The sequence below is a fragment of the Burkholderia sp. SIMBA_051 genome, from assembly GCF_046534915.1.
Classification (GTDB): Bacteria; Pseudomonadota; Gammaproteobacteria; order Burkholderiales; family Burkholderiaceae; genus Burkholderia; species Burkholderia ambifaria.
Map to the genome: position 1 here is coordinate 1 of NZ_JAWRXS010000019.1, position 57,501 is coordinate 57,501.

Sequence of the window (57,501 nt, forward strand, 5' to 3'; positions counted from 1 at the left end):
ACAACTTTCTGAACTGCTTCGTTGCGACGGCGAGGGGTTCAACTTCGTGTGCGCCGGGGTTCCTACAGCAACCCTCGACAGCACCGCTTCCCTTCCTCCCGCGCCGTGTTTCCGTTAGCGCGAAAGAGGCGTGATTCTAAGCACCCGCCCCCGCCGACGCAACCCCTTTTGTGAAAATATTTTGAAAAAGCCCCCGGACGCTGCCGCGCACGGGGGCTGGGGGCTCTACGGACTACGCACCACCCGACCCTGAAGCAGCTGGCGGCTGGTCGCACTCCCTCTCTCTCTATATATATGTACTGGGCGATTTCACTTGCCGCCAACCGCGGCGTGCAGTTGCTCCATCGGCACCGCGTCGGCCATTGCCGTATAGCCGGCGTCGCTCGGGTGAATGCCGTCACCGCTGTCGTATCGGCGCAGCAGCACGCTCGGGCGCGCCGGGTCGCGCAGCACCGCGTCGAAGTCGACCACACCGTCGAACCCGCCGCCGCTCCGAATCCACCGGTTCACCTCGAGCCGGATCGCCTCGCGCCCGGCCGGCAATGCCGCAGGCGTAAGCGTTGCACCGAATACCTTCACGCCCTGGCGGTGCGCGGCCTCGATCAACCGGCGGTAGCCGTCGATCAACGATGCGGCCGTGACCTGCGTATGCGGGCTGTCACAATCGAGCCCCGCCCGCGGCGGCATCGCCGCGAAGTTGATGTCGTTGATGCCGATCAGCACGATCGCCGCCTTCACCCCCGCGCGCGAAAGCGCATCGCGCTCGAACCGCGACGCGAGCGACGTGCCGTAGCACGCCGAATCGCTGAGCAACCGGTTGCCGCTGATCCCGAGATTCACCACGCCGAGCGTATTCGAACCTGCCGCGGTCAGCCGAAGCGTCAGCGCATCCGGCCAGCGACGGTTGCGGTTCAGGCTCGAGCGCAGCCCGTCGGTGATCGAATCCCCGATCGCCGCGACACTCGCCCGCGCGGCTCCGGCCTCGACGGCCAATTCGGTCACCCACGCATATTGGGTAAAGCGCGTGCGGAATGCGCCGGCACCCGGGTCGTTCACGTGATCGCCCGGCGCCGATACGTAATTGAATTGGTTCGACACGCGGTGCCAGGCGGTCATCCGCTGGTTCGCCCCCATCCGCAGGCTGATCGCATACGGCCGCCCGGCTGTCACGTCGATCGCCACCGGGTCGCTTTCGAGCTCCTGGCCCGACGCGAGCGTCACCGATGCCTTGCCGCCGAAGCGCACGGCCGTGCTCGCCCCATCGGCAAGCGTCGCGCCGTCACCCGCGCGCGCAAGACCTGCGGCGTCGATCACCAGCGGCGCGCGACCGTATGCATTGCTCACGCGAATCCGCGCGGCATGTCCCGATACGGTCGGATAGACGATCTGCCGAACGGTCCGCCCGGCCACGTCGGGCGCACGATAGAGCGGCGGCGGCGCAGCCAGGTCGGGAATCGGCTGCAAGGCAGTCGCCCACGCGGCGACCCAACCGGCCTGGGCCGAGGCCGAGGCCGCGAGCGGCGACAGGAACATGGACGCGCCCAGCACGGTCGCGACGAAACTGCTTCGAAATGACATCGGCGAAATCCTCATCGGAAAGCGGGCATTGTGCCGCAGAAGCCGCCGATCTCACGCGCCGAACCGCCTTCCCGTGCAGCGATCGAGCCCCGACGCCTCTCGTTTACCCCAGTCTTGCCGCAAATGCACAAGAAATTTATTAACCGACCGGTCGGTTGGTTTATACTTCGCACACATTCAACCGGACGGGAATCTCCGCCATGTACACGCAATCCCTCGACATCCCCGGCAACGTCGCGCCGCTCGACGCCGCAGCCGAGTCGCCCGAGCAAGCGCGGTTCGACGCGGTCATGGCCGCGGACGGCAAGATCGAACCGCAGGACTGGATGCCGGACGCCTATCGCAAGACGCTGGTCCGCCAGATCTCGCAGCATGCGCACTCGGAAGTGGTCGGCATGCTGCCGGAAGGCAACTGGATCTCGCGCGCGCCGAGCCTGAAGCGCAAGGCGATCCTGCTCGCGAAAGTCCAGGACGAAGCCGGCCACGGCCTCTATCTATATAGCGCGGCCGAAACGCTCGGCGTATCGCGCGATGCGCTGATCGACGCGCTGCACGCCGGCAAGGCGAAATACTCGAGCATCTTCAACTACCCGACGCCGACCTGGGCCGACGTCGGCGTGATCGGCTGGCTCGTCGACGGCGCCGCGATCATGAACCAGATTCCGCTGTGCCGCTGCACGTACGGCCCGTACGCGCGCGCGATGATCCGCGTGTGCAAGGAAGAGTCGTTCCACCAGCGCCAGGGTTTCGATGCGCTGCTGTCGATGATGAAGGGCACCGACGCGCAGCGCGCGATGGTCCAGCAGGCCGTGAACCGCTGGTGGTGGCCGGTGCTGATGATGTTCGGCCCGAGCGACGCCGACTCGGTCCACAGCAGCCAGTCCGCGAAATGGGGCATCAAGCGGATCTCGAACGACGATCTGCGGCAGAAGTTCGTCGACGCGACGGTCGACCAGGCGAAGGTACTCGGCGTGACGCTGCCCGACCCCGACCTGAAATGGAACGAGACGCGCGGCCACCACGACTACGGCACGATCGACTGGGATGAATTCTGGCGCGTCGTCAACGGCGACGGCCCTTGCAACAAGGAACGCCTCGCGACCCGCGTGAAGGCGCACGACGACGGCGCGTGGGTACGCGAAGCCGCGCTCGCGCACGAAGCGAAGCGCCGAGTCCGCGCCGAACAGCACGCCGCCTGAGCGGCAACCCTCGAATACAGGATTCAGGAGAGAGTGATGAACAAGGAATGGCCGATCTGGGAAGTGTTCGTGCGCAGCAAGCAGGGGCTCGACCACAAGCATTGCGGCAGCCTGCACGCGGCCGACGCGTCGATGGCGCTGCGCATGGCGCGCGACGTCTACACGCGCCGCCAGGAAGGCGTGAGCATCTGGGTGGTGCCGTCGTCGGCGATCACCGCGTCGGATCCGGCCGAGAAGGCCGAGCTGTTCGAACCGGCGGGCGACAAGATCTACCGTCACCCGACGTTCTACACGCTGCCCGACGAAGTCAACCACATGTAACGCCCGCGCCATGACGATCACGCCCGAACACCTCTCCTACGTGCTGCGCCTTGCGGACAATGCGCTGATCCTCGGTCAGCGCAACGCCGAATGGTGCGGCCACGGCCCGATCCTCGAGGAAGACATCGCGCTCACCAACATGAGCCTCGACCTCATCGGCCAGGCCCGCATGCTGTATACGCACGCAGCCGAACTCGAGCGCCAGCTCAACGGCGCGGCGAAGACGGAAGACGATTACGCGTACTTCCGCACCGAGCGCGAATTCGCGAACTTCACGCTCGCCGAGCTGCCGCACTACGGCCCGATCGCCGGCACCGCGCACGCCGACAAGGACTACGCGGTGACGATCGTGCGCAACTTCCTCTACGCAACGCTGATGCTGCACGTGTGGACGGCGCTCGAAACGTCGACGGACGCGCACCTCGCCGCGATCGCCGCGAAATCGGTGAAGGAGACCCGCTATCACGTGCAGCACGCGCGCGAATGGCTGGTGCGCCTCGGCGACGGCACCGACGAATCGCATCGCCGCGCGCAGGCCGCGCTCGATTACCTGATTCCGTACACGCGCGAATTCTTCGCGGCCGACGCGATCGACGACGCGGTCGCCGCACTGGGCATCGCCCCGGCACCGGCCGCGCTCGAAGCCGCGTGGCGCGCGGACGTGGACGATGCGCTCGCGGAGGCGACGCTCACCCTGCCGGCACCCGTCCAGCATGTGACGACCGGCAAGCAGGGCGAGCATTCCGAGCACATGGGCTATCTGCTCGCGGAAATGCAGAGCCTCGCGCGCCAGCACCCCGGCGCGAGCTGGTAACCGGCCGACCCAACGGAGCCCGACGATGTCCGTCCAGACCGCCACACCCGCCGACGCCACGCCCGCCGCGCATCGCCACGATCCGTTGCTCGCGCGTGCGTGGGATGTGCTCGAAGCAGTGCCCGATCCCGAAATCCCGGTTGTGTCGATCCGCGAGCTCGGCATCCTGCGCGACGTCCGTCGCGCGGACGACGGCCTGCTCGAAGTCGTGATCACGCCGACCTACTCCGGCTGTCCGGCCATGTCGCAGATCGCCGAGGACATCGCCGCCGCGCTGCAGGCCGCCGACCTGCCGCCGCACCGGATCGAGACGGTGCTCGCGCCCGCGTGGACGACCGACTGGATCACGCAGGAAGCGCGCGAGAAGCTGCGCGCCTACGGCATCGCGCCGCCCGTCGGTCAGTGCGGCAGCGCCGCGCCACGGGAAACCGTCGTGCGTTTCGTGCCGCGGCCGGTCGCGGCGCCCGTTTGCCCGCGCTGCGGCTCCGCGCGCACCGAGCGTCTCGCGCAATTCGCGTCCACGGCCTGCAAGGCGCTGTATCGCTGCGTCGACTGCCGCGAACCCTTCGACTACTTCAAACCCTATTGATCATGGCGACTCCGCAATTTCACCCGCTGCGTATCCGCGACGTGCGCCCCGAGACCGCCGACGCCGTTACCGTCTCCTTCGACGTGCCGCCGGAGCTGCGCGACGCGTTCCGCTTCACGCAGGGCCAGTTCGTCACGCTGAAGACCCATATCGACGGCGAGGAAACGCGCCGCTCGTACTCGATCTGTGTCGGCACGACCGACTATGACCGCGACGGCGAACTGCGCATCGGCATCAAGCGCGTGCGCGGCGGCCGTTTCTCGAATTTCGCGTTCGACACGCTGAAGCCCGGCCACACGATCGACGTGATGACGCCGGACGGCCGCTTCTTCACGCACCTGAACGCCGATCACGGCAAGCAGTACGTCGCGTTCTCCGGTGGCTCGGGCATCACGCCGGTGCTCGCGATCGTGAAGACGACGCTCGAACTCGAACCGCGCAGCACGTTCACGCTGATCTACGGCAACCGCAGCGTCGACGCGATCATGTTCGCGGAGGAGCTCGAAGACCTGAAGAACCGCTACATGGACCGCTTCGTCCTGTATCACGTACTGTCGGACGACCAGCAGGACGTCGAGCTGTTCAATGGCGTCCTCGACCAGGCGAAATGCGCGGAATTCCTCGCCACGCTGATGCCCGCCGACGCGATCGACGAAGCGTTCATCTGCGGCCCCGCGCCGATGATGGACGCAGCCGAAGCCGCGCTGAAAGCAGCCGGCGTGCCGCAGGCGAAGGTGCATGTCGAACGCTTCGGCACGCCGCTGCCGCAGGCCGGCGCCCCCGTCGTCGAGATCACCGACACGACGCCTGCCGCGGACCTCGAAATCGTGCTCGACGGCAAGAAGCGCAAGCTGCGTCTGCCGCACGAAGGCGTGAGCCTGCTCGACGTCGGCCTGCGCGCGGGCCTCGCGCTGCCCTACGCGTGCAAGGGCGGCGTGTGCTGCACGTGCCGGGCGAAGGTGGTCGAAGGCGAAGTGCGGATGGAAAAGAACTACACGCTCGAGGAACACGAAGTGAAGGACGGCTTCGTGCTCACGTGCCAGTGCCACCCGATCAGCGACAAGGTCGTCGTAAGCTTCGACGAGCGTTGAGCGGCGTCGGACCGGCGCGGCGTGCCGGTTTCTCGTCGTCACACATCTCGCTTACACTAGGGGCCGCCGGCCGGCTGGACGTCATCGCGTCCGCCCGTCCGGCGGTTTTCTTTTGTTCGATGACAGGCCGATGAGTACCATTCACGTGATTCAGGGCGGCACCGCCGCCGCGTCGCTACGCGAGGCGCTCGCGCAAGCCGGACGCGACGAGCGCGTCGTCGGATTGCTCGACGATCTCGCGGTCGGGCCGCTGAAGGGCGCCGACGAGACGCCCGACACGCGCGCCGCCTTCTGGCAGCGCGTGCTCGGCGATCAGATTCCCGACTGGAATGCGGAAATCCAGGGCGAGTTCGCCCGCCTCGACCAGCTCGCGATGGACACCGGCCAGGTGGTCGTGTGGCACGCGCCGAGCGTCGGCGACAAACTGCTGCTGCGCCGCGTCGCCTATCACCTGCGCAACGTGCCGCAGCGCCTGAACGAGGTGCGGCTGTCGGCCGCCGACCTCGACGCATCGCAGCGCGCAGCACTGACCCGCACCGACCAGGCCTGTTCGACCGGGATGTTCTCGCCGGCGGCGCTCGCCCGCAAACGGCCGATGGCCGCGCCGGTCTCGGTGCTGCGCATCGGCCGCCTCGCGCTCGAATGGCAGGAGGCCAAGCACCTGAATGCCGAGTTGCGCTACTGGGTGAGCAACACGATCAAGAGCGGCCAGTACGCCGACCTCGACGCGCTGATCGCCGCGCATGCGGAACCCGGCTGGCAACCCGCACGGCGCGTGGTCGGCGGCATCATGGCCGGCGCCGACCGCGGCGGGCTGTTCGTCAGCGACTCGATCGCCTGGTGGCGCTGCCGCGAGCTCGCGGCAGCCGGCCGGCTCGAGCTGCAGGACGACGCGCCGGCCGCCCTCTCTTTCACGCAGGTACGCGCGCCCGCCGCGCCCCGCTAACGCTACTCTTTCGCATTCCACCATGGCCCGTACCCGAGCGCCCGACCACGAATCCCAGCGCGAGCAGATCCTCGATCTCGCCGCCGAGAAATTCGCGCAAACGAGCTATCCGAGCACGTCGATGTCCGATCTCGCGACCGCGAGCGGCACGTCGAAGGCGCGTCTCTATCACTATTACGAGAGCAAGGAAGCAATCCTGTTCGACCTGCTCGACCGCTACACGAAACGGTTGATGCTGATCATCGCCGAGGTCGAAGGCGCGAGCCAGCGGCGCGGCCTCAGCGAGCGCGACGCGTTCGCCGAACTGGTGCGGGCGTTCCTCGCCGAGTACGAGACGTCGCACAGCCGCCACGTCGCGCTGCTCAACGACGTGAAGTATCTGGAGGATGCGCAGCGCGAAATCGTGCTGGATCGCCAGCGCGACATCGTCGCGGCCTTCGCGCGCCAGCTCGCGCGCGCCTATCCGGACCGGATCTCCAAGGAAAACCAGACGTCGGTCACGATGATGGTGTTCGGGATGATCAACTGGACGTTCACGTGGCTCAAGCCGGGCGGGCGCCTCGGCTACCGCGACTTCGCCGAACAGGTGATCGACCTGATGGAGCGGGGGCTGTCGGCCGGCGCGTGATTGCCGCAGAGCAGCATGCGTTGCGTGGCGGGCACACTGCGGCAGCCCGCCGCGCATTTCATATGATGAATTTTTAATCCGTTAAAAATCAAATAGATAGCAAATGAACTAAGCGGATTTAGAATTTCCCCTCAGCACAAATAACGTCAAATACGGGTTTTCCCCAACCCCGCTCGGGTAAAATGCTGTTGCGTCGCACAACACACATGTGCAGCACCACACTGAGGAACCCACGATGAACACGCAATCCAACCGCCGTGCCGATGCCGTCGGCCACGCCGGTACTGCGCCGGTTCTCGTCAGGGAACTGGCTTCCAAAGACCGTGAGCGCATGCTCACCCACTTTCTCTCGCTCGACGAAGAGGACCGCCTGCTGCGCTTCGGCCAGATGGTGCCCGACCACGTGATCGAGAACTATGTCCGCACGCTCGACTTCGGGCGCGACACCGTGTTCGGCGTGTTCGACCATGCGCTCGAATTGATCGGCGTCGGCCACCTGGCGTACCTGCCGGTCGAAGGCGACAAGCGCACGGCCGAATTCGGCGTGTCGGTGCTCGAAAGCGCCCGCGGCCGCGGCGTCGGCTCGAAGCTGTTCGAGCGCGCGGCGATCCGCAGCCGCAACACCCGCGTGACGATGTTGTACATGCATTGCCTGTCGCGCAACGCGACGATGATGCACATCGCGAAGAAGTCCGGCATGCGGATCGAATACGCGTACGGCGAAGCCGATGCGTACCTGTCGCTGCCGCCGGCCGACCACTCGACGATCCTCGCCGAGATGCTGCAGGAACAGGCCGCGGTGTTCGACTATGCGCTCAAGCGCCAGGCGCACCGCACGTCGAAATTCATCGAATCGCTGATGCCCGCCACGCTGACGGCGTGACATCGGCCGACCGGGCTGCCCCGCGGGGCGCCCGGCCCTTCTTCCTTGCCCCTTCCTCGCCGCGCGCTAGCGTACCGACCGGATCGGCAACGCCGTCGTCTCCTTGAAGCACTCGAGCGAGAAACTCGTCTTCACGTCGATCACCGACGGGTGGTGCAGCAAATGCTCCTGCACGAAGCGGGAGAAGTGCGCCATGTCCTCGACCTGCACGCGCAGCAGGTAATCCATGTCGCCCGTCATCGCATGACACGCGACCACTTCCGGCCAGGTCTGCACGGCCGCGCGGAACAGTTCCGCGTGGGTCGCGCCCGCGCGCGCCGACGTCTCGTCGGCACGGACCGGCGCCAGGCCGCCGCGCTTCTCGAGTCGCACACTCACATAGGCGAGCAGGTCGAGCCCGAGCTTCTGCGGATCGAGCAGCGCGACGTAGCCGGTGATCACGCCGATCTCCTCGAGCCGCCGGATCCGCCGCAGGCACGGGCTCGGCGACAGGTTCACGCGCTCGGCGATCTCCTGGTTCGACAGGCGGCCGTTCTCCTGAAGAATCGCGAGAATCCGCCGGTCGATGGCATCCAATTCGGCCTGCGCCATTTTCTGCCCTCCGATGATTATTTCGAGACTTGAAATTGCGTCATCGTAGGCACGGACAATTAAGTTCGCAAGTTTACGCTCGCCCCTGCCCGCTACACTTTGTCGCATGGAGCGATGCGTGGCGCGCGCCGCGGCACGCATCGCCTTCGACTTGAAACCGGCCGGGTTCCCCACCTCGCCCCGGCCGCTCGCACAGCACACAGGAGACACGGCATGCAGATCCCCAACTGGGAGAACCCCGTCGGCACCGACGGCTTCGAATTCATCGAATACACCGCACCGGATCCGAAAGCGCTCGGACAGCTGTTCGAGCGGATGGGTTTCACCGCGATCGCACGCCATCGCCACAAGGACGTGACGGTCTACCGCCAGGGCGACATCAACTTCATCATCAACGCCGAACCCGATTCGTTCGCACAACGCTTCGCGCGCCTGCACGGCCCGTCGATCTGCGCGATCGCGTTCCGCGTGCAGGACGCCGCGAAGGCGTACAAGCACGCGCTCGACCTCGGCGCGTGGGGCTTCGACAACAAGACGGGCCCGATGGAGCTGAACATCCCGGCGATCAAGGGCATCGGCGATTCGCTGATCTATTTCGTCGACCGCTGGCGCGGCAAGAACGGCGCGCAGCCCGGTGCGATCGGCGACATCAGCATCTATGACGTCGACTTCGAGCCGATCGCCGGCGCGAACCCGAACCCGGTCGGCCACGGCCTCACCTACATCGACCACCTGACACACAACGTGCATCGCGGCCGCATGCAGGAATGGGCCGAGTTCTACGAGCGCCTGTTCAACTTCCGCGAAGTGCGCTACTTCGACATCGAAGGCAAGGTGACGGGCGTGAAGTCGAAGGCGATGACGTCGCCGTGCGGCAAGATCCGGATCCCGATCAACGAGGAAGGCTCGGACACGGCCGGCCAGATCCAGGAATACCTCGACGCGTATCACGGCGAAGGCATCCAGCACATCGCGCTCGGCACGAACGACATCTACGGCGCGGTCGACGGCCTGCGCGGCAAGGAAGTGAAGCTGCTCGACACGATCGACACCTATTACGAGCTGGTCGACCGCCGCGTGCCGAACCACGGCGAATCGCTCGACGAGCTGAAGAAGCGCAAGATCCTGATCGACGGCGCCCGCGACGACCTGCTGCTGCAGATCTTCACCGAGAACCAGATCGGCCCGATCTTCTTCGAGATCATCCAGCGCAAGGGCAACCAGGGCTTCGGCGAAGGCAACTTCAAGGCGCTGTTCGAATCGATCGAGCTCGACCAGATCCGCCGCGGCGTGGTCCAGGACAAGGCCTGACGCTCACGGCCGCGCGCACATCGGCGGCACAAGAAAAAAGGGCGGGAATCTTGCGATTCCCGCCCTTTCGTCGTTCTGCGCGTGTCGGCGCGGCCCGGCGGCCGCGCGAACGGATCAACGCACGTTCGCCTTCGCTGCGATGGCGCGCTCGGCCGGCTGCGCGGCGGCGTCCTGCGCCGGCGCGATCTGACGCATCTGCGCGCCGGCTGCCGCCAGTGCGCTCGCGCCGCGCGCGTGCACCGGGCCGGTCATCGCGAAAAACGCCGCGGACACGATCAGGAAACTCTGGATATGACGTGTGTTCATTGCACCTCCTTAAAAACTGCCGGCGCCTCCCCGGTTGCGTCGAAACGGGCCGACGCGACCGGGCACCTCCGGCAGGCCGACAAGATTAACGGCATTTGTACGAAGATGGGGCCGGCTTTACATGCTTTTACATGATGTAACGCATGGCGGCACGCCGTTTTGTCGACGCGCGGTGGCCGACCGGCCGGTGGGCGACGGGTTTATCCCAGTGCTACCATCGCTTAAAACCGGCCAATATGCCGGCCACTGCCGAGACGTTCACAAGACGTCGACGCACTTGAAGCTTTGGTGATCCCAAACTGGGTGGAGGAGACTGTTCAATGAATGCCCCGCTAGACGCAGACCAACGCGCTTCGCTCGAAGCCGCGCTGAAGTCCGTCACGCTCGACGACAAATACACGCTCGAACGCGGCCGCGCGTACATGAGCGGCATCCAGGCGCTCGTGCGCCTGCCGATGCTCCAGCAGGAACGCGACCGCGCCGCCGGCCTCAACACGGCCGGCTTCATCTCCGGTTATCGCGGTTCGCCGCTCGGCGGCCTCGACCTCTCGCTGTGGAAGGCCAAGCAGCACCTCGCCTCCCACCAGATCGTCTTCCAGCCCGGTCTCAACGAAGATCTCGCCGCCACCGCCGTGTGGGGGTCGCAGCAGGTGAACCTGTACCCCGGCGCGAAGTACGACGGCGTGTTCGGCATGTGGTACGGCAAGGGCCCGGGCGTCGACCGCACCGGCGACGTCTTCAAGCACGCGAACTCGGCCGGCTCGTCGCCGCACGGCGGCGTGCTGGTGCTCGCCGGCGACGACCACGCGGCGAAATCGTCGACGCTCGCGCACCAGTCCGAACACATCTTCAAGGCCTGCGGGCTGCCGGTGCTGTTCCCGTCCAACGTGCAGGAATATCTCGACTTCGGCCTGCACGGCTGGGCGATGAGCCGCTACTCGGGCCTGTGGGTCGCGCTCAAGTGCGTGACCGACGTGGTCGAATCGTCGGCGTCGGTCGACATCGACCCGCATCGCACCGAGATCGTGCTGCCGACCGACTTCATCCTGCCGGAAGGCGGCCTGAACATCCGCTGGCCCGACCCGCCGCTCGTGCAGGAAGCGCGGCTGCTGGACTACAAGTGGTACGCGGCGCTCGCCTATGTGCGCGCGAACAAGCTCGACCGGATCGAGATCGACTCGCCCACCGCGCGCTTCGGGATCATGACGGGCGGCAAGGCGTACCTCGACGTGCGCCAGGCGCTGAGCGACCTCGGCCTCGACGACGAAACCTGCGCCCGGATCGGCATCCGCCTCTACAAGGTCGGCTGCGTGTGGCCGCTCGAGGCGCAAGGCGCGCAGGCCTTCGCGCGCGGCCTCGACGAAATCCTCGTCGTCGAGGAAAAGCGCCAGATCCTCGAATACGCGATCAAGGAAGAGCTGTACAACTGGCCCGATGCGCAGCGCCCGCGCGTATTCGGCAAGTTCGACGAGAAGGACGGCGCCGGCGGCGAATGGTCGGTGCCGATGGGCAACTGGCTGCTGCCCGCGCACTACGAACTGTCGCCCGCGATCATCGCGAAAGCGATCGCGACGCGCCTCGAGAAGTTCGAGCTGCCGTCCGACGTGCGCGCGCGCATCGCCGCGCGGCTCGCGGTGATCAACGCGAAGGAAATGGCGCTCGCGAAACCGCACGTGCAGACCGAGCGCAAGCCGTGGTTCTGCTCGGGCTGCCCGCACAACACGTCGACCAACGTGCCGGAAGGCTCGCGCGCGATCGCCGGGATCGGCTGCCACTACATGACGGTGTGGATGGACCGCAGCACGAGCACCTTCAGCCAGATGGGCGGCGAAGGCGTGCCGTGGATCGGCCAGGCGCCGTTCACCGACGAAAAGCACGTGTTCGCGAACCTCGGCGACGGCACCTATTTCCACTCGGGCCTGCTGGCGGTGCGCGCGGCGATCTCGTCGAAGGCGAACATCACCTACAAGATCCTCTACAACGACGCCGTCGCAATGACGGGCGGCCAGCCGGTCGACGGCGTGCTGACGGTGCCGCAGATCACGCACCAGCTCGCGTCCGAAGGCGCGAAGAAGATCGTGATCGTCACCGACGAGCCGGAAAAGTACGACGACCAGAAGGCGCTGCTCGCGCCGGGCGTGACGATCCATCACCGCGACCAGCTCGACGACGTGCAGCGCGAGTTGCGCGAGATCGCCGGCACGACGATCCTGATCTACGACCAGACCTGCGCGACGGAGAAGCGCCGCCGCCGCAAGCGCGGCACGTATCCGGATCCGGCGAAGCGCGTCGTGATCAACGACGCTGTGTGCGAAGGCTGCGGCGACTGCTCGGTGAAGTCGAACTGCCTGTCGGTCGAGCCGCTCGACACCGAATTCGGCACAAAGCGCCAGATCAACCAGTCGAGCTGCAACAAGGACTTCTCGTGCCTGAAGGGCTTCTGCCCGAGCTTCGTCACGGTCGAGGGCGGCCAGTTGAAGAAGCCGAAGGCCGTGTCGGTCGACGGCGGCGCGCTGCCGCCGATTCCGGAGCCGGCGCTGCCGGCGATCGATCGAGCCTACGGCGTGCTCGTCACGGGCGTCGGCGGCACGGGCGTCGTCACGATCGGCGCGCTGCTCGGCATGGCCGCGCACCTGGAGAACAAGGGCGTGACCGTGCTCGACGTCACGGGCCTCGCGCAGAAGGGCGGCGCCGTGATGAGCCACGTGCAGATCTCGCACGCGCCGACCGACATCCACGCGACGCGGATCGCGATGGGCGAAGCCGACCTCGTGATCGGCTGCGACGCGATCGTCACGGCCGGCGACGAATGCACGTCGCGGATGCGGCACGACACGACGCGCGTGGTCGTCAACAGCGCGCAGACGCCCACCGCCGAGTTCATCAAGAACCCGAACTGGGCGTTCCCGGGCGTGTCCGCCGAAAACGACATCCGCGCGGCGGCCGGCTCGGCCGTCGACTTCATCGACGCGAACCGCTTCGCGGTCGCGCTGCTCGGCGACGCGATCTACACGAATCCGTTCGTGCTCGGCTACGCGTGGCAGAAAGGCTGGCTACCGCTTACGCTCGCGTCGCTCGAACGCGCGATCGAGCTGAACGCGGTGTCGGTCGAGAAGAACCGGGCGGCGTTCGACTGGGGTCGCCGCGCCGCGCACGACCTCGCGAGCGTGAAGCAGGCCGCGGCCGGCGACGCGCGCCCCGTGCAGGGCGCGACGGTGATCGCACTGCACACGAAGAAGGCGGTCGATGCCTTGATCGCGAAGCGCGTGGAGTTCCTCACCGCGTACCAGAACGCCGCGTACGCATCGCGCTATGCCGCCTTCGTCGACCGGGTGCGGGCTGCCGAACGCGCGCTGGCGGACGGCGACGCCGTGCAGGAGCCGCTGACCGAAGCGGTCGCCCGCAATCTGTTCAAGCTGATGGCGTACAAGGACGAATACGAGGTCGCGCGGCTGCAGTCCGATCCCGCGTTCCTCGCGCGCCTGTCATCGCAGTTCGAAGGCGACTGGAAGCTGAAATTCCACCTCGCGCCGCCGCTGTTCGCGAAGACGGACGCACACGGCCATCTCGTGAAGAAGGCGTACGGCCCGTGGATGATGTCCGCGTTCCGGCTGCTCGCGAAGGCGAAGTTTCTGCGCGGCACGGGGCTCGACCCGTTCGGCCGCACCGAGGAGCGCCGCACCGAGCGCGCACTGATCGGCGAGTACGAAGCGCTGATCGGCGAAGTGCTCGGTAAGCTCAACGCGGCCAACCGCCCGCTCGCGCTCGAGCTCGCGGCGCTGCCGGACGGCATTCGCGGCTACGGCCACGTGAAGGAGAACAACCTGCGTGCGGTGCGCCAGAAGTGGAACACGCTGCTCGCGCAGTGGCGTTCGCCGACGGCCGGGCAGACGAGCCAGCAGGTCGCGTAACGGTGCGCGGCGGGCGTTCGCGGTCGGGTCGCCCGCCCCATGCGGCACGCTGGACACAAAAAAACGCCACGGAACGCGGGTTCCGTGGCGTTTTTCATGGCGCCGCGCGTGATGCACGGCCCACGCGGGCGCGAACTTACTTCGTGTTCGCGTTCGCGGCGGCAACCGCCGTCATGTTGATGATCCGGCGCACGGTCGCGGCCGGCGTCAGGATGTGGACCGGCTTCGCCGCGCCGAGCAGGAACGGGCCGACCGTCACGCCTTCGCCGCCGACCATCTTCAGCAGGTTGTACGCGATGTTCGCCGCTTCGACGTTCGGCATGATCAGCAGGTTCGCTTCGCCCGACAGCGTCGTGCCCGGGAACGCGGCCTTGCGGACCGCTTCGGACAGCGCCGCGTCGCCGTGCATTTCGCCGTCGACTTCGAGGTTCGGTGCGCGCTCGCTGATCAGCTTGCGGGCTTCCGCCATCCGGCGCGACGACGACGACGGCGCGCTGCCGAAGTTCGAGTTCGACAGCAGCGCGGCCTTCGGCGTGATGCCGAAGCGCTCGATCTCGGCGGCAGCCTGGATCGTCATGTCGGCGAGCTGTTCCGCGCTCGGCACTTCGTTCACGTACGTGTCGCACATGAACAGGTTGCGGCCCGGCAGCATCAGCAGGTTCATCGCCGCGTAGTGCTCGGCGCCGTTCGCACGGCCCAGCACCTGCTCGATGAACTTCAAGTGCGTGTGGTACGTGTCGATCATCCCGCAGATCATCCCGTCCGCATCGCCCAGGTGCACGAGCATCGCGCCGATCAGCGTGTTGAACTTGCGCAGCGCGGCCTTCGCGACTTCCGGCGTGACGCCGTCGCGCGCGCCGATCTCGTGGTACGCCTGCCAGTAGCGGTGGTAGCGCGTGTCGTCTTCCGGATTCACGATCTCGAAATCGACGCCGGCTTTCAGCTTCGAGCCGATCTTCTGCAGGCGCATCTCGACGACCGACGGACGGCCGATGATGATCGGCTTCGCGATCTTTTCCAGCAGCACGAACTGCGCGGCGCGCAGCACGCGCTCGTCCTCGCCCTCCGCGAACACGATGCGCGCCTGCTTCTGCTTCGCGGTCGCGAACACCGGACGCATCACCATGCCGGTGCGGTAGACGGTCGCGCCGAGTTGCTCGCGGTACGCGTCCATGTCCTGGATCGGGCGCGTGGCGACGCCCGAATCCATCGCGGCTTGCGCGACGGCCGGCGCGATCTTGATGATCAGGCGCGGGTCGAACGGCTTCGGAATCAGGTATTCCGGCCCGAATTCGAGCGAGTGGCCTTCGTACGCCTTCGCGACTTCCTCGCTCTGCTCGGTTTCCTGGGCCAATTCGGCGATCGCGCGCACGCACGCGAGCTTCATTTCTTCCGTGATCGTCGTCGCGCCGACGTCGAGCGCGCCGCGGAAGATGAACGGGAAGCACAGCACGTTGTTGACCTGGTTCGGGTAGTCCGAACGGCCGGTCGCGACGATGGCGTCCGGGCGCACCGCCTTCGCGTCTTCCGGGCGGATTTCCGGTTCCGGGTTCGCGAGCGCCAGGATCAGCGGGCGGTCGCCCATCGTCTTGACCATGTCCTGCTTCAGCACGCCCGCGCTCGAGCAGCCGAGGAACACGTCCGCGCCGACGATCGCGTCGGCGAGTGTGCGCGCGTCGGTGGTCGCCGCATAGCGCTGCTTCGACGGATCGAGGTTGCCGCGCCCTTCGTAGATCACGCCCTTCGAATCGGCGACGAGGATGTTCGACTTCGTCAGGCCGAGGTTCACGAGCAGGTCCAGACACGCGATCGCTGCCGCGCCCGCGCCCGAGCACACGAGCTTCACGTCGGCGAGGTTCTTGCCGACGACCTTCAGGCCGTTCAGGATCGCGGCCGACGCGATGATCGCGGTGCCGTGCTGGTCATCGTGGAAGACGGGAATCTTCATGCGCTCGCGCAGCTTCTGCTCGATGTAGAAGCATTCCGGCGCCTTGATGTCCTCGAGGTTGATGCCGCCGAGCGTCGGCTCGAGCATCGCGATCGCCTCGACGAGCTTGTCGGGGTCGGACTCCGACAGTTCGATGTCGAACACGTCGATGCCCGCGAATTTCTTGAACAGGCAGCCCTTGCCTTCCATCACCGGCTTCGCGGCCAGCGGGCCGATGTTGCCGAGGCCGAGCACGGCGGTGCCGTTCGTGATGACGCCGACGAGGTTGCCGCGCGACGTGTACTTCTGCGCGTCGAGCGGATCGGCGTGGATCGCTTCGCACGCAGCGGCGACGCCCGGCGAATAGGCAAGCGACAGATCGAGCTGGTTCGACAGCGGCTTGGTCGGGGTGACCGAAATCTTGCCGGGTTTCGGGTTCAGGTGATAAGCGAGTGCGGCCTGCTTCAGTTGTTCGTCCATGATTGACCTGCGAGAGACATGCGAAATTTTGACGGTTCAGTACACAGCACCTTGAGCCGCGTCTGCCGGGATCGAGGGGATGGTCGACTGCGAGACGGCTCGCGACGCACCGGGTCGGCACGCCACCGAACCTTGGCGGGTGGGCAAGAGGAAGTACAAAGTACTGAACGATTTCTAAGGGTCGCCTAGTGTACACCCCCTAAATGACCTCTGTTGGTGCACCGCGGCATCCCTGGCATCGGCCTCCGCGTGATCGCGCCCCGTTTGTTTCGCCGGTGGTGAGCCGCGCGTCGAACCTGCGCGAGTTCCGCCGAAAACCGGCCCGAATCGGGTAAAATAGCGGGCTACGCGCGCAGCGATGCGATTGGCCCGCCGATCGCACCCCCGCCCCTCCGGCAGGTTCCCCTTGCTGCGCCGCCGGGCCCGCGCCCGCTCTTCGCTCATCACCCAAGGAATGCCCATGACAGGCTACGATCGTCAGTCGATCTCGGATACGACCGCCAAAATCCTGCTCGAAGTGCAGGCGGTGCACTTCAACGCCGAAAAACCGTTCATCTTCACGTCCGGCTGGGCAAGCCCCGTCTACATCGACTGCCGCAAGCTGATCTCGTATCCGCGCGTGCGTCGTGCGCTGATGGAAATGGCGGAAACGACGATCATGCGCGACGTCGGCTTCGAGCAGATCGACTCGGTGGCGGGCGGCGAGACGGCCGGCATCCCGTTCGCGGCATGGCTCGCGGACCGCATGATGGTGCCGATGCAGTACGTGCGCAAAAAGCCGAAGGGTTTCGGCCGCAACGCGCAGATCGAGGGTCATCTGGAAGAAGGCTCGCGCGTGCTGCTGGTGGAAGACCTGACAACCGACAGCCGCAGCAAGATCAACTTCGTCAACGCGCTGCGCACCGCGGGCGCGACGGTGAACCACTGCTTCGTGCTGTTCCACTACAACATCTTCAAGGAAAGCGTGTCGGTCCTGAAGGACATCGACGTCGACCTGCACGCGCTGGCGACCTGGTGGGACGTGCTGCGCGTCGCGAAGGCATCGGGCTACTTCGAGACCAAGACGCTCGACGAAGTCGAGAAGTTCCTGCACGCGCCGGCCGAGTGGTCGGCCGCGCACGGCGGTGCCACGGCCCCGAAGGAATGACGCCGCGCCGGCCCGCAGGCCGGCACCCTGGCTGAAAGAGCCGCTCGCCTGATCGCGAGCGGCTTTTTTTCGTCCGTCGATCCGCATCACGCCGCGCCCGATTGCGGGCAATGGCATGCATCGCTCATCGAACCCTAATGCTAGACTTGATCCATCGCCTCCATCAGCTGCGCAGGCAACGCACAACGCCAACAATGCCGGGAGCATCGATCCGGTTCACGTGACGGGAGAAGCGCCATATGCGTGTGGATCGCCGGATCACTTCGCCTGCGTGCCCGGGTCGTCCGTCTCCGTTCATCGTCGCCGTTCTCTGCGCTGCCGCTTGCATTGCGTTCGCCGCCCCGTCCGCGCGGGCCGAAGGCCCGTTCACCGTGTCGAGCGACGCGCTGACGCCCGGCGGGCGCGTGCCCGCCGCGAACGTGTTCGACCGCGGCGACTGCAAGGGCGAGAACCGCTCGCCGCAGCTCAGCTGGCACAATCCGCCGCCCGGCACGCGCAGCTATGCAATCACGATCTTCGATCCCGATGCGCCGGGGCACGGCTGGTGGCACTGGGCCGTCACCGGCATCCCGGCGAGCGTCACGAGCGTGCCGGCCGATGCGAGCGCGTCGGGCTTCCTGCGGCGCATCGGCGCGAGCGAGGCGCGCAACGACTTCGGGATCGACGGCTACGGCGGCCCGTGCCCGCCGCCCGGCAAGCCGCACCGCTACGTGATCACCGTCCATGCGCTGAAGGGCACCGACCTGCGCGTCGCGCAAGGCCGCCCCGCCCCGATGTTCGAGCACGAGATCGGCACGCTGACGATCGGCACCGCGCGGCTCACGGTCAATTACGGGCAGTAAGTGTCGCGCACGGCCGCAGGGCCCGCGTCGCGATGGCCCGCGTCTGCGAAATCCCGTGCGTGCGACGCACGCTTTTCTCCCGTCATTTCGGCTTGCTAGACTCCGCTGCACCGCTCGCGGCATCCCGCCGTGCATCGGTCGCGCCGCCCGAGTGCGGCGCGTGTCGCGGCAGGCCATCGCGCCTGCCCTTTCGCCCCCTTGCGGAGAACGCTTCATGTCGAACATCGTCATCGTCTATCACAGCGGCTACGGTCACACGCAGAAACTGGCCGAGGCCGTCCATGCGGGCGCGCAGGATGCCGGCGCCACCGCGCGCCTGATCGCCGTCGGCGAACTCGACGACGCAGGCTGGGCCGCGCTCGACGCGGCGGACGCGATCGTCTTCGGCGCGCCGACCTACATGGGCGGCCCGTCCGCGCAGTTCAAGCAATTCGCCGATGCCACGTCGAAACCGTGGTTCACGCAGAAATGGAAGGACAAGATCGCCGCGGGCTTCACGAACTCCGCGACGATGAACGGCGACAAGTTCTCGACGATTCAGTATTTCGTCACGCTGGCGATGCAACATGGGATGGTGTGGGTCGGCACGGGCATGATGCCGGCCAACTCGAAGGCGGCCACGCGCAACGACATCAACTACGTCGGCGGCTTCACGGGCCTGCTCGCGCAGTCGCCGGCGGACGCGACGCCCGACGAGGGCCCTCTGCCCGGCGACCTCGAGACCGCGAAGGCGTTCGGCGCGCGCGTCGCCGACGCGGCGGCCCGCTGGCTGGCCGGCGGCCGCTGAACGCGCCCGGGCGTCCGCGCGCTCGCGCCGTGGGTCGCGGGTTCGCGGTTCGGGGGGCAGCGCGGCGCACGCACGTGAAAGGGACGCAAGACGGCCCGCGGGCCGTCTTTTTTCGCCCCGTGCGGTGCAGGTCCGCCGGATGACGTCTTAAAATGGCGGTTTCAGGGCGCCGCGGCTCCCGTTTCATTCAGCGAGAACGAAATGAGCACCAAAGTTTTTGTCGACGGCCAGGAAGGTACGACGGGCCTCAAGATCTTCGAATACCTGTCGGCGCGCAACGACATCGAGATCCTGCGCATCGAAGAAGCGAAGCGCAAGGACGTCGACGAGCGCCGCCGCCTGATCAACGCGTCGGACGTCACGTTCCTGTGCCTGCCGGACGTCGCGTCGCGCGAATCGGCATCGCTGGTCGAGAACCCGGACACGACGCTGATCGACGCAAGCACCGCGTTCCGCACGAGCGCCGACTGGGCGTACGGCCTGCCGGAGCTGACCCGCGCGCAGCGCGAGAAGATTCGCACGTCGAAGCGCATCGCCGTGCCGGGCTGCCACGCATCTGCTTTCGTGCTCGCGATGCGTCCGCTCGTCGACGCGGGCATCGTCGCGCCGACCTTCGCCGCGCACAGCTACTCGATCACCGGCTACAGCGGCGGCGGCAAGTCGATGATCGCCGAATACGAAAGCGCGGCGCCGGGCGGCAAGCTCGCGAGCCCGCGTCCGTATGCGCTCGCGCTGGCGCACAAGCACCTGCCGGAAATGGCCGCGCACACGGGCCTCGCGCACGCACCGATCTTCACGCCGATCGTCGGGCCGTTCCTGAAGGGCCTTGCCGTGACGACCTACTTCACGCCCGAACAGCTCGCGAAACGCGCGACGCCGCAGGACGTGCAGCGCGTGTTCGCCGAGTACTACGCGGACGAACCGTTCGTGCGCGTCGCGCCGTTCAACGCGGACGCGAATCTCGACAGCGGCTTCTTCGACGTGCAGGCGAACAACGACACGAACCGCGTCGACCTGTTCGTGTTCGGCAACGAAGAGCGCTTCGTCACGGTCGCGCGCCTCGACAACCTGGGCAAGGGCGCATCGGGCGCCGCGATCCAGTGCATGAACCTGAACATCGGCGCCGCCGAGAACGCGGGCCTCAACCGCTGATCCCGCTTGCACGCGATGCAAAGCCGGCCGCTGGCCGGCTTTTTATTTATGCGTCGCAGGCAATATATAAAATCCGGTTCGCGCATTTACAAATATTTACAAGCTTTCCATTGCGCGATTACCGGTGAATTAATTTCGCTCTCCTTTTCTCCTGTCAATCCCGAATAGGGATAAACCGGATACCCTCGCTTTAAACGCTTCCGTTATACGCGGGAAGGCTCCGCGAGCCGCCCGTGCGTGGCAATCGCCCAACTTCAGCGGCACTCTAGCGCCCTCCGCGCGTTTTAATTCTTACTGAAATCGCCAGCCTGCAAGGATTCCTAACGCCCGCTTTGTTTCAATCGCCTTTTTTAGACGAGTTCATCAATTGACAGCAAAAATCCGCGCAGCGACATTAGCTCGCACAATTAAACGATTGGAGACAGCGGCATGTCGCACGCCTTATCGAAGGGGGTGGCAACGGCCTTTGCCATCGCACCTTTCCTGATTGCCTGTGGTGGAGGGGACGGCGGCTCGCCCGCGCCGATCAACACCCCCCAATGTTCCGGATCGGACTGCGGCACGCAAGGGCCGCCGCCGTCGCAGCCCGTCAACGGCTCGCTGTGCCCGGCCGATGCCGACATCGTGAAGAGCACGTACCTCGGCGGCGCCGGTAGCGGCGAGATCGTCAGCGTCAACATCGACGCGGTCGCGATGACCTACACGCTCAAGTGGCTCGAATCGCCGATTCCGCTCGCGACCGGCACGGTCACGCCGACCCGCGCAGGCACCACGATCACCGGCAAGGTCATCCACCCGCCGACCGGCACGCTGCCGACCGCGGAGCAGACGCGCTGCGCGTTCGTCCTCACGCCGGGTTCGGGTAAAGCACCGAACGGCTCGACCTATTCGACGGCCGCCGACTTCAACCACGCGAACCCGCCGATGCTGCTGGTCGGCATGGGTGTCGCGGGCGGCGGCATCCCCGGCGCGACGGTCCAGTACGACGGGCTGACGATCAGCGTGGTCGGCCTCCCGGTCTTCAAGAACGTCGGCCAGGTGCCGAACCGCCACTTCGACTTCTATCCGTTCCTCGGCTTCGCGAACACGACGACCGACCTCACGAAGCTGCCGGGAACGTACAACGCGCTGCTCTACCACCTCGTGCCGTCGGGCAACTACGCGACGAAGGGCACGAATTCGAGCGAGACGTTCGATGCGAACGGCGCGTGTACGTCGACGAGTTCGGGCGGCTGCCAGACGACCGGCGATCCGTGGACCGTCAACACCGCGAACGGCGGCTATCTCGACAGCGCGAAGGCACCGCAGATCCTGCCGCAGACGCAACTGCCGCTGATCGGCGCGACCGGCAAGTCGGCGACCGCGCACATGGTCATCGGGCAGCTCAACGGCGCGACCGTGCCGGTGGTGGTCCGCACGGGCTCCGTGTATCTGGGCACCGACCTCGCGCTGCATACCGATGCGAAGGTCGACGACGAATCGGGCATCGCGGTGCTCGGCGCGGCGAGCGCGATCCAGTCGGGCGCGATCGACGGCGGCTACGCGGGTGCGGACTCGAACTTCAAGTACACGGCCGCACTGATCCGCGGCAGCAACGCGTCGTTCATCAACCCGACCACGCAGGCTGAAGAGGACGGCTTCACGCTCGACTACGGCCAGACGACGGCCGGCCTGCTGAACGCGACGACGAAGCCGCCGAGCGGGGCGACCTACCCGTCGGCAACAGGCGTGGTGATCGCGACGGGCGGACTGTACGCGGCGCTGATCCAGGGCACGGTGAACGGCGGCGTCACGCCGACGTCGGCGAACTCGAGCACGTCGTCGACACCGTACTTCGGCGTGGGTGCGCAGATCAGCAAGTAACGATGGGGACGCGGCGGCGGCCGGTTCGCCGCCGCGGGATGCAGGGAAGGCACGAAGCGACGGCGCCCGGCACGGCGCGGGCAGCACGAGCACAAGCAATAGAAGCGGTCGACAGGGAGCTGGCCGCCGGACAAGACAAATCTGGAGGAGCAACATGAAGCGCAACCTCATTCTGGCGGCGGCCTTTGCCGCCCCCCTTCTTTCCGCCTGCGGCGGCGGCAGCGACAATCCGCCCCCGCTCGTCGAAGACCGGCTCTGCCCCGCGTCGCTCGACTACAACACCGTCTACACGGGCGGCGCCGGCAGCGGCGAACTGGCCAAGGTACAGCTCGACACGACCAAGATGACCTGGCAGGTCACCTATGTCGAATCGCCGGTGCCGCGAACGACCGGCACCGTCACGCCGACCCGCGCGGGCACCGTCGACAGCGGCACGCTCACGCAGGAAACGATGCTGCCGACCAACAAGCTGAACCAGTGCGCGTTCCGCCTGAACGGCGCGAGCCTCGATGCGTCGCGTCCGGCGCGCATCTTCGTCGGCTTCGGCGTCGCGGGTGGCACGATCCCCGGCAAGGAAATCCAGTTCGCCGGCGTGCTCGGCCAGGCTGCCGTGCCGGACACGAAATTCCCGTACTACCCGTTCATCGGCTTCTCGTCGATCGAGACCGACATCACGAAGGTCGCAGGCACGTACAGCCACGTCGGCTTCGGCGAAGTGCCGTCGCAGAACTTCGCGCCGGCGTCGATCGACGCGAAGGTGACGATCAACGCGAACGGCACGTGGACCAAGTGCGATTCGACCGGCCAGTTCGCCGGCGGCGCGTGCACGCAGCAGGGCACGAACTTCGTGCAGTCGGCCGACGGCAGCGGCGCGTTCCAGACGAACAACTACGCGAGCCAGCTGAAGCCGACGCTGTCGGCGACGCCGCAGGGCAAGGGCTTCATGATCGTCGGCAAGCTGCGCAACCAGCTGGTGCCGATCCTCGTGCGCACCGGCGTCGCGAACCCGAACCCGACGCCCGACAGCAACGGCGTGCCGGGCCTGACGGCCGACGACGAATCGAGCATCTCGATCCTCGCGCCGCAGACGGCGATCGCGGCCGGCTCGCAGAACGGCGAATACATCGGCGTCGACAGCCGGTTCGACTACCGGACCACCGCGCTGATCAACAACCAGGCCACGCTGCTGGATCCGTTCCAGCCGTCGCAAGCCTCGCTCGCGACGCCGCTCGACCTGGACTACACGCAGAAGGTGCCGGGCACGGTCACGACGATCCATACGGGTTCGGGCAGCACGTCGCCGACCGGCAAGTTCATCTTCACGGGTGGCGTGTTCGGTTTCCTCGACAACGCGGGTTCGACGCCGTATTTCACGATCGGCGCGTTCGTCCAGTAAGCGGAGGCAAGCCGTGATGAAGAAGACCCTTCTCTGCGCGGCGGCCGGTGCCGCCGCCCTGGCGCCGCTCGCGGCGCACGCGCAGAGCGCCGGCAGCAACGTCGTCACGCTGGGCTGGTTCCACGTGATGCCGCAGCAGAGCAGCACGCCGATGACGACCAACGTCGCGCCGACGCCGATCAACACGCCGCTGCGGCTGCCGCCGTCGTTCACGTCGCAGGGCACCGGGCTGCGCACGAGCGGCGCGGATACCGTCGGCCTGACGGTCAGTCACTTCCTGACCGATCACATCGCGGTCACGTCGGTGGCCGGCGTACCGCCGGTGTTCAAGGTATCGGGCCAGGGGACGATCCGGCCGCCGGGCCCGGCCGGCGCGCTCGGCACGCAGAACATCGGGCTCGGCTCGGTGAACCCGATCGTGAAGAGCGTGCGGCAGTGGAGCCCGGCGTTGATCCTGCAGTACTACTTCGCCCAGGCGAACGCGAAGTTCCGGCCGTTCCTCGGCCTCGGCGTGTCGTACAACTGGTTCAGCGACCTGCAGCTCAACACGAACTTCATCAAGCAGACGCAGGACAACCTCGGCGCGATTCTCGCGGCGGGCGCGGGCAAGCCGGGTACGACCTCGGTGGAGGCGAAGGCGTCGTCGTCGTGGCAGCCGGTGTTCAACGCGGGCCTGCAGTACAACATCACCGAGCATTTCGGGCTGGTCGCGTCGGTGACCTACATCCCGCTGAAGACGACGTCGACGGTGACGATCAAGGCGGCCGACGGCACGGTGCTCTCCGAGTCGAAATCGGACCTGAAGGCCGACCCGATCATCAGCTATGTCGGGATGACCTACAAGTTCTGACGTCGGCGACGGAAGGGACGCAGGAAGGGGAATGGATGAATGGATGGCCCGCGGCAAAATCGCGGGCAAAAAAAAGCCCGCCTAAGAGGCGGGCTGAATCCATATCAGAGGAGACATGGAGGAGACAGGTGTAACTATAGCGAATCGATTTCCGCATTGCAACATTTCCGTGGAGAAAATCAGGATTTTCCCTCGAATGCGCACTCTAGATCGCTAGTTCGACTCCGACCCCTTCCTGTTCTCCCTGTCGAGCACGTCCGCCAGCGCGTCGCGCACCAGCGCGACCGGCCGCGTCAGGCGGCCCGGCAGCGCACCGTGCACGACCCACACGTTGATCCGCGTCTTCAACCCCGTCGTTTCCACCACCCTCAGCGCGTCGCGATGCGCGCTGCGCGCCAGCGCGTTCGGCGGCGCGATGCCGATGCCGGCGCCGCGCGCGACGAGCGACAGCTGCAACTCCGAACCGAACGCCTCGACCGCGACGTCGAACGGCAGCCCGGCCGCCCCGAGCGCGCGGCTCAGCGCCGAACGCATCCCGCAGCCGTCCTGGCTCAGCACCCATGGGAAACGCGACAGCACGTCGAGCGACAGCGGGCCGTCCGGCAGCGGGAAATCGCGCGCGGCGACGAGCACCGTCGGCTGCGTGCCGAGCAGCGTGGCCGTCAGCGCGTCGGGCAGCGCCGCGCCGGCCGGCGCCATCACCGTCGCGACATCGAGCGTGCCGCGCTCGATGCCCTGCACGAGCGCCGGCGACCAGCCGGCCGTCACGCGCAGCGTCAGCCGCGGAAACGCGTCGCGCAGCCGGTCGATCGGCTGCTCGAGCGCCAGCTCGGACAGGAACGGCGGCACGCCGATGCGCAGTTCACCTGACGGCTCGCTGTCCGGTGCGCCGGCCGCCATCAATTCGTCGACCGCGCCCAGCACGTTGCGCGCGAGCGCATAGACGTCGCGGCCGGCGGCGGTCGGCTTCAGCGGCTTGCTCTGGCGCTCGAGCAGCGGCATGCCCAGCAGCGTCTCGAGGTTCTGCACGCGCCGCGTGAGGCCCGGCTGCGTCAGATGAAGCTTCGCGGCGGCGGCGACCATCGACCCGCTGTCGACGACCGCGACGAACGCCTGGAGATCACGCGTATTCAAAGCAAACTCGCATAATCATGTTAGACATATTTCAATTGTCGCATAAACATCGGCCACCTACGATGGGGATTCCTTCGCTCTACTCCCCAGGCTTCCGATGAACTGCCCTGCCGACTCCCACCCCGCCGCCGGTCGCTCCGCGCTCGGCGCACCGCCCGCACTGAGCGCGGGCATGACGCTCTTCTTCGCCGCGACGGTCGGCGTGATCGTGATGGACCTGTTCGCCGCGCAGCCGCTGACCGGCCCGATCAGCGTCGACCTGCGGCTGCCGCCCGGCTTGGCTGGCCTCGTCGCGATGCTGCCGCAGCTCGGCTACGCGGCCGGGCTCGTGCTGCTGGTGCCGCTCGTCGACCTGCTCGAGAACCGCCGCCTGATCGTCGCGACGCTCGTCGCGTGCGCAGCCGCGCTCGCGCTGCCGGCCTTCACGCGGTCCGGCACCGTGTTCCTGCTCGCGACGCTGGCCGCCGGCGCCGCGTCGAGCGTGATCCAGATGCTGGTGCCGATGGCCGCGTCGATGGCGCCCGAAGCGCAGCGCGGGCGCGCGGTCGGCAACGTGATGAGCGGGCTGATGCTCGGCATCCTGCTGTCGCGGCCGCTCGCGAGCCTGATCGCGGGCACGGCCGGCTGGCGCGCGTTCTACGCGCTGGCCGCGCTCGCAAATGCGGCGATCGCGACGGTGCTCGCGCTGCGCTTGCCGCCGCGCGTGCCGTCGGCGACGGCCGGCTATCGCGCGTTGCTCGCCTCGATGGGCCGCCTGCTGGCCGACGAACCGGTGCTGCGCCGGCATGCGCTGTCGGCCGCGCTCGCGATGGCCGCGTTCAGCGCGTTCTGGACCGCCGTCGGGCTGCGGCTCGCGCAGCCGCCGTTCGGCCTCGACCTGCACGGAATCGCGCTGTTCGCGTTCGCCGGCGCGAGCGGCGCGATCGTCACGCCGCTGGCCGGGCGCGCCGGCGATCGGGGCCATGGCCCGGCCGCGCAGCGCCTCGCTCACGTGACGACGCTCGCGGCGCTCGGCGTACTCGGCATCGCCGGCGCCGGCTGGTTCGGCTTCGATGCGCACGCCCATCACGACGTCGCGCTGGCGCTGCTGGCCGGCGGCGCGGCGCTGCTCGATGCGGGCGTGATCGTCGACCAGACGATCGGCCGCAGGGAAATCAATCTGCTGAACCCGGCCGCGCGCGGGCGTCTGAACGGGCTGTTCGTCGGGCTGTTCTTCGTCGGCGGCGCACTCGGTGCAGCGCTCGCGGGCAGCGCATGGGCATGGGGCGGGTGGAGCGCGGTGTGCGGTGTCGGCTTCGCGTTCGCGGGCGCGGCCGCCGGGTTCGGCCTGTCGGCCGGGCGCCGCAGCGGCGTCACCGTGCGGCCGCGCGCGTGACGCGCTCCCGATGTGAAAACGCCCCGCCCTCTGACGAGGTGCGGGGCGTGCGGCGGGCCGCGCGGCCGGAATCAGTGGCGAACCAGCGCCATCATCGCGCCGAAGCCGACGAAGATGCCGCCCGTCAGACGGTTGAAGACCTTCGCGACGCTCTGGCTCTTGAGCGTCGCGCCAATGCGCGTGCCGAACGACGCGTAGACGAGATACCAGCTCACCTCGATCACCGCGAACGTGACGACGAGGATGCCGAATTGCGGCAGCGTCGGCTCGGCGGCGTTGATGAACTGCGGCAGCAGCGCGGCCGCGAACAGGATCGCCTTCGGGTTGCTGCCCGCGACCAGGAAACCATTGCGGAACAGCGTCCAGCGCGATGCCGACGCGCCCTGCGAAACGGCGTCGACGTCGCCGGCCGGCGCGTCGTCGACGCGTGCGCGCCACGCCTTCACGCCGAGATAGATCAGATAGGCCGCGCCCGCCAGGCGCAGTCCATCGAACATCGCCGGCCATGCCTCGAGGACCGCCCCGAGCCCCGCCGCGGACACCGCCAGCATCAGCACCAGCGCGCTCAGGCAGCCGGCCATCGTCGCCGACGAGCGGCGCAACCCGTGCCGCGCGCCGTGCGTCATCACGAGCAGCATGTTCGGACCCGGAATCGCCGACACGACGAACACCGTCGCCACGAAAAGCCACCACGTATGCAGGTTCATGACCGCCCCGACCGAAAGAAAAATGAAATGTCGATTATGCCGCGTGCACGGCGTTGCTGTCGCGCGTCGGCTCAGCGGCCCGCGCGGCGCAGCGCGACTTCGCCGAGCACCGCGAAGTCCTGCTCGCCGCCGCCGTGCGCGAGCGCATCGAGCAGGCTGTCGCGCACGACGCTCGCCACCGGCAGCGGCACCGACACAGCGTCGCCGGCCTGCAGCGCGAGCCGCACGTCCTTCAGCCCGAGGCGCGCCTTGAAACGCGCGGGTTCGTAGCTGCGCTCGGCGATCATCCCGCCGTAGCCTTCGTAGACCGGCCCCGGGAACACGCTGTTCGTGATCACGTCGAGGAAATCGCGCATCGCGACGCCGTGCGCGCCGAGCAGCGCGGACGCCTCGCCGAGCGTCTCGATCGCCGACGCGAGCGTGAAGTTCGCCGCGATCTTCGCGACGTTCGCATGCTGCGGCAGCGAGCCGAACCGCCAGGTCTTCTGGCCGATCGCGTCGAACAGCGGCTGCACGCGGTCGATCGCCTCGGCCGGGCCGCCGGCCATGATCGTCAGGCGCGCGGCGGCCGCGACGTCCGGGCGCCCCATCACGGGCGCGGCGACGTACTGGAGGCCGCGCGACGCGTGGGCGTGCGCGAGCGATTCGGCGAGCGCGACCGACACCGTCGCCATGTTCACGTGGATCAGGCCGCGCGGCGCGTCGGCGAGCAGCGCGTCGTCGAATACTTCGCGCGCGGCCGCATCGTCGGCGAGCATCGAGAACACGGCATCGCCGCGAAACGCATCGGCCGGGGTAGCGACGATCCGCGCGCCCAACGCGGCGAGCGGCTCGGCGCGCTCGCGCGACCGGTTCCAGACCCGCACGGCGTGCCCGGCCTTCAGCAGGTTCGTCGCGATCGCCTGCCCCATTTCGCCCAGTCCGATAAATCCAAGATCCATTTCCCGCTCCTTCGACCCGTGAAGCGGGGAGTTAAACACAGATGGCGGCGGCCTGCAGCCCCCCGCCACCGGCCGCGCGCGGTGCGATACTGCGCGCATGGCGACCGCGACCTTCCGCTTCCACGGCGAACTGAACGCGTTTCTCGCACGCGCGCAGCGCGAGTGCGCGTTCGCGCACGCGTTTGCGCGCGATGCGACGGTCAAGCACGCGGTCGAGGCGCTCGGCGTCCCGCATACGGAAATCGGCCGGCTCTGCGTGAACGGCGCGCCGGCCGCGCTCGACCGGCCGCTGGCCGACGGCGACCGGGTCGACATCCATCCGGAACGCGCGCGGCCGGCCAGCGAATCGCCGGTGCAGCAGCAGCCGGAGCGCTGGCGCTTCGTCGCCGACGCGCATCTCGGCGGCCTTGCGCAGCTCCTGCGCCTCGCCGGCTTCGACACCTGCTACGACAACCACTACCGCGACGACGAACTCGTCGCGCTCGCCGCGCGCGAAGGCCGGATCGTGCTGACCCGCGACCGCGAGCTGCTGAAGCGCCGCGCGGTCGTACGCGGCTGCTACCTGCACGCGCAGCAGCCGGACGCGCAGCTGCACGAGCTGTTCGCGCGGCTCGATCTCGCGCCGCACATGCGGCCGTTCCGGCTGTGCCTGCGCTGCAACGCGCCGCTGCACGCGCTCGATGCGGTGGACGCCGCGCCGCGCGTGCCAGCGGGCGTGCGCCAGCGGCACCGGCGCTTTGCCGCGTGCGACGTGTGCCGGCGCGTGTTCTGGGAAGGGTCGCACTGGCGGCGCATGCGCGCGGTGGTCGATGCGATGCGCGCGCTGCCGCCCGGCGCACCGGACGCGGCGGACGCGTAAAAAAACCCCGCAGGCCGGAGCGTGCGGGGTTTCTCGGCGGGCGGCCGGCGATGCCGGCCCCGACGAAGCGTGCTTAGTTTGCTGCGCCTGCGTCGTTCGTGCCGGCTGCCGAAGCGGCTGCGGCCTTCGCCTTGCCCTTGGCCGAGCCGTGCTGCTTCAGTGCGTGCTTCGGCTTGGTGTGATCCTTCTTCATCGGTGCCGGTGCGGAAGCCGACATGTCGCCTACCGGCGCGGACGCCTGTGCGAATGCCGAAACCGATGCGAGAGCGAGTGCTGCGGTCATGATCGAAGCGAGCGTCTTCTTCATTGTTCTTCCTTTAGTGGAGAAAAAATCAAACGTACCGGTAAGAGATGCGAGGCATCCGCATCGGGACATCAGTCGCGCCGGGTTGACGGTCGCCGCCGGGCGGGTCGGCTCTCGCCTCTTCGCCTCGGCAAATACTGACGCACTCGCTCCATAACGCACCGGCCGCACCGCGAGTTGACACGTTGCCCGCAACCCTCGGGTTTCCCCCGACGTACGGGCTTGCGGCCCGCCCGACGCGCCGCCGGGACCTGCGTCAATCGTCCGACAAACCGGCTCTCGCGCCCGCCGCGGCGACGCTATACTGGCGTCCTTCCGTCCCAACCGGAGCGCGGCCGGTCACGCTACCGCCGCCGTCGCGAGGCGCCCAAATTGCCCGACCACAATCTGGACAAACTGAAAATCGACCGGCGTCCGATCGCGCCCGCGCCCCGCCGGCGCCGGTGGGTCCGCTATGCGGTCGCCGCCGTGCTCGTGATCGTCGCGATCGTCGCCGCGCTCGCGCTCACCGGCCGCCCGACGGTCGACACGACCTCCGTCACGTCCGCGTACCCGTACCAGAACGACACCCAGCTCAATGCGACCGGCTACGTCGTGCCGCAGCGCAAGGCCGCGGTCGCGTCGAAGGGCCAGGGGCGCGTCGAATGGCTCGGCGTGCTCGAAGGCACGCGCGTGAAGAAGGGCGAGATCATCGCGCGGCTCGAGAGCCGTGACGTGGAAGCCTCGCTGGCGCAGGCCCGCGCGCAGGTGCTGGTGTCCCGCGCGAACCTCGGCGTCGCGCAGGCGGAACTGAAGGACGCGCAGATCGCGCTGCGCCGCAGCGCCGTGCTCGCCCCGAAGGGCGCGGTGCCGGCCGCCCAGCTCGACACCGATACGGCCCGCGCGAACAAGGCGCGCGCGACGCTCGGCAGCGACCAGGCCGCGATCGCGTCCGCCGAAGCGAACGCGCAGGCCGCGCAGGTCGCGGTCGACCAGACGGTGATCCGCGCGCCGTTCGACGGCATCGTGCTCGCGAAGCACGCGAACGTCGGCGACAACATCACGCCGTTCTCGTCGGCGTCGGACAGCAAGGGCGCCGTCGTGACGATCGCCGACATGGACACGCTCGAGGTCGAGGCCGACGTCGCGGAATCGAACATCGCGAAGATCCGCGCGGAACAGCCGTGCGAGATCCAGCTCGACGCGCTGCCCGACATGCGCTTCGCGGGCCGCGTGTCGCGCATCGTGCCGACCGTCGACCGCTCGAAGGCGACGGTGCTCGTGAAGGTGCGCTTCGTCGACCGCGACGAGCGGGTGCTGCCCGACATGAGCGCGAAGATCGCGTTCCTGTCGAAGCCCGCGTCGGCGCAGGACCGCCAACCGGTGACGGCCGTGCAGGCGAGCGCCGTGGTCGAGCGCGACGGCCGGCCGGTCGTGTTCGTCGTGAAGGACGACACCGTGCGCGCAACGGCGGTGACGACCGGCACGCGGATCGGCGAACTCGTCGCGATTCGCGGCGTGAAGCCCGGCGACACGGTCGTGCTCGCGCCGGGCGCGAAGCTGAAGGACGGCGCGAAAGTGACCGTCGCGAAGAAATAGCGTGGCGCGCGTGAACGACGCCTCGCCTCCCCTCGTCGAGATCAGCCACGTCGCGAAGTCGTACCGGCGCGGCAACCAGGTCGTGCCGGTGCTGACCGACATCACGCTCGCCATCGGCGAAGGCGACTTCGTCGCGCTGATGGGGCCGTCGGGTTCCGGCAAGAGCACGCTGCTCAATCTCGTCGCCGGCATCGACCGGCCCGACAGCGGCGAACTGCGCGTGGGCGGCCTCGACATCTCGCGGCTCGAGGAAGCGCAGCTGGCCGAATGGCGCGCGGCGAACGTCGGCTTCATCTTCCAGTTCTACAACCTGATGCCCGTGCTCACCGCGTTCGAGAACGTCGAGCTGCCGCTGATGCTCACGCACCTGTCGCGCCGCGAACGGCGCGAGCGCGTCGAGCTGGTGCTCGACATGGTGAACCTCGGCGACCGGACCAGTCATTACCCGTCCGAGCTGTCGGGCGGCCAGCAGCAGCGCGTCGCGATCGCGCGTGCGCTGATCACCGACCCGGTGCTGATCGTCGCCGACGAGCCGACCGGCGACCTCGACCGCGCGTCGGCCAGCGACGTGCTCACGATGCTGCAACGGATGAACGCCGAGCTCGGCAAGACGATCATCATGGTGACCCACGATGCGCACGCGGCCGGCGCCGCGCAGTCGCTCGTGCATCTGGAAAAAGGGGAGCTGATCGATGGGCACGCCGTCTGACCGGCGGGAGCGCGCGCGATGTACGTGCTGAAGCTGATCGCGCGCAATGCGCTGCGGCACCGGCTGCGCACGCTGTTGACCGTGCTCGGACTGACCATCGCGGTGCTGGCGTTCGGGCTGCTGCATACCGTGGTCGACGCGTGGTACGCGGGCGCGGCCGCCGCGTCGAGCGGCCGGCTCGTCACGCGCAACGCGATCTCGCTCGTGTTCCCGCTGCCGGTCAGCTACGAGAACCGGATCCGCGGCGTCGACGGCGTGACGGCCGTGGTCCGCTCGAACTGGTTCGGCGGCGTGTATCGCGACCCGAAGAACTTCTTCGCGAGCTTCGCGGTATCGGAAAACTATCTCGACCTGTATCCGGAATTCCTCCTGCCCGCGCAGCAGCGCGCCGACTACGATCGCGACCGCCGCGGCTGCCTGGTCGGGCGCCAGCTCGCTACGCAGTTCGGCTTCAAGGTCGGCGACGTGATCCCGCTGAAGGGCACGATCTATCCGGGCACGTGGGACTTCGTCGTGCGCGGCATTCTCGACGGCCGCGACGACTCGACGATCACGCGCCAGCTCGTGTTCCACTGGGACTACCTGAACGAGACGGTGCGCAAGCGCACGCCGAAGCAGGCCGACCAGGTCGGCGTGTTCGTGGTCGGCGTCGCGAATCCGGACGATGGCGCCGCGATCGCGCGCAACGTCGACGCGGTATTCAAGAACTCGCTCGCCGAAACGCTGACCGAGACCGAGCAGGCGTTCCAGCTCGGCTTCGTCGCGATGTCGAACCAGATCATCGCGGCGATCCGCGTCGTGTCGTACGTGGTGATCCTGATCATCATGGCCGTGATGGCGAACGCGATGGCGATGAGCGCGCGCGAACGGACCGCCGAATACGCGACGCTGAAGGCGCTCGGCTTCGGCCCCGGCTTTCTCGCGCTGATCGTGTTCGGCGAATCGGTGGTGATCGCGGTGGCCGGCGGCGGGCTCGGGATACTTGCGACGCCGCCGGCCGCGAGCCTCTTCAAGCAGGCCGCGGGCGGCATCTTCCCGGTGTTCAAGGTATCGACCGAGACGATGGCGCTGCAGGCCGCATGCTCGGTCGCGGTCGGCATCGCGGCCGCGCTCGTGCCGGCGTGGCAGGCCGCGCGCGTGCGCGTGGTCGAAGGCCTGCGGGCGATCGGCTAGGCGCGCTCATGGCGATTCCGTTGACCTACATCGCGCGCAACCTGTGGACCCGGCGGCTCACCACCGCGCTCACTGCAGGCGGGATGGCGCTCGTGATCTTCGTGTTCGCGACGGTGCAGATGCTCGACGCGGGGCTCACGAAGACGCTCGTGTCGACCGGCGAACCCGACAACGCCGTGGTGATCCGCAAGGGCGCCGAAACCGAGATCCAGAGTTCGATCGACCACCAGCAGGCCAACGCGCTCGAGATGCATCCGGCCGTCGCGCTCGGCCCTGACGGCCGGCCGCGGGTGTCGAAGGAAGCCGTCGTGCTGATTTCGCTCGTGAAGACGTCGAGCGGCAAGCCGTCGAACGTCGTGATCCGCGGCGTGTCGCCGGCCGGCCTCGCGATGCGGCCGCACGTGAAGCTCGTGGCCGGGCGCACGTTCGCGCCGGGTTCGTCGGAGATCGTCGTCGGCAGCGCGATCGCGAAAGGCTTCAGCGGCACGCAGCTCGGCGACAGCCTGCATTTCGCGCAGCGCGACTGGACCGTGGTCGGCGTGTTCGACGCCGACGGCAGCGGCTTCGATTCGGAGATCTGGGGCGACGTCGACCAGCTGATGCAGTCGTTCCGGCGCACGAGCTACTCGTCGATGGTGCTGCGCATCCCCAGCGCCGACGGCTTCGCGCGCTTCAAGGCCGACATCGACGTCGACCCGCGGCTGACCGACGAGGCGAAGCGCGAACAGACTTTCTATGGTGACCAGTCGAAGGCGCTGTCGCGGTTCATCAACATTCTCGGCATCACGCTGTCGACGATCTTCTCGATCGCCGCGATGATCGGCGCGATGATCACGATGTACGCATCGGTCGCGAACCGCACCGCCGAGATCGGCACGCTGCGCGCGCTCGGCTTCAAGCGCATGAACGTGCTCGCCGCGTTCCTGCTGGAAGCGCTGCTGCTCGGCTTCGTCGGCGGTGTCGCGGGGCTCGCGTGCGCGTCGCTGATGGAGTTCGCGTCGTTCTCGACGACCAACTTCCAGACCTTCGCCGACCTGTCGTTCCGCTTCGTGCTGACGCCCGCGATCGTCGTGAAGACGCTGCTGTTCTCGCTCGTGATGGGCCTCGTCGGCGGGTTCCTGCCGGCGATGCGCGCCGCGCGGCTGAACATCGTCGACGCGCTGCGCGCGCGGTGATGTGCGCGGCCGGTCACGCCCGGCGCTCGCGCGGCACCCACGCGCCGTGGAAGCCGGCGGGCACGCGACGCGGCAGGTGCACCGTCGCGACCGGCGCCGCATCGATCGCGCGGGCATCGAGGATCACGACGTCGCTCGTATCCGTCGCCGCGCGGTAGACCACCACCAGCAGCCAGCCGTCGTCTTCGTCGGTACCGCCCGGGCGCGGCACGAACACCGGCTCGCCGTTCTGGTCGCCGGCCGGCACCGCGTAACGCGTCGTCGTGCCGCGCACGTGGTCGAAGCGCATCACGCCGCGCATTTCCGCGTTGTTCGGCTGCTCGACCGCATACAGATAGCGGTAGCAGCGCCCCGTCCTGCTTTCGTTGATGCGCGGCAGCTCGATGCCGCCGTCGGCGAGCGGCCCTTCGTCGACCAGTCCGTTCGCGGTATCGATCACGTAGCGCCACAGCTCGCCGACCGGGTTGTCGGCAAAGCGGCCGGTGCGCGCGTCGAGCCGCAGGAACCATGGATAGCGAACCACGTCGAGCACGATGCACGACGCGTCGCAGTCGTACGCGTTCACGACGTGCTGGATGAAGCACGGCTCGATGCCGAACCAGCGCACGTCGCCGCCGTGGCGCGGGATCACGCCGATCCGTGCGTCGCGGTCGTCGTGCCAGCGCAGCGGCATCCGGTGCCCCTGCTTCAGCATCGCGAAGTCGTAGCCGACATTCAGGTCGAGCAGCAGGCTGCGGGTTTCGGTGATCGCGAGGTCGTGCATCATCGACGGCGCGCGCACGTCGACGGCGAGGTCGACGCGCTGCACGCCGTGCGCGTCCGCGACACCGTAGCGCAGCCACGGTTCGCGCCAGTCCGCGCGAAACAGGATCAGCTCGCCCGTCACCGGATCGACCTTCGGATGCGCGGTCATCGCGCCGCCGAGCGCCGCGTGCCGCGCGGGTGCGCCGAGCGTGTCGAGCGCGGCCGTGATCGCGAGCGGCGCGCCGCCTTCGGCCAGCGCCAGCAATTCGCCCGCGTGCTGCAGGAGGTTCACATTCGGATTGGTGTCGGGCAGGTGCGGCGCCTGCGCGGGTGCATGCACGGCGGCCCAGCGCCGCGTGCGCGCCCAGCGGTTCCGGTAGCCGGCCGCGCGGCCGTTTTCGAAGGCGATCGCATGCAGCATCGCCGCCTCCGGCCACCACGACAGCACGTCGTTCCCGTCGAAGCGACCGCCCGGCGGATTCGGGCCGTTGCGCAGCAGCGTGCCGTCGAGTTCGGGCGGGATCGTGCCGGTCACGCGCAGCCCGACGACGTCGACTTCGTCGGCGACCGGCGCGATCGCACCGCGGTTCAGGTCGAATACGGTCATCGCATCGGCGCTCTGTCAGCAGTCTTCGGTCGACGGCGGCAGGTCGCCGCGCGCCAGCGCGAGCGCATGGTCGCGCACGTCGTCCGGCCAGCCGGCGATCAGCTCGGCCAGCCGCGCGAGATCGTTCGCATACAACGCACGCGCGGCTTCCTCGAAACCCGGCAGGTCGCCCGCGATCGCGGACATGAAGTGATACGCACGCGCTTGCGCGTCGCGACGCCGGTCGGCCGCCGCATGCGTGCGCCGCGCGTCCTCGACCAGCTTGCGCAGCGCGACCGACGCGCCGCCCGGCTGCGCGGCGAGCCAGTCCCAGTGACGCGGCAGCAACGTGACTTCGCGCGACACGACGCCGAGCTTCGGGCGGCCGCGGCCGCGTGGTTCGCCCTCGCCGGTCGGCTCGCCGGCGGGTGCGGACGCATCGGCTGGCGCCGCCGCGTATCGCGCGCGGATCTCGTCCGCCGTGCCGCGCAGGTCGAGGTCGATCGCGCGGCCGGTCGCGTCGTCGAAGATCAGGATCGTGCCGGGCGTCGCGTCGCCGGCAGCCTGCCGGACCGCAAGCGCGACCGTCGCGAGCGGCCCCGACACGAGCCGCCGGTGGCCGTCGAAGACCGTGTACGAAGGAAGGAGCGTGGAGAGTGTCATCGTGGTCGCCCGCAGGCTGGAATCAGAATGACGCCATTTTTATCCGGGTATAAATTGAATGTCAATATTATCCGGGTGAAAATGTTGCTCGATGCGCGACGGATCGATTCAATTCCTGAATCGATCAAGTCAGCAATTGGCATGAAAGCGCAATATTCGCCATGACAGAATGACCCGGACGCCCCGACTCGCGGGGCATCGACATCCGGTCTCCGGCCGCCAATACCACCACGAAAAAACGCGCGCACTCGACGCGCCGCCGCACGACGGCACCTTCCGCCCTTCGGAGGAGACAGTCATGAATCCGCTTCACGCATTGCCGGCATCCGTGTCGGCAACGGCCCGGCGCACCCGTGTGCGCTGGCTCGTGCTGACCGTGCTGTTCGCGGTCACGACGATCAACTATGCGGATCGCGCGGCGATCGCGATCGCCGGCCCGGCGCTCGCCCGCGCGATGCACCTGAGCCATGTGCAGATGGGCTTCATCTTCTCGGCGTTCGGCTGGTCGTACGTGATCGCGCAACTGCCGGGCGGCTGGCTGCTCGATCGCTTCGGGTCGCGCATCGTCTATGCGTTCAGCATCTTCTTCTGGTCGCTGTTCACGTTGCTGCAGGGCGGCATCGGCTTCTTCAGCGGTGCGGCCGCGTTCGCGCTGCTGTTCGGGTTGCGCTTCCTGGTCGGTGCGGCCGAGGCGCCGTCGTTCCCGGCCAACAGCCGGATCGTGTCCACCTGGTTCCCAGCCGCCGAACGCGGCACCGCATCGGCGATCTTCAACGCCGCGCAATACGCGGCGACCGTCGTGTTCGCGCCGCTGATGGGCTGGCTCGTGCATGCATTCGGCTGGCAGTCGGTGTTCGCGGTGATGGGCGTGCTCGGCTTCGCGTTCGTGCTGGTGTGGAACCGCACGATGTACGACCCGAAGGCGCACCCGCACGTCAACGATGCGGAGCTCGACTACCTCGCCGAAGGCGGCGCGCTCGTCAACATCGACCAGGCGACCGGCGCGCGCGACGGCGGCCCGTCGATGCGTCACGTGAAGGCGCTGCTGAGGAACCGGATGCTCGTCGGCGTGTACGTCGCGCAGTACTGCATCAACGCGCTCACCTACTTCTTCATCACGTGGTTTCCCGTCTATCTCGTGCAGGCGCGCGGGATGTCGATCCTCAACGCGGGGCTGGTCGCGTCGATCCCGGCCGTGTGCGGGTTCCTCGGCGGGATTCTCGGCGGCATCGTGTCCGACGGGCTGCTCAAGCAAGGCCGGTCGCTGTCGGTCGCGCGCAAGGTGCCGATCGTGATCGGCATGCTGCTGTCGATGTCGATGATCGTCTGCAACTACACCGACTCGCACGTGCTCGTCGTGCTGTTCATGGCGCTGTCGTTCTTCGGCAAGGGCCTCGGCGCGCTCGGCTGGGCCGTCAACGCCGACACCGCGCCGCGCCAGATCGCCGGCCTGAGCGGTGCGCTGCTCAATACCTGCGGCAATCTTTCCAGCATCACGACGCCGATCGCGATCGGCTATATCGTCGACCGCAGCGGCTCGTTCAACGGCGCGCTGGTGTATGTCGTCGCGCACGCACTCGTTGCCGTGATCTGCTACCTGTTCGTCGTCGGCGAAATTCGCCGCGTCGAGCTGAACTGAACTGAACTGAACGGCGCGGGCCGCGCCGGCGCGTCCGGCGGCCCGTGCATCACCGGAACCAGGAGCGAACCGATGTCCGAATCCCGCCGTGCCGGCACGCCGCGCGTCACGCGCATGCAGGTGATCCCCGTCGCCGGCCGCGACAGCATGCTGCTGAACCTGTGCGGCGCGCACGCGCCGTATTTCACGCGAAACCTCGTGATCCTCGACGACAGCAGCGGCCACACGGGCGTCGGCGAAGTGCCCGGCGGCGAAGGTATCCGTCATGCGCTCGAACGGATGACCGACCTCGTGGTCGGCCAGTCGATCGGGCGTTACCAGGCGACGCTCAATGCGGTGCGCGCGGCGCTGTCCGGCGCGGGGGCGGGCGCCGGACGCACGATCCAGCACGAAGTGACGTCGGCCGGCGAGGCGGCCGTGCTGCGCCAGCCGCACGAGATCAACCTGCGGCTCGACAACGTGATCACCGCGATCGAGGCCGCGCTGCTGGACCTGCTCGGCCAGCATCTCGACGTGCCGGTCGCCGCGTTGCTCGGCGAAGGGCAGCAGCGCGACGCGGTGCCGATGCTCGCGTATCTGTTCTACATCGGCGAGCGGCGCCGCACCGACCTGCCGTATCGCGACGAAACGCAGGCAACCGATCCGTGGTTCCGCCTGCGCAACGAAGCCGCGCTCACGCCGGCCGCGATCGCGCGGCAGGCCGAGGCCGCGGTCGAACGCTACGGCTTCGCCGATTTCAAGCTGAAGGGTGGCGTGATGGCCGGCGCGGACGAGATGGAGGCGATCGCGGCGATCAAGGCGCGCTTTCCCGACGCCCGCGCGACGCTCGACCCGAACGGCGCGTGGTCGCTCGACGAAGCGGTCGCGCTGTGCCGCGGGCAAGGCCACCTGCTCGCGTATGCGGAGGACCCGTGCGGGCCGGAAGCCGGCTACTCGGGCCGCGAGGTGATGGCCGAGTTTCGGCGGGCGACCGGCATCCCGACCGCGACCAACATGATCGCGACCGACTGGCGGCAGATGGATCACGCGGTGCGGCTGCAGGCGGTCGACATCCCGCTCGCCGATCCGCACTTCTGGACGATGCAGGGTTCGGTGCGGCTCGCGCAGCTGTGCCGCGACTGGGGGCTCACGTGGGGTTCCCACTCGAACAATCACTTCGACGTGTCGCTCGCGATGTTCACGCACGCGGCCGCGGCGGCGCCCGGCACGATCACCGCGATCGACACGCACTGGATCTGGCAGGAAGGCGACGCGCGGCTCACGCGCGAACCGCTCGAGATCGTCGGCGGCCAGGTGGCCGTGCCCGAGCGGCCGGGGCTCGGGATCGAGCTCGACATGGCGCAGGTCGAGGCCGCGCATGCGCTGTATCGGGAGGTGGGCGGCACGGCGCGCGATGATGCGATGGCGATGCGGTATCTGGTGCCCGGCTGGACGTATGATCCGAAGCGGCCGAGTTTCGGGCGTCGCCGATAGGCACGGGTTCGCGTCGGCGGTCAGGCGTCTTCCGTCAGTCGGCCCGCACTATCGGCTCCGCGCACCCGGCAGCGCGGCCGCGCTCCGCGCGACGCTGCGCGCGATCCGGTCCGCATGCGTTAACCCCGGATCGAGCCCCGGGTCGTAGATCGTGAAGTCGATCCCCGCAACGCGCCCGGACGCGACGAGCGGCCCGAGCAACGTATCGAGCCCATCGAAGTCCAGCCCCGGTGAGCCGGGCGAATCCACGGCAGGAAGTTGCGACTGATCGAGCACGTCGAGATCGACGTGCAACCATACCCGCCGAAGCGCACGCCTGTGCAGCCAGTCGACGAGTTCGCCAGCGACGGCGGCAGGCCCCCGCGCGAGCAACTGCTGGATCGTCGTTTGTGTGATCGCCGTTCGAACGATATCGCCGTAGGCCGCCTCGAACTCGGCGGTTTCCGCGTCGCGCTCGCCGACCTGGCATACGTCGCGATCGTCGACGAGCGGACCATCGAGGTCCGGCCAGGACGTCAGCAGCGGCTCGCCCCGGCCGGTCGCCAGCGCGAGATCCATCCCGGCCGCGGACCCGAGCCGCGTCGACGTGTCGTAATTGCCCGGATGGAAGAAGTCGCTGTGTCCGTCGACGTGGACGAGCCCGCTGCCGCCTGCGCGCCGATTTCCCAGCAGGCACCCGAGCAGGATGCTGCAGTCGCCGCCGAGCACGATCGGAAAGGCGCCCCGTGCGAGCGCACCGGCGATGTGCGCGGCAAGTTCGAGCGAGAACGCGCGGATCGACACGCCGTTACGGATGCGGGTGCCGGGTTGCGGCTCGAACGCGTAGGCAGGATGCGCAAGCCACGCGACGCGCGCGCCCAGACGCGCGGCGAGGCCGGTGGCGAGCAGCGCGTCCGGCCCGCGCCACGTGTCGGGCTCGCGGCCGGCGCCGTTCGGCTTCAGGCCGAGGCTGCTCGGCGCGGCGATGAGTTCGATCGGCCGAACGACGCAGGTTGATGAATGTTCGGCCTGCAGGTCGGATGAAGCGGTCGGCTCCGTCATGACTTCTCCTCGCGCAATCGCGGTCGTCGTGCGTGATAACCTGTGAAAATGCCATCAAAGGTTAGCATCGATTTAACCCATGTCAAAGACTTTACCGGTTATGGAAGCGCACACGTTCGTGGCGCGCGATTTCATCGGCGGTCACGCCGTCCTCGACTTCGTCAACACGGTGACCGGCCGCGACGACACGCCGCGCGACTGGCTGCCCGATTACCACGCGTATCTGGCGTGGCTGGCGTCTGCGACCTTGCTCCCCGCGCTCGACCTGAAGCGGCTCGCGGCCCGCGCGGCCGAAGCCCCGGCGGCGGCCGACCGCGCGTTGCGCGATGCCAAGGGCCTGCGTGAAGCGTTGTTCGGGATCTTCGATGCGCTCGCACACCGCGCATCGCCGGCCGCGGCGGATCTCGCCACGCTGGAGCACGCGTGGCGGAGGGCGGTGAACAGGCAGCGGCTGGTCGCGACGGCCGGACGAGTGGCATTCGGCTACGCGCCGGATACGCGCGGCGACGCGGACCTGCACCTGCCCGCCGAGCGGATTGCGCTCGACGCCGTGAAGCTTCTCGAAGCGATACCGGACGGCCGGCTCCGAATGTGCGCGGGGCAGAATTGCGCGTGGCTGTTCATCGACGGGTCGAAGACCGGGCGTCGCAAGTGGTGCGACATGGCAACCTGCGGAAACGTCGCGAAGGCGCGACGGCACTACCACGCGACGAGGCACGGGCTGGCGGGGGCGGCGCACGATCGCGACGCGGCCGAATAGGAGCGGGCCGGGTCGAAAGCGATACGCGAGGCGCGGGGGTTACGCGCGGGATGCTGGAAAACAAAAAGGGCTCGGTCTTGCGACCGAGCCCTTCGGATTCCGTTGGTGGAGCGGAGGAGGATCGAATCCCTTCGTAGATCGGCCGCCACTCCTCATTCTCCGGTTATCACCACGTGACCCTAGCCCACAAAACTGTCCCATTTGGAAGTGGAAAATTCCGGCATGACGTTGTCATCGAGACCAGCAGGTCATGCCGTGGATGGAGAGCACTTGCCTGCGGATCCCGCAGTGAAAGCGTTTGCAATCCTCTGGCGTGCCGCAGCAAGACGCGTTAGAAAGTCTCGTAAGCTGGCAGCTTTACCTTCAGCACCGGATGGCATGAATTACGTCCTAAGGTTGCCCACGGCAAGCGCAAATGCTCCGGTCGAAACAAGCTGTTCCGCTACGAATGTCGCGGACGAGAAACCTATCAGGCACTACGTTGCTGCGGTCGTGCCACCTCAACATCACTTGCTTCGACGCAACAACAAAGTAAGACATGGGCTCCAAATGAAAGTTGTTTTTTCGCGAAAGGGTTTCGACCAACAGTACGGCGGCATGGCCAGTCCGATCCTGCCGGATGGCAGATTGATTCCGCTCCCGATTCCAAGCGATCACGACCGAACGATGATTGACAACGTGGGCTTCCCTGATCTGGACTTAGATACCATGCTCCGGAACCTGTCCTAGGAGCGGCACAGCTCCACGTCGACGGTCCACTACGAGCCGGACCTCGGCGGCAATCACGTGGCCAACATCCCCGGCTGGCGGCCAGCCTTGGGCCAGACGGGGGCGGCCCAAGGCCACCTTTCCAACAACGGCGTTGGTGCTGGGGACGTCTTCCTGTTCTTTGGATGGTTCCGGCAAGTGGAAAAATCTCGGGGCAGTGGCGCTTTGTGCCGCGTGCGCCGGATTTGCACGTCATGTTCGGTTGGCTGGAAGTCGATCAAGTGCTACCTGTCGTCACTGATCGCCACGTGTCGCTGCAGCGACATCCGTGGATTGCGACGCATCCCCATGTAGCCTCTCCAGAGAGATACACGGATCCGCGAAACACCCTTTACGTCGGACGCGAGCGTTCGGCCTATGTCGACGGTCTCGGGGGTGGGCGATTCCCGTCTCTGCGCCCGCCGTTGCAACTCACGCGGGAGGGGCTGTCGCGTAGCTTCTGGTCCTTGCCGTCGTGGTTCGAGCCGAAGGGCCGGACGCCGCTAACCTATCATCCCCGTGCCGACTGTTGGAAAGTTGAGGGCGATAGTGTGACGCTGAAGACGGCGGCGAAAGGGCAGGAGTTCGTGATCGATGGCAAGACCTACCCGGAGCTGGGGCAGTGGGTAGCAAACCTCATTGGAGATGCTGCATGAAGCTACTCAAGTACGTGATGACGTCGGATACTGGACTTGCCCCGAATCCATACTTTGACATCTGCTCTCTTGCGCTTTGCACGCCTAACCACATGAATGCGCGTCTTCAACCCGGTGACTGGGTTTTGGGGCACTCCTGCAAGGCGACCGGGAATCGCCTGATCTACGCGATGCGTCTAACCAAGGTCCTCGAAATGGACCAGTACTTCTGCGAGTACCCGCAAAAGCGTCCCGTGCTGGACGGTGAGCCCGAACAGAGGTGCGGGGACAACCTCTACTTCCGCGAAGGAACGCATTGGCGAAGGGTGCCTTCTGCGGGACACAACTCCGTGGACTCATTCGCACAGGATCAAGGGAGGTTGGTTTTCTTGGCTGAAGGGTCGGGCAATTTTTGGTATTTCGGTGCGGCGAGTCCGATGCCTGAGTCACTGGCGTTTGCCGACCGATTTCCGGGGCTTATCCTCAGCCGTCAGGGCTTCAAGTACGTGTGCGACGTCGAAACAATCAGTGGATTTGCTCACTGGCTTGAGTCAATTGGCACTCGCGGTCGATTCGGAGACCCGCGCGATAAGGAGCCGGACAATCATCGGCACTACCTGACAGCCATCGAGCCGCAACATGTGTGGCAGCCAGCTTGTGGAGAAGCCAGCTGGGGCAGTCTGACGACTACTGTGGCAGACCATATCGGCGTGAATCACTCCCGGCAAACCGAGAGTCGAGGGTGCGGCACTCCTTCGCCAAGGCAGTATTCCGGAATGCGAGGTGCCAAAGGGATTTGTGGTTCGCGGTGACGTTGATCACGGCGAGGCGTGATGGCACGTTACCCTCAACGGTTGGCACGTCGGACACGGGGATCCCGATTGCAGCGACCTCAAGGTGTAGCCTAGCTGGTTTACTCGTTGCACTCAATTGCAAGAAATGGCGGACACCGCTTGATGGCTGTATTGCGGCTAATGCTCCGATGTTCTGCTAACCCACAACGGCACGCCGAATGCAACGAGCCTGTATTGCGAAGTATCTCCTGCAATCGATTGCACGGATCTCTTTAGCTATTGGCGTACCCGCCGTCAAAGTTGAAACGAAAATCGCGGCACTGTACCGAAAGTGAGGCAACCATAGCAACCGAAGATCGAACCGGAAATCAAGCCGGGCAGCAGTTGCTCTAGGTCGGAGTGAACTTGTCAGTGGATCCCGCAGCAGAGGCGTTTGCGATACTCTGGCGGGCCGCGCCAAGACGCGTTAGACAGTCGGGGAAACCAGCAGCTTCGCCTTCAGCGTCGTAAGGCGCGATTAACGTCCTAAGGCTCCCCACGCAAGCGCAAATGCTCCGGCCGAAACAGGCAGCTTAGCGGCCCGCGTTTGTACCACGCCGTAATACGACATGCGAGCAGGTGGCGTGCGCTATAGCGTGGTGCTCCCGAGCGACACGAACAAACTGTCTGTCCGTCGTACCGAACCCGCGAGGACATAATGAGACGCGAAACGACGTCCTACAAGGTCAAGGGCACCCGATATTACGCTGCCGAGGCGGCCCTTTCGGCGAACGCCCTCAAGACCGGTTCGGCCATCACGCTCGTACGCGAACCGACAAACAAGGTTGATCCTAACGCTGTCGCCGTATACCTCAGTGAGGGCCGACACAAACTGGGACACATCTCGAGGAGCAGCGCGCCAGATGTGGGCGCGAGGCTTGAAAGGAACGGCGTAGACTCGGTGGTGGTCACCTCGATCGAAAGGTTTCCGGAACTGACCATTCGCATCAGCGTTTCATGGAGGGGGAACAAAGGCGGGGACGCGGGACAGCAAAACAATGACCGGCTCTCGGTATCGGCCGAGTCACTTCCTTCGGCTGGCGGCGCCTATTTGTTGCGCCACACCGGAAACGGGCGGATATATGTAGGCTCCTCAATGAACATCCGAGGACGTGCCCTATCCCACGTGTCCGATCTTCAACGCAAAAATCACTGCAATTCCCTGTTGCAGCGGGACTACGACCTATCAGGTGGTGACGTCTTCGAGTTTTCCGTTGTTGGCCTGGCGGCCAATACACTGGAGGCAGAGCGACTGGAGGCGAAAGCGATCGATGAAGCCCGGCGAAACGGGAATACCTTCTACAACATGACGGCAGACGGCAAGGGAGCCGGAATGAAAGTAACCCCGGGATATGGGCAAACGCCAATCGCCCCGTACGTTCCGTCGACCGGAGGGAGTATTGCTCCAGTGCACACACCGGCCGTCTCAGGTTCGAATGGCGCTGGCAAGCGCCGCAGTTCAACGCTGGTCTACTGGGTGGTGGGTATTCTGCTCGTGCTCTTCCTAATAATACGCAAGTGAGTGCGGCATCTGCGTCCGGGGATAAGAGGCGGCGTTGCCTGAGTGTACTAAAACGACCGGTTACGCACTCATTGGCGCTTGCGCTTGCGGATGGGTACAAAAACTAGGGGTTGAATATTCGCACCCCTGTACTAAACTAGAACGATGTTTTCGTACCCTTCGCCGCATTGCGGCCGTGCAACCAATTGCAAACCACAAAGACGCAACTATGAGTCGGGTTTTCGCCTACTGCCGCGTCAGTACCGTCGATCAACATCCGGAGATCCAAGTAGCGGAGATCAAGGTCGCTGGCTTCGATGTCACAGCCAAGCGTACGATCACCGAGCACGTTTCGGGTAGCGTGCCCGCCAGTGAGCGACCTGGATTTCAAAAGCTATTGGACCGCATCGAAGAGGGCGACGTGTTGGTAGTCACCAAGCTAGACCGACTTGGCCGCAGCGCCATCGACGTCCAGCAAACCGTGCATCGACTCGCCGAAATGGGCGTGCGCGTGCATTGTCTTGCCCTCGGCGGCGTCGATCTAACATCAAGCGCCGGAAAGATGACGATGGGCGTCCTGACGGCCGTTGCGCAGTTCGAGCGCGATCTATTGATTGAGAGGACGCAAGCAGGCTTACTGCGCGTAAAGGCCGAAGGCCGCAAACTAGGCCGCCCCTCGGCACTATCGAGCGAGCAGCAAGCAAAAGTGCGGCACCGCCTCGCTCAGGGTGCTACGGTCTACGCGCTCGCCAAAGAGTATGGGGTAGCACGCCAAGTCATCATGCGCGTGCGTGACCGCGCCGCAGCTTGAGTGCCGACGAGGGGCCTGCAATTGATTGCAAACGGCAGTCCCCTACCCCGGCAGGCGAGCCGTCCTGGTGTTCTGTAAATCCGCTACGGTTTCGCCAAACCACAAAAACACCTGGACAACCTCAGAGAAACGATACGGTTCTCGCCACGGTCGACTAATCGCGTGTCAGGTTAGGTCGTGCGTCTGTCTAGATCGCGCTTCCGTGCCGCCATGATTCGGATAGCGGTCACCCTGCGTGAGAGATTAGGCGACCAGTCTTGATAGCTGCGGTTCATTGCGCACCTGGATGCACCATCGAGCGACCGCAGACAATTCGGCAGACCTCTTGGTCATCTCGCGCACCCGGGAGCGGACCTCCAGCAGTTTCGCCTTGGCCGCTGGATTGTTGCCGTGAGAGCACTTGGCCTTCGCAGCATAGAAGTCCTCAATTAATCCGTCAATTTTCTGCCAAACTTTGCGGCGCTCCTCGGCTAGGGGAGCATGTTCGTTCAACTTCAGGCGCTTAACTGTCACATTCACACGTTCCTGCTCCCAGTCTGAGGTGTCAGGAGCCGGAATGACCTTACCTTCTTCATCGAAGGCGATCAGCGATACATCGTCATCGTCGATGGGGTCTAGCAGGTACCGGGCTTCCGATTCCTCGCAAGGCGCAGCGTAGCTCGAGCACAGTGAGCCATCCTTTAGCGGAAACCATCCCCCCTTCTTCCGGTTGCCCACATTTCCGCACACCCGGAAATTCATATAGTCGAAGGCCAACCACCAGTAACCGTCGCGCTCCGTACCATCAAGCGCCCTGGCTTCTTTCTTGGGTCGAAAGTGTTCCACATCGTAGTGTGAATACAGCTCCCTCACTTCAGAGAACCAGCACTTTCCACCGGACAGCGCCAACATCCACTCCTTCAGCGCACCCCAATGTGCGCCATTGGCGGCGATCAGCGCGTTGCGCTCACCACGCTTACCCGCAGCTTCCAATGCAGCCATGTCGGCAACAAGCTGCCTCGACTTCGCCAGCCAGGCGTCCCATTGCGCCTGCGTCCAAGGCATCCATCCCGGGATGTCTACGTCAGTCGGCTTCTTATGTTCCAAATCAATGAAAATCACTTGCCGCCCTCCTCACGCAAGATCTCATCAATGATGTCGTCTGCGATACGATCTTGCTCGGCCTGCTCTTCCGGCGTGAGTGTTGGCTTGCGGAACTTTCGATGCTGCGCCATCTTGCGCACGAATAAAGCGTAGTCGGGATCGCGAAAATCGGCAGTTGAAAAGCCGAGATCAGCAAGCTCAGTAGATAGACGTGATAGTTCCGCATCCTCCTCACGCGTGCGTGGTGACATCACAAACAGCTCGTTGCGGCGGAAAAGGCGCCGCTCCGTCTCGATGTCCAGCGTGGACGATAGGCCGAACATCTCGCTCTTGAGTAGCCCGGTCACCCCCATGCCCTGCGGGTGCTCGTCTGGTGTCTCCACTACAGAGCGCTGTCCGTTCCGACGCAGAATGTGCACTTGCTCACGCTTCAAGCTGCCCACCATCATCGGATCATGGGTGGTGATGATGATCTGCGATTCGCCTTGCGTCAGTTGGCCGACGTCTGCGCTCAGCACACCCTCGATGTCATCGAAGTAGCGCAGCTTCCAGATCGGGTTCAGATGCGTATCCGGCTCGTCGAGCAGGAACAGGCAATGGTCTTCCCGGGTGATTCGCATCAAGCCCAGCACTGTGAGCATCTGCAATTCGCCTTCGGAGAGCTGGGTGAAGCTCACCTTACCGCCGTGATCGTCGCGCTTCTTTACAGTGATACGCACCTCGTCGATCAGGTCGCCGATATAAGCCCCTTCGGCATAGCGGAAGAAGCTGTCGGTGCCCCCAACCAGCTCGCCCAACTGCTTGAGCTTGGCGTGGCTGGGCACGAAGAGGTAAAGCTGTTTCTGCTTCTCGGTGCGGCCCCGGAAATCGACCTGCCGCGTGGTTTCCTGTTCAATGGGCGCCCAAGCCACTTGCCAAAGCTTGTCGAGAAACTCGCTAACCACATTGCCGCGCGCATACCAGAAGCGGGGGTCGCCTTCGTTAAGCTCGTTCTCCTCGAATTTGCCCTCGCGGCGCTTGGTGCGCAGGCGGTGCGGCTCCTTCAGCACGAACAGTGCGGACTCCAGCGATTCGATGTGCAGGTTCTTCAGGACCTTCTGAAAGACAGGGTCGTCTGACAGCAGGCAAGCCAGCAGCACCAACTGGCTATGGCCGCCGCGGCAATAGAACAGCCGGCGCAGGCGGTCATCGCCCGCCTGCTTTAGCCGTGCCTCGCGGCGACGCTTGACTTCTTCTACCGCGCGGATGTCGGCGTCGCTGGCAGTGAAGTTCTCCAGCAACTGCTCGGGCAGCACCTCGTCGGTGGTGATTTCCTGCCGCTGGTTGAAGCGGCGCTGATGCTCCTGAAACAAGGCCTCGATGCGCTCGTTGCGGCCGGAGTAGTAGGCAAAAATGTGCGAGGGCAGCAGCTCACGGTTTTTCAGTAGATAACCTTGCGACTCGCTCTTGCCATTCAGCCAGACGAAGGGGCGCTTCTGTTTGGCCGTGTCGGCCTGGATACGCACCGAATTTCCACGGATATCGTATTCCAGCGTGTAGTCCAGCGCGGCATCCCGGTCCAGATCGATGTCGCGGAAGATGGTGATCAACGCCTCGATCAGATTGGACTTGCCGATGCCGTTCTGGCCGATCAGGGAATGGCTGCGAATGGATTTGGTGGTTACGTCTGCGTCCGCGCCAGGAATTGGGGAAAGATGCGTCGCAAAGTCGATCACCAACTCGCGTAAGTTGCGGAAGTGCGGGATGGCTAGATGCTTAAGCTGCATGCTCAAGCGCCCTCTTTTATTTTCATCTTGGCGACTTGAGCACCATCCGGATACTTTTTCGGGCTGTCCGGAGCCCGCGCATCCAGCACGTAGCTCGGGTCGTCAATCCAGCCGTGCGCCACCTCAGTGTTCAGTTGAGCATAGAAAGCATCGATCTCGCCGCCGAATCGCTGCCACAGATCGCGGGCCGACATCGCACCATTGTGGCGGGCCAGGATGGTAGCCAACGGAGCCTGGACCTTCACATCGGGAGGCACACCTAGGCACAACGGGGCGATGAGTTCGGTTTGCGGGGCTTTCACGGGGGTCTCTTCCTCTTGTTCGAGGGTGATGCCGGTGAGGGCTGCGATGGCTGCAGTAGTAAGACGCTCAGCGGTCTTTCCCGCATCACGAAGTTGCTTTTCAAGCTCATCGCAGAGCCGCATAAGTTGCTTCACACGAACAACGATGCGTGCTTGCTCCGGCACAGGTGGAACAGGAATTTCAAGCTGTTTTAGCTTTGCAGCCTTGATGCCTTTTGCCGTCATTCCAGTAGAGTTTCTCTCCAGCAAATCCTGGAATGTTGGCGACAATACGAAATACATTGCACATCGCGTATTCAGGTCTGCAAATGGTTGCAGATCAATAATACGTTGCGCAAGTGCAAAGTTCGGCTGGTCTTCGATCAACGCAACATTTCCGAGCGGCGCTTCCGTTGTGAAGAGGAGATCGCCAATTCTTGGAAAACCGCGCGTCATCCACTCCGAATACGACTTCTCTGATATGTATTCGATTGGCTCTCGATTGAGGCGCCCAGGTCGAACGTTCTTAGCCGTAACGAGAACAACACCACTTTCTGTCTTAGTCGGTGTTTTTCCTCGATAGTCGATGAACTGAAATAGCTCGTCGAGAGAAATTCTTGTCCAATGTTCCGGGACTACGAGATCAAGCTGAATAACATCAGTGGCTCCCGCAGTTTTTCGCTTCATCTCCCCGGATGCCAAACGACGTGCTTTTGCTTCTCGGCTACGCAAGACAAACTGGTCAACAGACTCGTCATCCGGTGATTCTTCGCTTAGATAGCCGGCTACAGCCAAATCGAGAACGGTTGCGCGCAGTGCATCAATATCCTCTGGCTCCCTGAACAAGCGTCCGAAGTTAGCATGTAGCCGTTGCCAGCTGTCTTGCAGCTCGTGCGGACTTTGGGCGCTAACCAAGGCTTTCACGGTGGACTGGCGCAGGGCGTTCTGCAGCTTGCGGCGTTCTTTCTGTTGCGCCTCAAACTGATCGCACAAGGTCATCAACTCATCGACTTTGGCTACGATGCGGGATTGTTCCCTTTGAGGCGGGAATGGGAACAGGGCCTCACGTGCTGAATCAGTGCCAAGCCGAGGGAGGTTCAATCCATAAGTCGAACCGTTGGCATAGGAGATGAAGTAAGGCGACTTCAGATACCAACGCAAATACCCGGCCTCAATGTTTTCGAAAAACGAAATCGGACTGATCTCCGTTGTACAGACGCCAGCAGAGTCGGCTATCAGCACCTTGTCGAGGTAAGGACGCAACTTTCCGTACAGCACAGCCCCAGCAGGAAAGCCATTTTTAGTGCTCTTGAACTTGCGCTCGCGTGCCAGCACCTTGGACAAAAGTTTTGAGGTGCCTTTCTCGATGTCTTCCAGCTCAAGTACCCACGTTTCCTCGTTAACATCCTCGAACTCAATCTTGGGCGAATCACCGTAGTTTGTAACGTAGCCAAGGCGAGTCCACGCCCAGCCGTCTGGCAGAACCCACGGCTGTTCGCCCTTGGCAACTTGCCTTGGATCTAGTTGTCGCTTGATTGCTTTTTGGGCAACTAACGCGTTCCGACGCTCTCTGTTCAGTTCGATCAAGGCACCTGCCGAGGCGTCACCCGGCACGCGTTCCGAAAGTCGACCAGAGATAGCGAGCTGAAGCACCAACTCTCGCAACCGCGCCACGCCCCCCGGCGCATCGGCGATATGCCCAAACTCCGCCAAGAACTGTTGAGCATCCATCAAATGTCCTCGCTGACGAAGTGGTGCGCCAGTGCGGCGGCGAGCTCGTTCTTTAGTCGGTTTTCGGTTTCGTCGATCTGACCGAGCAGGGTCTTGTACTTCTCCAGCAACACGTCGGGATCGTGGCTTTCTTCTTCCGGCGCATTGGGATTCTTCAGGTCCAGGTTGTAGATGGGCCAATAGAGGCGGTCACCAGTGGCTTGGGCGTCGCGGGCTTGCAGGCGCAAGCCTTCGGCTTGCTGACGCAGCATCTCAATCTTGTCCTCCACAGACCGACGCTGTTTGGCGTCGTTCACACCCTTGATGGAGTCGCGCTCACCGCGGATGTGGTTTTCCAGGGCGCTAGCTTCATTGCCCAAGTGCTCGGCGCGGTCCCAATGTGGCTGCGCCGCGGCCTCGGCCTGCTCGCGCTTGGTCTTGAAATCCACCTTCCAGGCGAATTCATTTTCCACGCGGTCGGCAAAGTCGTTGGCCTCACTCCCCCACCAGTCCTGCTCGGGCTTAAACTCTTCGAACCGGATGGGTTTGGTCTTGCTGTAGCTCTTGTAGCCCGCCGGGTACGGGTGCTCGTAGTACCAAATGGTGTCGGTGTGGAAGTGCTCGGTGCCATCGTCCACTACCGTGCCCTTGGTGAAGAACAGCAGGTTGGTCTTGATGGTGGTGTAGGGGGCGAACACGCCCTTAGGCAGGCGCACGATGGTGTGCAGCTTGCAGTCGCGCAGCAGCAGCTTTTTGAGCGTGGCCTTGATGCCGTCACCAAACAAGAATCCATCGGGCAGCACCACGGCGGCGCGGCCGTTTTCCTTCAAGAGCTTCTTGACGATAAGGGCCATGAACATGTCGGCCGTCTCGCGAGTACGCAGGTCGGCGGGATAGTCGCTGCCCACGCCGTCATCCTCATAGCCACCGAATGGCGGGTTGGTGATGACGCAGTCCACCTTGTCGTTCGCGCCCCACTCGTTCCACCCGATAGCCAGGGTGTTTCTGTGCTCGATCTGGCTAGGCACATCGATGCCATGCAGCAACATGTTGGTGGTACACAGCAAGTGCGGCAGTTGCTTTTTCTCGATGCCACGAATAGCTTCTTCGATGGCCTTTTGCTCTTTCGTGCCCGACTTGGTGGTTCGTTGATTTCGCAAGTGGTCGATGGTGGACGTGAGAAAGCCACCGGTTCCACACGCCGGATCAAGAACAATCTCCTTGTCTTTCAACCGCGGATCGACGCGATCCACCATGAACTGCGTAATGGCGCGCGGTGTGTAGAACTCGCCCGCGTTGCCGGCGCCGCGCAGGTCATTGAGCAGCTGTTCGTAGACATCCCCCAGATTGGCGCGCGTCTTGAAGTCGTGAAAGTTAATGGCTTCTTCCAGCTTCTCGACCACGGCCAGCAGCTGGGTGCCGGACTTCATGTAATTGTTGGCGTCCTCAAAGACGCTGCGGATCACCTTGTGCTGGGCGCTGGCATTGGCGTCCAGCTCCTTGAGCGTGGGGAACAGCTCGTTGTTAACGAAACTGATGATCTCGCTCGCCGCCTTCTGCGGGGCCTTCTTGCCGTCTTTACCAGCCACATAGGCGGCCCATTTGCGCCAGCGCATGCACTCGGGCAGCGGGGATTTGTACTTGGGGTTGTCGTCCTCCCATTCCTCTTCGCGCTGGTCGAAGACCTTGAGGAAAAGCATCCAGGTGAGCTGGCCGAGGCGCTGGGCGTCGCCGTCGACACCGTCGTCCTTGCGCATGATGTCTTGGATGGACTTAATTGTGCTGCTGAGGTTCATCTCGTTGTTCTCGTATCACGAGGCCTGAAATAGGTCAGGCCTGTTTCCGTTCGCTCTGGTCGTACAGCGCTTGTTCGAGAGTCTGTACGGCCTGGGTGTATTGTTCGACGCTGCCGAAAATGCCTCGCCGGATCTGCGTCTTGCTGCCGAACTGATCGAAAGGCGGTAATTCCAGCACCTTGGCGTCTTCGATGTCCTGTACGCCGTGGTCGGCAAATTTGTCGAGCAGGGCTTCGAGCACGGCGCGGGCTTGTTCGCCATACTGGCCAAACACATCGCGCTTCTTGACGTTGTTGGCGCGCTCGCGACGGGTCAGCGGCTTCTGGTCGAAGGCGACGTGGGCGACTAGATCGAAGAAGTCGAGCTCGGGGCCGTTGGGCACGGCCTGTTGCAGGACGTCCAGCGGCACGCCGTGGTCGGCCAATTCTTCCAGCACGACCTGCTTGCGCTCGGCGCTGTTCCAGCGGCGCAGGAAATCGGTGAGGCTGCCAAACTCGGCTTGCAAGGCCTTCTTGATACCGTCCTTTAACAGGACGCGGTAATCCTCGGTGATGAGCTTACCGTCGGCACCGAGATACTGCGAACGCTCGACGGCGACACGTACGTTCACGTCGTCGAGCACGTACTTAACCCGACCTTCTCCGCCACCACCGGTAGTGCCACCGAATAGTGTGTCATCGCCGTCCGTCGTATCGGAGCTAAAGGGCGGCGGCTCACGTTCGCCTGTGCCGGACGCGTCAATGGCTTCCGGCGGCACCACAGGGTCATCGGGCTTGGGTTCATAAATCACCACCGGTTCGCCGTCAAAGTCTGGGTCGGCGAACAAGCGCGTGGCGCCCTTGAAATCCATGATGGTGAAGTAGAGTTTCTGATAATCCTCGCGCAGGCGTGTGCCGCGTCCGATGATCTGCTTGAACTCAGTCATCGAGTTGATATTTTGGTCCAGCACGATGAGCTTGCAGGTCTTGGCATCCACCCCAGTAGTGAGCAGCTTGGACGTAGTGGCAATGACCGGATAAGGCTCGTCGTTGTCGATGAAGTAGGAGAGCTGGGCCTTGCCTTCGTTGTCGTCACCGGTGATGCGCATCACGTAGCGTCGGTTGCTGGTCGCAGCTGGAATGACCTTCACCAGCTCCTGACGCATGCGCTCGGCGTGGTCCTGGTCACCGCAAAAGACGATGGTCTTTGCCATCGGATCTGTAGCTCTTAGGTATTCCCAGACCTTGCTGGCCACCAAGCGGGTGCGCTTTACCAGTACCAGATTGCGGTCGAAGTCCTTGGTGTTGTAGAGGCGTTGTTCGACTGTCTGGCCGAGCTTATCAACCTTACCCTTTTCAGGCGTGTAGCCCACTGCATCGACATCGGTGGCAATGCGGATGACCTTGTAGGGTGCAAGAAAGCCATCCTCAATACCCTGCTTGAGCGAGTATGTATAGACTGGGTCACCAAAGTAGGTGCTGTTGCTGGCCTCCTTGGTTTCCTTGGGCGTAGCGGTCAAGCCGAGGTGAGTGGCGCTGCTGAAATAGTCGAGCACGTCGCGCCAGGCGGAATCATCGGCGGCACTGCCGCGGTGGCATTCATCGATCACCACTAGCTCGAAAAAGTCCGCCGGGAATTGGCGGTAGATCTGCTTCCAGTCCTCACTGCCCGTCACGGCTTGGTAGAGCGCCAGATAGATCTCGTAGTTCTTCTTGACCTCGCGATTGGTGACCTTGTGCATCACCTCGCCAAACGGGGCGAAGTCCTGCTGCATGGTCTGGTCGACAAGGATGTTGCGATCAGCCAAGAACAGGATGCGCTTCTTAGCCTTGGCCTTCCACAGCCGCCAGATAATCTGGAAGGCGGTGTAAGTTTTGCCCGTGCCGGTGGCCATGACCAGCAGCACCCGTTGCTGGCCTTTGGCAATGGCTTCGATGGCGCGGTTGATGGCGACACGCTGGTAGTAGCGTGGCTCCTTGCCGCTGCCATCGGTGTAGAAAGGCTGTTCGACCAGCTTGACGGCGGCGGCTTCGGCAAGGCCTTTCCACTGCTGGTAAAGCGGCCACAAGTCATCCAGCGACGGAAATTCGGCGAGCGAGAGTTCGCGCTCGGCGGGTTGCGTCAGGCCTGTGCGGTCATGTAGAAGGAAGCCATCGCCATTGCTGCTAATGGCAAAGGGTGCATCCAACATCTCGGCATAGGCCAAGGCTTGTTGCATGCCATGCCCCAAAGAAAATTTGGCCTGCTTGGCTTCAACAATCGCAATGGGGACATTGGGTCGGGCGTAGAGAACGAAATCAGCGCGCTTGGGGCCGCCTTTGGCGTCAGGGTTTTTGACGCGTGCAGCAAGCTTGCCGCGCACCATCACGCGGCCATCCGTGAGTTTCACCTCCTCACGGAACTGGTCCTGTTGCCACCCGGCCGCCCGAATGGCAGGGGTAATGAACTTGGTGCAGATATCTCGTTCGCTTAGTTCGTGCTTATCCACCCGGTTCTCCCCTCGTTCTGCCGCTGACTCCCCTTGCCTAAAAAATGCCTCGATCAATCACTTGCCGCGGTGGTGTCCTCATCCGGTGCGTATTCCAGAAGATCGGCGACGTTGCACTGGTAGTGCCGACAGATGGCATTGAGAGTCTCAAGATCAATGCGCGCCGAGGTCTCGCGATAGAGACCTGTGACCGTATTACGCGACAAGCCCGTTGCACGAAGCAAGTCGACGATCTTTTCCTTGTTCTCGCCCATCAGGCGCGACAGATGAATTCGAATCACTTACGCACCAGTAGCAATGAGATCAAAAGGGCCACGAAACCGTCAACTAGGTGATGATTTCTATTATCAAGTTTACCATAGTGCACGGATGTGGCCCCTGACCGGCCGGTTCGAAGGTGGAAAATGACAGGAACGTCTATGCGATAGCTCGAAGCCAACAACCGTTCATGGCCGAACATTGCCCGACGTCGGCAAGGCTGCAATTGATTGCAACCGCGCGCGGCCTCCCGCTCCATTGCACTCGACGATCATGAACCCATCGCGATTCGGGGCCGATCGTGCTCTCAGAGCTCAACCTTGCAAGGGAAGAGGGATTACTTGCGCCCCTTGTTTTGCGCGGTCCAGATAGTCCGCCCATTCTTGCATCATCATCCGGCGCTCGCTGAGGAACTTCGTTCGATTGTAGGCGGTGCCAAGGTTGTCGGGTACGCGGTGGGCCAACTGGTGCTCGATCACTTCGGGCTTGACGTGCAACTCCTCGTGGAGGATGGTGCGCGCCATTGCCCGGAAACCGTGCCCCGTAATCTCCGTCTTCGTGTCGAACCCCATTCGTCGCAACGCAGCATTGATCGCGGCCTCGCTCATGGGCTTCCGGAGATCTCGTCCTGGAAAGACATGTTGGCGCTGCCCTGTAAGCTCGCGCAGCTCGCGCAGAATCGCCACGGCTTGCTTGGATAACGGCGTACCGGAATATCTGTCCGCAGTTCTGCAGCGCCCTATGAGCCGTATCGTGTGCGCCGCGCTCCTCGATCCGGCGCAGCACCGTCAACAGTTGAGGGGCGGTGACTTCGGCAACAGGGTGCTTACCGAGCCAGGGGAAGACGTCCCGTTCAAGTCGTTGAATGATCTTGTCGGCATGGCTCGTGGCCCAGCCGGGCGCGTATCGGGCAAACCACTCGCGGGCAATCACTTCGAACGAATTGGCCGTCCGCTCCAGGGTTGCTGATTTCTGGGCCTTCTTGGCGTCGCCCGGATCTACACCGTTCGCCAACTGTTTCCTGGCAGCGTCCCGACGCTCCCGGGCATCTTTCAAACCGACTTCGGGGTAAACGCCTAGGGAGATACGCTTTTCCTTCCCGCCGAATCGGTACTTCAACGCCACCACTTGCCTCCGGCCGTGGCGATCTCAAGATAGAGACCACCGCCATCGAACAGACGAATCGGTTTTTCGCCCGGCCTTGCGCTCTTGATTTTGACGTCGGTGAGGGCCATACAGCACCTCCTGGGGGCAAGTGCTGGCGGGGGCAGGTGAGTTATCCCTAATGTTGCCCCCGTCTACACCAGGATTTAAACGGATGACAAAGGATAGTATAGGCGACAAAAAACCCCGCGAGCCTTACTGGCTGCGGGGTTTCAGGATACAGTCGGATGACCGCGAAAAATGTTATTGGTGGAGCGGAGGAGGATCGAACTCCCGACCTTCGCATTGCGAACGCGACGCTCTCCCAGCTGAGCTACCGCCCCAACAGACAACCATCATACACATGCATTTCCGCGCTTGGCAACAGGGCTTGCGTCACCCCCGGCGCGTCACTTCGACGGCGCGCCGGCCAGCACCCATTCGACCACGGAACGCAGATCCGCGTCGCTCAGGCGCGGGTGCGCCGGCATCGGAATCGCGCCCCAGACGCCGGAGCCGCCGTCCTTCACCTTCTTCGACAGCTTCGCAACGGCCTGCGGATCGGACTTGTAGCGGGCGGCGATGTCCTTGAACGACGGGCCGACGAGCTTGCGGTCCACCGCGTGGCAGCCCATGCACGCATTGCTGCGCGCGACCTTCAGGCCGTCGCCGACGTCCGCGTGCGCGGTGCCGAGCGCACCAGTTGCGAGCGCCGCGGCCGCGGCGCCCTGCACGAACCACTGCCTGATTCTGATTTGCATCGACTTCATTGCGGCGTTGCCTTCGGGTTGCCCGGATGCACGCTCGACGAATTCGAGATCGGCGCGGGCGGTTGCAGCGGGGCGGACTGCACCGATGCATCGGGCACCGCACCGACCGTCGCGGCATCCGCGGGCGCCGCGGCGGCCTGCGCGTCGGACGCAGTGCTCGGCGACGCAGCCTGCAACGCCTGCGCGTCCTGCGGCTTGATGTACTGGAACACCTTCACGACCTTCTC

Annotated in this window: 48 protein-coding genes, 1 tRNA gene and 2 pseudogenes (1 of these 51 only partly in view); 30 read left to right on the forward strand and 21 right to left on the reverse strand. The window is 65.2% G+C overall.

The features are described 5' to 3' along the window. Positions 1-309 precede the first annotated feature (309 nt). Positions 310-1,578, reverse strand: a complete 1,269-nt coding sequence (locus tag SB771_RS32350; protein WP_175661438.1) for an SGNH/GDSL hydrolase family protein — start codon at positions 1,576-1,578, stop codon at positions 310-312. Between the two features lie 200 nt (positions 1,579-1,778). Here SB771_RS32350 and paaA point away from each other — a divergent pair, with 200 nt between their 5' ends. The 8 genes from paaA (at position 1,779) to SB771_RS32390 (ending at position 8,049) form a co-directional block, all read left to right on the forward strand. Continuing rightward, positions 1,779-2,777 carry a 1,2-phenylacetyl-CoA epoxidase subunit PaaA gene (paaA, locus tag SB771_RS32355; RefSeq protein WP_175661437.1) on the forward strand — a complete coding sequence of 333 codons (999 nt, stop codon included), beginning with the start codon at positions 1,779-1,781 and terminating at the stop codon, positions 2,775-2,777. A gap of 36 nt (positions 2,778-2,813) precedes the next feature. After that, complete coding sequence (paaB, locus tag SB771_RS32360; RefSeq protein WP_006752453.1) at positions 2,814-3,098, forward strand: 1,2-phenylacetyl-CoA epoxidase subunit PaaB; 285 nt, start codon at positions 2,814-2,816, stop codon at positions 3,096-3,098. 10 nt (positions 3,099-3,108) lie between these two features. After that, the gene (paaC, locus tag SB771_RS32365) at positions 3,109-3,912 is read left to right on the forward strand and encodes a 1,2-phenylacetyl-CoA epoxidase subunit PaaC (protein ID WP_126227012.1); all 804 of its coding nucleotides are present in this window, start codon (positions 3,109-3,111) and stop codon (positions 3,910-3,912) included. Positions 3,913-3,937: 25 nt separating this feature from the next. After that, positions 3,938-4,501, forward strand: coding sequence for a 1,2-phenylacetyl-CoA epoxidase subunit PaaD (gene paaD / locus SB771_RS32370; RefSeq protein WP_011655751.1), 564 nt, complete (start codon positions 3,938-3,940; stop codon positions 4,499-4,501). A 2-nt stretch (positions 4,502-4,503) separates the two neighbouring features. Further along, positions 4,504-5,592: a 1,2-phenylacetyl-CoA epoxidase subunit PaaE gene (gene paaE, locus SB771_RS32375; RefSeq protein WP_175661436.1), complete on the forward strand. Its 1,089-nt coding sequence runs from the start codon at positions 4,504-4,506 to the stop codon at positions 5,590-5,592. A gap of 130 nt (positions 5,593-5,722) precedes the next feature. Further along, entirely contained in the window at positions 5,723-6,538 is an 816-nt protein-coding gene (locus tag SB771_RS32380; protein ID WP_175661435.1) for a DUF1835 domain-containing protein, read from the forward strand. A gap of 22 nt (positions 6,539-6,560) precedes the next feature. After that, on the forward strand, positions 6,561-7,166 hold the full coding sequence (locus SB771_RS32385) for a TetR/AcrR family transcriptional regulator (protein WP_011655748.1): 606 nt from the start codon (positions 6,561-6,563) through the stop codon (positions 7,164-7,166). Between the two features lie 235 nt (positions 7,167-7,401). Next, the gene (locus tag SB771_RS32390; protein ID WP_011655747.1) at positions 7,402-8,049 is read left to right on the forward strand and encodes a GNAT family N-acetyltransferase; all 648 of its coding nucleotides are present in this window, start codon (positions 7,402-7,404) and stop codon (positions 8,047-8,049) included. Between the two features lie 66 nt (positions 8,050-8,115). Here SB771_RS32390 and SB771_RS32395 read toward each other — a convergent pair whose 3' ends face one another. Beyond that, positions 8,116-8,640, reverse strand: coding sequence for an Lrp/AsnC family transcriptional regulator (locus SB771_RS32395; protein WP_011655746.1), 525 nt, complete (start codon positions 8,638-8,640; stop codon positions 8,116-8,118). Positions 8,641-8,853: 213 nt separating this feature from the next. Between SB771_RS32395 and hppD the strand changes: the two genes are divergently transcribed. Continuing rightward, on the forward strand, positions 8,854-9,951 hold the full coding sequence (hppD, locus tag SB771_RS32400; protein WP_012362878.1) for a 4-hydroxyphenylpyruvate dioxygenase: 1,098 nt from the start codon (positions 8,854-8,856) through the stop codon (positions 9,949-9,951). Positions 9,952-10,065: 114 nt separating this feature from the next. Here hppD and SB771_RS32405 read toward each other — a convergent pair whose 3' ends face one another. Then, entirely contained in the window at positions 10,066-10,257 is a 192-nt protein-coding gene (locus tag SB771_RS32405) for a hypothetical protein (protein ID WP_012362877.1), read from the reverse strand. 320 nt (positions 10,258-10,577) lie between these two features. On the opposite strand from SB771_RS32405, the gene SB771_RS32410 reads away from it, so the two are divergent. Then, positions 10,578-14,168: an indolepyruvate ferredoxin oxidoreductase family protein gene (locus SB771_RS32410; protein WP_175661434.1), complete on the forward strand. Its 3,591-nt coding sequence runs from the start codon at positions 10,578-10,580 to the stop codon at positions 14,166-14,168. 136 nt (positions 14,169-14,304) lie between these two features. On the opposite strand, the gene SB771_RS32415 is transcribed toward SB771_RS32410, so the two are convergent. Beyond that, positions 14,305-16,575, reverse strand: a complete 2,271-nt coding sequence (locus SB771_RS32415) for an NADP-dependent malic enzyme (protein WP_105832052.1) — start codon at positions 16,573-16,575, stop codon at positions 14,305-14,307. 460 nt (positions 16,576-17,035) lie between these two features. Here SB771_RS32415 and SB771_RS32420 point away from each other — a divergent pair, with 460 nt between their 5' ends. From SB771_RS32420 to SB771_RS32450, 7 genes are all read left to right on the forward strand, one after another. After that, on the forward strand, positions 17,036-17,722 hold the full coding sequence (locus tag SB771_RS32420; protein WP_006752465.1) for an orotate phosphoribosyltransferase: 687 nt from the start codon (positions 17,036-17,038) through the stop codon (positions 17,720-17,722). A gap of 239 nt (positions 17,723-17,961) precedes the next feature. Beyond that, positions 17,962-18,564 (forward strand): YbhB/YbcL family Raf kinase inhibitor-like protein, encoded by a 603-nt coding sequence (locus tag SB771_RS32425; protein WP_175661433.1) that lies wholly within the window; start codon positions 17,962-17,964, stop codon positions 18,562-18,564. Positions 18,565-18,778: 214 nt separating this feature from the next. Further along, positions 18,779-19,351, forward strand: a complete 573-nt coding sequence (locus SB771_RS32430) for a flavodoxin family protein (RefSeq protein ID WP_012362873.1) — start codon at positions 18,779-18,781, stop codon at positions 19,349-19,351. Between the two features lie 201 nt (positions 19,352-19,552). Next, positions 19,553-20,503: an N-acetyl-gamma-glutamyl-phosphate reductase gene (gene argC / locus SB771_RS32435; RefSeq protein ID WP_175661432.1), complete on the forward strand. Its 951-nt coding sequence runs from the start codon at positions 19,553-19,555 to the stop codon at positions 20,501-20,503. 429 nt (positions 20,504-20,932) lie between these two features. Further along, a complete protein-coding gene (locus tag SB771_RS32440; RefSeq protein WP_175661431.1) occupies positions 20,933-22,366 on the forward strand; it encodes a DUF2957 domain-containing protein in 1,434 nt (477 codons plus the stop codon). 154 nt (positions 22,367-22,520) lie between these two features. Continuing rightward, on the forward strand, positions 22,521-23,762 hold the full coding sequence (locus tag SB771_RS32445) for a DUF2957 domain-containing protein (protein ID WP_175661430.1): 1,242 nt from the start codon (positions 22,521-22,523) through the stop codon (positions 23,760-23,762). Positions 23,763-23,778: 16 nt separating this feature from the next. Next, on the forward strand, positions 23,779-24,612 hold the full coding sequence (locus SB771_RS32450) for an OmpW/AlkL family protein (protein ID WP_175661429.1): 834 nt from the start codon (positions 23,779-23,781) through the stop codon (positions 24,610-24,612). Between the two features lie 213 nt (positions 24,613-24,825). Here SB771_RS32450 and SB771_RS32455 read toward each other — a convergent pair whose 3' ends face one another. Continuing rightward, a complete protein-coding gene (locus SB771_RS32455) occupies positions 24,826-25,746 on the reverse strand; it encodes a LysR family transcriptional regulator (protein ID WP_175661428.1) in 921 nt (306 codons plus the stop codon). 97 nt (positions 25,747-25,843) lie between these two features. Between SB771_RS32455 and SB771_RS32460 the strand changes: the two genes are divergently transcribed. Next, positions 25,844-27,121, forward strand: coding sequence for an MFS transporter (locus SB771_RS32460; RefSeq protein WP_175661427.1), 1,278 nt, complete (start codon positions 25,844-25,846; stop codon positions 27,119-27,121). A gap of 71 nt (positions 27,122-27,192) precedes the next feature. On the opposite strand, the gene SB771_RS32465 is transcribed toward SB771_RS32460, so the two are convergent. Together SB771_RS32465 and SB771_RS32470 are read right to left on the reverse strand one after the other, a co-directional pair. After that, on the reverse strand, positions 27,193-27,828 hold the full coding sequence (locus SB771_RS32465) for a LysE family translocator (protein ID WP_126227001.1): 636 nt from the start codon (positions 27,826-27,828) through the stop codon (positions 27,193-27,195). Between the two features lie 71 nt (positions 27,829-27,899). Continuing rightward, positions 27,900-28,868: an NAD(P)-dependent oxidoreductase gene (locus SB771_RS32470; RefSeq protein ID WP_279607324.1), complete on the reverse strand. Its 969-nt coding sequence runs from the start codon at positions 28,866-28,868 to the stop codon at positions 27,900-27,902. On the opposite strand from SB771_RS32470, the gene SB771_RS32475 reads away from it, so the two are divergent. Continuing rightward, the gene (locus tag SB771_RS32475; RefSeq protein ID WP_175661425.1) at positions 28,867-29,628 is read left to right on the forward strand and encodes a Mut7-C RNAse domain-containing protein; all 762 of its coding nucleotides are present in this window, start codon (positions 28,867-28,869) and stop codon (positions 29,626-29,628) included. The two genes, SB771_RS32470 and SB771_RS32475, sit on opposite strands and share 2 nt — an antisense overlap. Positions 29,629-29,701: 73 nt before the next feature. Here SB771_RS32475 and SB771_RS32480 read toward each other — a convergent pair whose 3' ends face one another. Further along, positions 29,702-29,935 (reverse strand): hypothetical protein, encoded by a 234-nt coding sequence (locus SB771_RS32480; protein ID WP_175661424.1) that lies wholly within the window; start codon positions 29,933-29,935, stop codon positions 29,702-29,704. A 369-nt stretch (positions 29,936-30,304) separates the two neighbouring features. Between SB771_RS32480 and SB771_RS32485 the strand changes: the two genes are divergently transcribed. The 4 genes from SB771_RS32485 to SB771_RS32500 are packed head-to-tail and all read left to right on the forward strand — an operon-like array spanning position 30,305 to position 34,567. Next, complete coding sequence (locus tag SB771_RS32485; RefSeq protein WP_175661423.1) at positions 30,305-31,510, forward strand: efflux RND transporter periplasmic adaptor subunit; 1,206 nt, start codon at positions 30,305-30,307, stop codon at positions 31,508-31,510. Between the two features lie 10 nt (positions 31,511-31,520). Then, positions 31,521-32,219, forward strand: a complete 699-nt coding sequence (locus SB771_RS32490) for an ABC transporter ATP-binding protein (protein WP_175661422.1) — start codon at positions 31,521-31,523, stop codon at positions 32,217-32,219. A gap of 18 nt (positions 32,220-32,237) precedes the next feature. Next, positions 32,238-33,392 carry an ABC transporter permease gene (locus SB771_RS32495; RefSeq protein ID WP_175657562.1) on the forward strand — a complete coding sequence of 385 codons (1,155 nt, stop codon included), beginning with the start codon at positions 32,238-32,240 and terminating at the stop codon, positions 33,390-33,392. Between the two features lie 8 nt (positions 33,393-33,400). After that, positions 33,401-34,567 carry an ABC transporter permease gene (locus SB771_RS32500; RefSeq protein WP_175661421.1) on the forward strand — a complete coding sequence of 389 codons (1,167 nt, stop codon included), beginning with the start codon at positions 33,401-33,403 and terminating at the stop codon, positions 34,565-34,567. A 13-nt stretch (positions 34,568-34,580) separates the two neighbouring features. Here the strand turns inward: SB771_RS32500 and SB771_RS32505 are convergent, their stop codons facing one another. Together SB771_RS32505 and SB771_RS32510 are read right to left on the reverse strand one after the other, a co-directional pair. Then, complete coding sequence (locus SB771_RS32505; protein WP_175661420.1) at positions 34,581-35,918, reverse strand: carotenoid oxygenase family protein; 1,338 nt, start codon at positions 35,916-35,918, stop codon at positions 34,581-34,583. 15 nt (positions 35,919-35,933) lie between these two features. Next, positions 35,934-36,560, reverse strand: a complete 627-nt coding sequence (locus SB771_RS32510) for a DUF2239 family protein (protein WP_175661419.1) — start codon at positions 36,558-36,560, stop codon at positions 35,934-35,936. A 298-nt stretch (positions 36,561-36,858) separates the two neighbouring features. Here SB771_RS32510 and SB771_RS32515 point away from each other — a divergent pair, with 298 nt between their 5' ends. After that, complete coding sequence (locus tag SB771_RS32515; protein ID WP_175661418.1) at positions 36,859-38,199, forward strand: MFS transporter; 1,341 nt, start codon at positions 36,859-36,861, stop codon at positions 38,197-38,199. A gap of 72 nt (positions 38,200-38,271) precedes the next feature. Beyond that, positions 38,272-39,672, forward strand: a complete 1,401-nt coding sequence (locus tag SB771_RS32520; RefSeq protein ID WP_175661417.1) for an enolase C-terminal domain-like protein — start codon at positions 38,272-38,274, stop codon at positions 39,670-39,672. 48 nt (positions 39,673-39,720) lie between these two features. Here SB771_RS32520 and SB771_RS32525 read toward each other — a convergent pair whose 3' ends face one another. After that, the gene (locus SB771_RS32525) at positions 39,721-40,713 is read right to left on the reverse strand and encodes an arginase family protein (RefSeq protein ID WP_175661416.1); all 993 of its coding nucleotides are present in this window, start codon (positions 40,711-40,713) and stop codon (positions 39,721-39,723) included. Between the two features lie 79 nt (positions 40,714-40,792). Between SB771_RS32525 and SB771_RS32530 the strand changes: the two genes are divergently transcribed. From SB771_RS32530 to SB771_RS32550, 5 genes and pseudogenes are all read left to right on the forward strand, one after another. Further along, positions 40,793-41,473 (forward strand): CGNR zinc finger domain-containing protein, encoded by a 681-nt coding sequence (locus SB771_RS32530; RefSeq protein ID WP_244096820.1) that lies wholly within the window; start codon positions 40,793-40,795, stop codon positions 41,471-41,473. Positions 41,474-42,070: 597 nt separating this feature from the next. After that, positions 42,071-42,876: pseudogene (locus tag SB771_RS32535) on the forward strand (hypothetical protein). After that, a complete protein-coding gene (locus SB771_RS32540; protein ID WP_175661415.1) occupies positions 42,873-43,667 on the forward strand; it encodes a hypothetical protein in 795 nt (264 codons plus the stop codon). The pseudogene SB771_RS32535 and the gene SB771_RS32540 overlap by 4 nt, the downstream one beginning before the upstream one ends. Positions 43,668-44,346: 679 nt before the next feature. Then, positions 44,347-45,210 carry an HIRAN domain-containing protein gene (locus SB771_RS32545; protein ID WP_175661414.1) on the forward strand — a complete coding sequence of 288 codons (864 nt, stop codon included), beginning with the start codon at positions 44,347-44,349 and terminating at the stop codon, positions 45,208-45,210. A gap of 208 nt (positions 45,211-45,418) precedes the next feature. Further along, complete coding sequence (locus tag SB771_RS32550; protein ID WP_175661413.1) at positions 45,419-46,000, forward strand: recombinase family protein; 582 nt, start codon at positions 45,419-45,421, stop codon at positions 45,998-46,000. A gap of 243 nt (positions 46,001-46,243) precedes the next feature. Here the strand turns inward: SB771_RS32550 and SB771_RS32555 are convergent, their stop codons facing one another. The 10 genes and pseudogenes from SB771_RS32555 to SB771_RS32600 all read right to left on the reverse strand — a co-directional run. Next, entirely contained in the window at positions 46,244-47,101 is an 858-nt protein-coding gene (locus SB771_RS32555; protein ID WP_175661412.1) for a hypothetical protein, read from the reverse strand. Beyond that, on the reverse strand, positions 47,098-48,849 hold the full coding sequence (locus SB771_RS32560) for an AAA family ATPase (RefSeq protein WP_175661411.1): 1,752 nt from the start codon (positions 48,847-48,849) through the stop codon (positions 47,098-47,100). Before SB771_RS32560 ends, SB771_RS32555 begins: the two co-directional genes overlap by 4 nt. Before the next feature lie 2 nt (positions 48,850-48,851). Continuing rightward, a complete protein-coding gene (locus SB771_RS32565; RefSeq protein ID WP_175661410.1) occupies positions 48,852-50,861 on the reverse strand; it encodes a restriction endonuclease subunit S in 2,010 nt (669 codons plus the stop codon). After that, positions 50,861-52,636 (reverse strand): N-6 DNA methylase, encoded by a 1,776-nt coding sequence (locus SB771_RS32570; RefSeq protein ID WP_175661409.1) that lies wholly within the window; start codon positions 52,634-52,636, stop codon positions 50,861-50,863. The genes SB771_RS32565 and SB771_RS32570 overlap by 1 nt, the downstream gene beginning before the upstream one ends. Positions 52,637-52,670: 34 nt before the next feature. After that, positions 52,671-55,103: an EcoAI/FtnUII family type I restriction enzme subunit R gene (gene hsdR / locus SB771_RS32575; RefSeq protein ID WP_175661408.1), complete on the reverse strand. Its 2,433-nt coding sequence runs from the start codon at positions 55,101-55,103 to the stop codon at positions 52,671-52,673. A gap of 53 nt (positions 55,104-55,156) precedes the next feature. Next, a complete protein-coding gene (locus tag SB771_RS32580; protein ID WP_175661407.1) occupies positions 55,157-55,384 on the reverse strand; it encodes a helix-turn-helix domain-containing protein in 228 nt (75 codons plus the stop codon). A gap of 291 nt (positions 55,385-55,675) precedes the next feature. Continuing rightward, a pseudogene (locus tag SB771_RS32585) lies at positions 55,676-56,596 on the reverse strand (tyrosine-type recombinase/integrase). Between the two features lie 176 nt (positions 56,597-56,772). Further along, positions 56,773-56,848: transfer RNA gene (locus SB771_RS32590), tRNA-Ala, on the reverse strand. Positions 56,849-56,914: 66 nt separating this feature from the next. Then, on the reverse strand, positions 56,915-57,274 hold the full coding sequence (locus SB771_RS32595) for a c-type cytochrome (protein WP_105832031.1): 360 nt from the start codon (positions 57,272-57,274) through the stop codon (positions 56,915-56,917). Beyond that, positions 57,271-57,501, reverse strand: the 3' portion of a protein-coding gene (locus SB771_RS32600; protein WP_105832061.1) for a BON domain-containing protein. The gene runs 567 nt beyond the window's last position; the window shows 231 of its 798 coding nt (coding positions 568-798); its start codon lies off the right edge, out of view; it ends in the stop codon at positions 57,271-57,273. The genes SB771_RS32595 and SB771_RS32600 overlap by 4 nt, the downstream gene beginning before the upstream one ends.

What these genes read in the sequence shown, in the direction of transcription:
- SB771_RS32500 (WP_175661421.1), top strand. Translation starts at nt 33,401, where the DNA reads ATGGCGATTCCGTTGACCTACATCGCGCGCAACCTGTGGACCCGGCGG.
- SB771_RS32545 (WP_175661414.1), top strand. Translation starts at nt 44,347, where the DNA reads ATGAGACGCGAAACGACGTCCTACAAGGTCAAGGGCACCCGATATTAC.
- SB771_RS32440 (WP_175661431.1), top strand. Translation starts at nt 20,933, where the DNA reads ATGTCGCACGCCTTATCGAAGGGGGTGGCAACGGCCTTTGCCATCGCA.
- SB771_RS32525 (WP_175661416.1), bottom strand. Translation starts at nt 40,713, where the DNA reads ATGACGGAGCCGACCGCTTCATCCGACCTGCAGGCCGAACATTCATCA.
- SB771_RS32385 (WP_011655748.1), top strand. Translation starts at nt 6,561, where the DNA reads ATGGCCCGTACCCGAGCGCCCGACCACGAATCCCAGCGCGAGCAGATC.
- SB771_RS32380 (WP_175661435.1), top strand. Translation starts at nt 5,723, where the DNA reads ATGAGTACCATTCACGTGATTCAGGGCGGCACCGCCGCCGCGTCGCTA.
- SB771_RS32420 (WP_006752465.1), top strand. Translation starts at nt 17,036, where the DNA reads ATGACAGGCTACGATCGTCAGTCGATCTCGGATACGACCGCCAAAATC.
- SB771_RS32515 (WP_175661418.1), top strand. Translation starts at nt 36,859, where the DNA reads ATGAATCCGCTTCACGCATTGCCGGCATCCGTGTCGGCAACGGCCCGG.
- SB771_RS32445 (WP_175661430.1), top strand. Translation starts at nt 22,521, where the DNA reads ATGAAGCGCAACCTCATTCTGGCGGCGGCCTTTGCCGCCCCCCTTCTT.
- argC (WP_175661432.1), top strand. Translation starts at nt 19,553, where the DNA reads ATGAGCACCAAAGTTTTTGTCGACGGCCAGGAAGGTACGACGGGCCTC.
- SB771_RS32395 (WP_011655746.1), bottom strand. Translation starts at nt 8,640, where the DNA reads ATGGCGCAGGCCGAATTGGATGCCATCGACCGGCGGATTCTCGCGATT.
- SB771_RS32390 (WP_011655747.1), top strand. Translation starts at nt 7,402, where the DNA reads ATGAACACGCAATCCAACCGCCGTGCCGATGCCGTCGGCCACGCCGGT.
- SB771_RS32495 (WP_175657562.1), top strand. Translation starts at nt 32,238, where the DNA reads ATGTACGTGCTGAAGCTGATCGCGCGCAATGCGCTGCGGCACCGGCTG.
- SB771_RS32530 (WP_244096820.1), top strand. Translation starts at nt 40,793, where the DNA reads ATGTCAAAGACTTTACCGGTTATGGAAGCGCACACGTTCGTGGCGCGC.
- SB771_RS32480 (WP_175661424.1), bottom strand. Translation starts at nt 29,935, where the DNA reads ATGAAGAAGACGCTCGCTTCGATCATGACCGCAGCACTCGCTCTCGCA.
- SB771_RS32405 (WP_012362877.1), bottom strand. Translation starts at nt 10,257, where the DNA reads ATGAACACACGTCATATCCAGAGTTTCCTGATCGTGTCCGCGGCGTTT.
- SB771_RS32550 (WP_175661413.1), top strand. Translation starts at nt 45,419, where the DNA reads ATGAGTCGGGTTTTCGCCTACTGCCGCGTCAGTACCGTCGATCAACAT.
- SB771_RS32595 (WP_105832031.1), bottom strand. Translation starts at nt 57,274, where the DNA reads ATGAAGTCGATGCAAATCAGAATCAGGCAGTGGTTCGTGCAGGGCGCC.
- SB771_RS32560 (WP_175661411.1), bottom strand. Translation starts at nt 48,849, where the DNA reads ATGCAGCTTAAGCATCTAGCCATCCCGCACTTCCGCAACTTACGCGAG.
- SB771_RS32470 (WP_279607324.1), bottom strand. Translation starts at nt 28,868, where the DNA reads ATGCGCGCAGTATCGCACCGCGCGCGGCCGGTGGCGGGGGGCTGCAGG.
- paaC (WP_126227012.1), top strand. Translation starts at nt 3,109, where the DNA reads ATGACGATCACGCCCGAACACCTCTCCTACGTGCTGCGCCTTGCGGAC.
- paaA (WP_175661437.1), top strand. Translation starts at nt 1,779, where the DNA reads ATGTACACGCAATCCCTCGACATCCCCGGCAACGTCGCGCCGCTCGAC.
- SB771_RS32430 (WP_012362873.1), top strand. Translation starts at nt 18,779, where the DNA reads ATGTCGAACATCGTCATCGTCTATCACAGCGGCTACGGTCACACGCAG.
- SB771_RS32505 (WP_175661420.1), bottom strand. Translation starts at nt 35,918, where the DNA reads ATGACCGTATTCGACCTGAACCGCGGTGCGATCGCGCCGGTCGCCGAC.
- SB771_RS32570 (WP_175661409.1), bottom strand. Translation starts at nt 52,636, where the DNA reads ATGAACCTCAGCAGCACAATTAAGTCCATCCAAGACATCATGCGCAAG.
- SB771_RS32415 (WP_105832052.1), bottom strand. Translation starts at nt 16,575, where the DNA reads ATGGACGAACAACTGAAGCAGGCCGCACTCGCTTATCACCTGAACCCG.
- paaE (WP_175661436.1), top strand. Translation starts at nt 4,504, where the DNA reads ATGGCGACTCCGCAATTTCACCCGCTGCGTATCCGCGACGTGCGCCCC.
- SB771_RS32460 (WP_175661427.1), top strand. Translation starts at nt 25,844, where the DNA reads ATGAACTGCCCTGCCGACTCCCACCCCGCCGCCGGTCGCTCCGCGCTC.
- SB771_RS32450 (WP_175661429.1), top strand. Translation starts at nt 23,779, where the DNA reads ATGAAGAAGACCCTTCTCTGCGCGGCGGCCGGTGCCGCCGCCCTGGCG.
- SB771_RS32540 (WP_175661415.1), top strand. Translation starts at nt 42,873, where the DNA reads ATGAAGCTACTCAAGTACGTGATGACGTCGGATACTGGACTTGCCCCG.
- SB771_RS32410 (WP_175661434.1), top strand. Translation starts at nt 10,578, where the DNA reads ATGAATGCCCCGCTAGACGCAGACCAACGCGCTTCGCTCGAAGCCGCG.
- SB771_RS32520 (WP_175661417.1), top strand. Translation starts at nt 38,272, where the DNA reads ATGTCCGAATCCCGCCGTGCCGGCACGCCGCGCGTCACGCGCATGCAG.
- paaD (WP_011655751.1), top strand. Translation starts at nt 3,938, where the DNA reads ATGTCCGTCCAGACCGCCACACCCGCCGACGCCACGCCCGCCGCGCAT.
- SB771_RS32350 (WP_175661438.1), bottom strand. Translation starts at nt 1,578, where the DNA reads ATGTCATTTCGAAGCAGTTTCGTCGCGACCGTGCTGGGCGCGTCCATG.
- SB771_RS32425 (WP_175661433.1), top strand. Translation starts at nt 17,962, where the DNA reads ATGCGTGTGGATCGCCGGATCACTTCGCCTGCGTGCCCGGGTCGTCCG.
- hppD (WP_012362878.1), top strand. Translation starts at nt 8,854, where the DNA reads ATGCAGATCCCCAACTGGGAGAACCCCGTCGGCACCGACGGCTTCGAA.
- SB771_RS32475 (WP_175661425.1), top strand. Translation starts at nt 28,867, where the DNA reads ATGGCGACCGCGACCTTCCGCTTCCACGGCGAACTGAACGCGTTTCTC.
- SB771_RS32510 (WP_175661419.1), bottom strand. Translation starts at nt 36,560, where the DNA reads ATGACACTCTCCACGCTCCTTCCTTCGTACACGGTCTTCGACGGCCAC.
- SB771_RS32565 (WP_175661410.1), bottom strand. Translation starts at nt 50,861, where the DNA reads ATGGATGCTCAACAGTTCTTGGCGGAGTTTGGGCATATCGCCGATGCG.
- SB771_RS32465 (WP_126227001.1), bottom strand. Translation starts at nt 27,828, where the DNA reads ATGAACCTGCATACGTGGTGGCTTTTCGTGGCGACGGTGTTCGTCGTG.
- paaB (WP_006752453.1), top strand. Translation starts at nt 2,814, where the DNA reads ATGAACAAGGAATGGCCGATCTGGGAAGTGTTCGTGCGCAGCAAGCAG.